General features: G+C 42.2%; 60 protein-coding genes and 1 pseudogene (1 of these 61 cut by a window edge). 38 read left to right on the plus strand and 23 right to left on the minus strand.

The window, feature by feature from the left end; genetic code table 11:
* The 7 genes from dppA to AC4IFT_RS15655 all read left to right on the plus strand — a co-directional run.
* Positions 1-423 carry the end of a dipeptide ABC transporter periplasmic-binding protein DppA gene (dppA, locus tag AC4IFT_RS15625; RefSeq protein WP_219245412.1) on the plus strand. It extends 1,185 nt beyond the left edge of the window, so the window shows 423 of its 1,608 coding nt (coding positions 1,186-1,608); its start codon lies beyond the left edge, outside the window; the stop codon is at positions 421-423.
* A gap of 167 nt (positions 424-590) precedes the next feature.
* Complete coding sequence (dppB, locus tag AC4IFT_RS15630; RefSeq protein ID WP_219245413.1) at positions 591-1,610, plus strand: dipeptide ABC transporter permease DppB; 1,020 nt, start codon at positions 591-593, stop codon at positions 1,608-1,610.
* Between the two features lie 10 nt (positions 1,611-1,620).
* Entirely contained in the window at positions 1,621-2,523 is a 903-nt protein-coding gene (gene dppC, locus AC4IFT_RS15635) for a dipeptide ABC transporter permease DppC (RefSeq protein ID WP_219245414.1), read from the plus strand.
* 12 nt (positions 2,524-2,535) lie between these two features.
* A complete protein-coding gene (gene dppD / locus AC4IFT_RS15640) occupies positions 2,536-3,516 on the plus strand; it encodes a dipeptide ABC transporter ATP-binding protein (RefSeq protein WP_490751805.1) in 981 nt (326 codons plus the stop codon).
* Positions 3,513-4,517 carry a dipeptide ABC transporter ATP-binding subunit DppF gene (dppF, locus tag AC4IFT_RS15645; protein WP_490751807.1) on the plus strand — a complete coding sequence of 335 codons (1,005 nt, stop codon included), beginning with the start codon at positions 3,513-3,515 and terminating at the stop codon, positions 4,515-4,517. Before dppD ends, dppF begins: the two co-directional genes overlap by 4 nt.
* A 195-nt stretch (positions 4,518-4,712) precedes the next feature.
* Complete coding sequence (locus AC4IFT_RS15650; protein ID WP_490751809.1) at positions 4,713-5,411, plus strand: HAMP domain-containing protein; 699 nt, start codon at positions 4,713-4,715, stop codon at positions 5,409-5,411.
* 169 nt (positions 5,412-5,580) lie between these two features.
* Positions 5,581-7,065: a M16 family metallopeptidase gene (locus tag AC4IFT_RS15655; RefSeq protein ID WP_490751810.1), complete on the plus strand. Its 1,485-nt coding sequence runs from the start codon at positions 5,581-5,583 to the stop codon at positions 7,063-7,065.
* Positions 7,066-7,117: 52 nt separating this feature from the next.
* Here AC4IFT_RS15655 and AC4IFT_RS15660 read toward each other — a convergent pair whose 3' ends face one another.
* The gene (locus tag AC4IFT_RS15660) at positions 7,118-8,119 is read right to left on the minus strand and encodes a serine hydrolase domain-containing protein (protein ID WP_490751812.1); all 1,002 of its coding nucleotides are present in this window, start codon (positions 8,117-8,119) and stop codon (positions 7,118-7,120) included.
* 40 nt (positions 8,120-8,159) lie between these two features.
* Positions 8,160-9,041: a LysR family transcriptional regulator gene (locus AC4IFT_RS15665; protein ID WP_490751813.1), complete on the minus strand. Its 882-nt coding sequence runs from the start codon at positions 9,039-9,041 to the stop codon at positions 8,160-8,162.
* Between the two features lie 85 nt (positions 9,042-9,126).
* Between AC4IFT_RS15665 and AC4IFT_RS15670 the strand changes: the two genes are divergently transcribed.
* Positions 9,127-10,188 carry an NAD(P)H-dependent flavin oxidoreductase gene (locus tag AC4IFT_RS15670; protein ID WP_490751814.1) on the plus strand — a complete coding sequence of 354 codons (1,062 nt, stop codon included), beginning with the start codon at positions 9,127-9,129 and terminating at the stop codon, positions 10,186-10,188.
* 43 nt (positions 10,189-10,231) lie between these two features.
* Here the strand turns inward: AC4IFT_RS15670 and yhjD are convergent, their stop codons facing one another.
* Both yhjD and AC4IFT_RS15680 read right to left on the minus strand, forming a co-directional pair.
* Positions 10,232-11,221, minus strand: a complete 990-nt coding sequence (yhjD, locus tag AC4IFT_RS15675) for an inner membrane protein YhjD (protein ID WP_490735297.1) — start codon at positions 11,219-11,221, stop codon at positions 10,232-10,234.
* 172 nt (positions 11,222-11,393) lie between these two features.
* A complete protein-coding gene (locus tag AC4IFT_RS15680; RefSeq protein ID WP_490751816.1) occupies positions 11,394-11,798 on the minus strand; it encodes a DUF1090 family protein in 405 nt (134 codons plus the stop codon).
* A 234-nt stretch (positions 11,799-12,032) separates the two neighbouring features.
* On the opposite strand from AC4IFT_RS15680, the gene AC4IFT_RS15685 reads away from it, so the two are divergent.
* Together AC4IFT_RS15685 and gorA are read left to right on the plus strand one after the other, a co-directional pair.
* Complete coding sequence (locus tag AC4IFT_RS15685; protein ID WP_206084834.1) at positions 12,033-12,875, plus strand: 23S rRNA (adenine(2030)-N(6))-methyltransferase RlmJ; 843 nt, start codon at positions 12,033-12,035, stop codon at positions 12,873-12,875.
* A 138-nt stretch (positions 12,876-13,013) separates the two neighbouring features.
* Positions 13,014-14,366, plus strand: a complete 1,353-nt coding sequence (gene gorA, locus AC4IFT_RS15690; protein ID WP_490751818.1) for a glutathione-disulfide reductase — start codon at positions 13,014-13,016, stop codon at positions 14,364-14,366.
* 55 nt (positions 14,367-14,421) lie between these two features.
* Here gorA and AC4IFT_RS15695 read toward each other — a convergent pair whose 3' ends face one another.
* The 4 genes from AC4IFT_RS15695 to mobA all read right to left on the minus strand — a co-directional run bounded on the left by AC4IFT_RS15695 (position 14,422) and on the right by mobA (position 16,943).
* On the minus strand, positions 14,422-15,021 hold the full coding sequence (locus AC4IFT_RS15695; RefSeq protein ID WP_490735290.1) for a glutathione S-transferase family protein: 600 nt from the start codon (positions 15,019-15,021) through the stop codon (positions 14,422-14,424).
* Positions 15,022-15,070: 49 nt separating this feature from the next.
* Positions 15,071-15,769: a helix-turn-helix transcriptional regulator gene (locus tag AC4IFT_RS15700; RefSeq protein WP_490751820.1), complete on the minus strand. Its 699-nt coding sequence runs from the start codon at positions 15,767-15,769 to the stop codon at positions 15,071-15,073.
* Positions 15,770-15,834: 65 nt separating this feature from the next.
* Positions 15,835-16,353, minus strand: a complete 519-nt coding sequence (gene mobB, locus AC4IFT_RS15705) for a molybdopterin-guanine dinucleotide biosynthesis protein MobB (protein ID WP_490735286.1) — start codon at positions 16,351-16,353, stop codon at positions 15,835-15,837.
* A gap of 2 nt (positions 16,354-16,355) precedes the next feature.
* Positions 16,356-16,943: a molybdenum cofactor guanylyltransferase MobA gene (gene mobA / locus AC4IFT_RS15710; protein WP_490751822.1), complete on the minus strand. Its 588-nt coding sequence runs from the start codon at positions 16,941-16,943 to the stop codon at positions 16,356-16,358.
* 215 nt (positions 16,944-17,158) lie between these two features.
* On the opposite strand from mobA, the gene AC4IFT_RS15715 reads away from it, so the two are divergent.
* From AC4IFT_RS15715 to spfP, 5 genes are all read left to right on the plus strand, one after another.
* Positions 17,159-17,428, plus strand: a complete 270-nt coding sequence (locus AC4IFT_RS15715) for a YihD family protein (protein WP_353244004.1) — start codon at positions 17,159-17,161, stop codon at positions 17,426-17,428.
* Positions 17,429-17,431: 3 nt separating this feature from the next.
* Positions 17,432-18,427 carry a serine/threonine protein kinase gene (locus AC4IFT_RS15720; RefSeq protein WP_490751824.1) on the plus strand — a complete coding sequence of 332 codons (996 nt, stop codon included), beginning with the start codon at positions 17,432-17,434 and terminating at the stop codon, positions 18,425-18,427.
* Between the two features lie 33 nt (positions 18,428-18,460).
* The gene (gene dsbA, locus AC4IFT_RS15725; RefSeq protein WP_206084827.1) at positions 18,461-19,081 is read left to right on the plus strand and encodes a thiol:disulfide interchange protein DsbA; all 621 of its coding nucleotides are present in this window, start codon (positions 18,461-18,463) and stop codon (positions 19,079-19,081) included.
* A 418-nt stretch (positions 19,082-19,499) separates the two neighbouring features.
* Complete coding sequence (gene polA / locus AC4IFT_RS15730) at positions 19,500-22,292, plus strand: DNA polymerase I (protein WP_490735278.1); 2,793 nt, start codon at positions 19,500-19,502, stop codon at positions 22,290-22,292.
* A gap of 333 nt (positions 22,293-22,625) precedes the next feature.
* On the plus strand, positions 22,626-22,673 hold the full coding sequence (gene spfP / locus AC4IFT_RS15735) for a small protein SpfP (RefSeq protein ID WP_438361642.1): 48 nt from the start codon (positions 22,626-22,628) through the stop codon (positions 22,671-22,673).
* 112 nt (positions 22,674-22,785) lie between these two features.
* Here the strand turns inward: spfP and yihA are convergent, their stop codons facing one another.
* Positions 22,786-23,397: a ribosome biogenesis GTP-binding protein YihA/YsxC gene (yihA, locus tag AC4IFT_RS15740; RefSeq protein WP_219245435.1), complete on the minus strand. Its 612-nt coding sequence runs from the start codon at positions 23,395-23,397 to the stop codon at positions 22,786-22,788.
* Positions 23,398-23,709: 312 nt separating this feature from the next.
* Between yihA and ppiA the strand changes: the two genes are divergently transcribed.
* Positions 23,710-24,282, plus strand: coding sequence for a peptidylprolyl isomerase A (gene ppiA / locus AC4IFT_RS15745; protein WP_490735275.1), 573 nt, complete (start codon positions 23,710-23,712; stop codon positions 24,280-24,282).
* 40 nt (positions 24,283-24,322) lie between these two features.
* Here ppiA and AC4IFT_RS15750 read toward each other — a convergent pair whose 3' ends face one another.
* Entirely contained in the window at positions 24,323-24,640 is a 318-nt protein-coding gene (locus tag AC4IFT_RS15750) for a type II toxin-antitoxin system RelE family toxin (protein ID WP_490735273.1), read from the minus strand.
* A gap of 2 nt (positions 24,641-24,642) precedes the next feature.
* A complete protein-coding gene (locus AC4IFT_RS15755; RefSeq protein WP_490735271.1) occupies positions 24,643-24,894 on the minus strand; it encodes a type II toxin-antitoxin system Phd/YefM family antitoxin in 252 nt (83 codons plus the stop codon).
* Between the two features lie 379 nt (positions 24,895-25,273).
* Between AC4IFT_RS15755 and AC4IFT_RS15760 the strand changes: the two genes are divergently transcribed.
* A complete protein-coding gene (locus tag AC4IFT_RS15760) occupies positions 25,274-25,849 on the plus strand; it encodes an aminodeoxychorismate synthase component II (RefSeq protein ID WP_004265957.1) in 576 nt (191 codons plus the stop codon).
* A gap of 129 nt (positions 25,850-25,978) precedes the next feature.
* Positions 25,979-27,193: an aspartate aminotransferase family protein gene (locus tag AC4IFT_RS15765; RefSeq protein ID WP_490751826.1), complete on the plus strand. Its 1,215-nt coding sequence runs from the start codon at positions 25,979-25,981 to the stop codon at positions 27,191-27,193.
* A gap of 60 nt (positions 27,194-27,253) precedes the next feature.
* On the opposite strand, the gene AC4IFT_RS15770 is transcribed toward AC4IFT_RS15765, so the two are convergent.
* The 3 genes from AC4IFT_RS15770 to crp all read right to left on the minus strand — a co-directional run bounded on the left by AC4IFT_RS15770 (position 27,254) and on the right by crp (position 30,594).
* Positions 27,254-28,615, minus strand: coding sequence for a hypothetical protein (locus tag AC4IFT_RS15770; protein ID WP_490751828.1), 1,362 nt, complete (start codon positions 28,613-28,615; stop codon positions 27,254-27,256).
* Positions 28,616-28,799: 184 nt separating this feature from the next.
* Entirely contained in the window at positions 28,800-29,774 is a 975-nt protein-coding gene (locus tag AC4IFT_RS15775; RefSeq protein WP_490751830.1) for a hypothetical protein, read from the minus strand.
* A 187-nt stretch (positions 29,775-29,961) separates the two neighbouring features.
* Positions 29,962-30,594 (minus strand): cAMP-activated global transcriptional regulator CRP, encoded by a 633-nt coding sequence (gene crp, locus AC4IFT_RS15780; protein ID WP_004262556.1) that lies wholly within the window; start codon positions 30,592-30,594, stop codon positions 29,962-29,964.
* 354 nt (positions 30,595-30,948) lie between these two features.
* Here crp and AC4IFT_RS15785 point away from each other — a divergent pair, with 354 nt between their 5' ends.
* Positions 30,949-31,350 carry an OsmC family protein gene (locus tag AC4IFT_RS15785; RefSeq protein WP_206084820.1) on the plus strand — a complete coding sequence of 134 codons (402 nt, stop codon included), beginning with the start codon at positions 30,949-30,951 and terminating at the stop codon, positions 31,348-31,350.
* Positions 31,351-31,440: 90 nt separating this feature from the next.
* Here the strand turns inward: AC4IFT_RS15785 and AC4IFT_RS15790 are convergent, their stop codons facing one another.
* From AC4IFT_RS15790 to AC4IFT_RS15800, 3 genes are read right to left on the minus strand one after another with little or no spacing between them, the layout of a single operon-like run.
* Complete coding sequence (locus AC4IFT_RS15790; protein ID WP_219245441.1) at positions 31,441-32,307, minus strand: phosphoribulokinase; 867 nt, start codon at positions 32,305-32,307, stop codon at positions 31,441-31,443.
* A 58-nt stretch (positions 32,308-32,365) separates the two neighbouring features.
* Positions 32,366-32,575 carry a YheU family protein gene (locus AC4IFT_RS15795; RefSeq protein ID WP_490735262.1) on the minus strand — a complete coding sequence of 70 codons (210 nt, stop codon included), beginning with the start codon at positions 32,573-32,575 and terminating at the stop codon, positions 32,366-32,368.
* Positions 32,572-33,555 carry a hydrolase gene (locus AC4IFT_RS15800; RefSeq protein WP_490735260.1) on the minus strand — a complete coding sequence of 328 codons (984 nt, stop codon included), beginning with the start codon at positions 33,553-33,555 and terminating at the stop codon, positions 32,572-32,574. Before AC4IFT_RS15800 ends, AC4IFT_RS15795 begins: the two co-directional genes overlap by 4 nt.
* A 101-nt stretch (positions 33,556-33,656) precedes the next feature.
* On the opposite strand from AC4IFT_RS15800, the gene AC4IFT_RS15805 reads away from it, so the two are divergent.
* The 3 genes from AC4IFT_RS15805 (at position 33,657) to AC4IFT_RS15815 (ending at position 35,340) form a co-directional block, all read left to right on the plus strand.
* The gene (locus tag AC4IFT_RS15805; RefSeq protein ID WP_490751831.1) at positions 33,657-34,262 is read left to right on the plus strand and encodes a LysE family translocator; all 606 of its coding nucleotides are present in this window, start codon (positions 33,657-33,659) and stop codon (positions 34,260-34,262) included.
* A 74-nt stretch (positions 34,263-34,336) separates the two neighbouring features.
* Positions 34,337-34,561, plus strand: coding sequence for a hypothetical protein (locus tag AC4IFT_RS15810; protein WP_490751833.1), 225 nt, complete (start codon positions 34,337-34,339; stop codon positions 34,559-34,561).
* A gap of 191 nt (positions 34,562-34,752) precedes the next feature.
* Complete coding sequence (locus AC4IFT_RS15815; RefSeq protein WP_490751835.1) at positions 34,753-35,340, plus strand: type II toxin-antitoxin system PemK/MazF family toxin; 588 nt, start codon at positions 34,753-34,755, stop codon at positions 35,338-35,340.
* A gap of 137 nt (positions 35,341-35,477) precedes the next feature.
* Here the strand turns inward: AC4IFT_RS15815 and murP are convergent, their stop codons facing one another.
* Positions 35,478-36,947 (minus strand): PTS N-acetylmuramic acid transporter subunit IIBC, encoded by a 1,470-nt coding sequence (gene murP / locus AC4IFT_RS15820; RefSeq protein ID WP_490735254.1) that lies wholly within the window; start codon positions 36,945-36,947, stop codon positions 35,478-35,480.
* A 27-nt stretch (positions 36,948-36,974) separates the two neighbouring features.
* A complete protein-coding gene (gene murQ, locus AC4IFT_RS15825; protein WP_490735252.1) occupies positions 36,975-37,886 on the minus strand; it encodes an N-acetylmuramic acid 6-phosphate etherase in 912 nt (303 codons plus the stop codon).
* Between the two features lie 254 nt (positions 37,887-38,140).
* Here murQ and AC4IFT_RS15830 point away from each other — a divergent pair, with 254 nt between their 5' ends.
* A complete protein-coding gene (locus tag AC4IFT_RS15830) occupies positions 38,141-39,001 on the plus strand; it encodes a MurR/RpiR family transcriptional regulator (RefSeq protein ID WP_490751837.1) in 861 nt (286 codons plus the stop codon).
* Between the two features lie 104 nt (positions 39,002-39,105).
* Entirely contained in the window at positions 39,106-41,373 is a 2,268-nt protein-coding gene (gene adiA / locus AC4IFT_RS15835; RefSeq protein WP_353244021.1) for an arginine decarboxylase, read from the plus strand.
* A gap of 39 nt (positions 41,374-41,412) precedes the next feature.
* On the opposite strand, the gene AC4IFT_RS15840 is transcribed toward adiA, so the two are convergent.
* The 3 genes from AC4IFT_RS15840 to AC4IFT_RS15850 all read right to left on the minus strand — a co-directional run bounded on the left by AC4IFT_RS15840 (position 41,413) and on the right by AC4IFT_RS15850 (position 44,262).
* On the minus strand, positions 41,413-41,742 hold the full coding sequence (locus AC4IFT_RS15840; RefSeq protein ID WP_490735247.1) for a HigA family addiction module antitoxin: 330 nt from the start codon (positions 41,740-41,742) through the stop codon (positions 41,413-41,415).
* Positions 41,743-41,840: 98 nt separating this feature from the next.
* Entirely contained in the window at positions 41,841-42,149 is a 309-nt protein-coding gene (locus tag AC4IFT_RS15845) for a type II toxin-antitoxin system RelE/ParE family toxin (RefSeq protein WP_353244023.1), read from the minus strand.
* Between the two features lie 178 nt (positions 42,150-42,327).
* Positions 42,328-44,262, minus strand: a complete 1,935-nt coding sequence (locus AC4IFT_RS15850) for an ABC transporter ATP-binding protein (RefSeq protein WP_490751839.1) — start codon at positions 44,260-44,262, stop codon at positions 42,328-42,330.
* 151 nt (positions 44,263-44,413) lie between these two features.
* Between AC4IFT_RS15850 and kefG the strand changes: the two genes are divergently transcribed.
* The 5 genes from kefG (at position 44,414) to AC4IFT_RS15875 (ending at position 49,273) form a co-directional block, all read left to right on the plus strand.
* Entirely contained in the window at positions 44,414-44,968 is a 555-nt protein-coding gene (gene kefG / locus AC4IFT_RS15855; RefSeq protein ID WP_219245452.1) for a glutathione-regulated potassium-efflux system ancillary protein KefG, read from the plus strand.
* Positions 44,968-46,776 carry a glutathione-regulated potassium-efflux system protein KefB gene (kefB, locus tag AC4IFT_RS15860; RefSeq protein WP_490751840.1) on the plus strand — a complete coding sequence of 603 codons (1,809 nt, stop codon included), beginning with the start codon at positions 44,968-44,970 and terminating at the stop codon, positions 46,774-46,776. Before kefG ends, kefB begins: the two co-directional genes overlap by 1 nt.
* Positions 46,777-46,785: 9 nt before the next feature.
* Positions 46,786-46,989 (plus strand): YheV family putative zinc ribbon protein, encoded by a 204-nt coding sequence (locus AC4IFT_RS15865; RefSeq protein ID WP_206084808.1) that lies wholly within the window; start codon positions 46,786-46,788, stop codon positions 46,987-46,989.
* An 87-nt stretch (positions 46,990-47,076) separates the two neighbouring features.
* Positions 47,077-47,682, plus strand: coding sequence for a peptidylprolyl isomerase (slyD, locus tag AC4IFT_RS15870; RefSeq protein ID WP_206084807.1), 606 nt, complete (start codon positions 47,077-47,079; stop codon positions 47,680-47,682).
* A gap of 253 nt (positions 47,683-47,935) precedes the next feature.
* Positions 47,936-49,273 (plus strand): arylsulfotransferase family protein, encoded by a 1,338-nt coding sequence (locus tag AC4IFT_RS15875; protein WP_490751842.1) that lies wholly within the window; start codon positions 47,936-47,938, stop codon positions 49,271-49,273.
* Between the two features lie 4 nt (positions 49,274-49,277).
* Here the strand turns inward: AC4IFT_RS15875 and AC4IFT_RS15880 are convergent, their stop codons facing one another.
* Positions 49,278-49,499, minus strand: a complete 222-nt coding sequence (locus AC4IFT_RS15880) for a SlyX family protein (RefSeq protein WP_206084806.1) — start codon at positions 49,497-49,499, stop codon at positions 49,278-49,280.
* A gap of 257 nt (positions 49,500-49,756) precedes the next feature.
* On the opposite strand from AC4IFT_RS15880, the gene fkpA reads away from it, so the two are divergent.
* The 9 genes and pseudogenes from fkpA to AC4IFT_RS15925 form a co-directional block, all read left to right on the plus strand.
* Positions 49,757-50,500 carry an FKBP-type peptidyl-prolyl cis-trans isomerase gene (gene fkpA / locus AC4IFT_RS15885; protein ID WP_490751844.1) on the plus strand — a complete coding sequence of 248 codons (744 nt, stop codon included), beginning with the start codon at positions 49,757-49,759 and terminating at the stop codon, positions 50,498-50,500.
* Between the two features lie 1,073 nt (positions 50,501-51,573).
* On the plus strand, positions 51,574-52,278 hold the full coding sequence (locus AC4IFT_RS15890) for a helix-turn-helix transcriptional regulator (RefSeq protein WP_206084803.1): 705 nt from the start codon (positions 51,574-51,576) through the stop codon (positions 52,276-52,278).
* Positions 52,275-52,679 carry a sulfurtransferase complex subunit TusD gene (gene tusD, locus AC4IFT_RS15895; RefSeq protein ID WP_490735240.1) on the plus strand — a complete coding sequence of 135 codons (405 nt, stop codon included), beginning with the start codon at positions 52,275-52,277 and terminating at the stop codon, positions 52,677-52,679. The genes AC4IFT_RS15890 and tusD overlap by 4 nt, the downstream gene beginning before the upstream one ends.
* 16 nt (positions 52,680-52,695) lie before the next feature.
* Positions 52,696-53,055: a sulfurtransferase complex subunit TusC gene (tusC, locus tag AC4IFT_RS15900; protein ID WP_490735238.1), complete on the plus strand. Its 360-nt coding sequence runs from the start codon at positions 52,696-52,698 to the stop codon at positions 53,053-53,055.
* 57 nt (positions 53,056-53,112) lie between these two features.
* Entirely contained in the window at positions 53,113-53,400 is a 288-nt protein-coding gene (gene tusB / locus AC4IFT_RS15905) for a sulfurtransferase complex subunit TusB (protein WP_490751846.1), read from the plus strand.
* Between the two features lie 136 nt (positions 53,401-53,536).
* The gene (gene rpsL, locus AC4IFT_RS15910; protein WP_004265905.1) at positions 53,537-53,911 is read left to right on the plus strand and encodes a 30S ribosomal protein S12; all 375 of its coding nucleotides are present in this window, start codon (positions 53,537-53,539) and stop codon (positions 53,909-53,911) included.
* A gap of 97 nt (positions 53,912-54,008) precedes the next feature.
* Positions 54,009-54,479, plus strand: coding sequence for a 30S ribosomal protein S7 (gene rpsG / locus AC4IFT_RS15915; RefSeq protein ID WP_219245461.1), 471 nt, complete (start codon positions 54,009-54,011; stop codon positions 54,477-54,479).
* Between the two features lie 85 nt (positions 54,480-54,564).
* Positions 54,565-56,691, plus strand: a complete 2,127-nt coding sequence (gene fusA, locus AC4IFT_RS15920; protein ID WP_490735233.1) for an elongation factor G — start codon at positions 54,565-54,567, stop codon at positions 56,689-56,691.
* A gap of 78 nt (positions 56,692-56,769) precedes the next feature.
* Positions 56,770-56,847, plus strand: a pseudogene (locus AC4IFT_RS15925) (GTP-binding protein); the annotation flags it as partial.

The raw sequence follows: 56,847 nt of genomic DNA on the forward strand, positions 1-56,847 counted from the left end.
CAAGCAGACTGGTCAAAAATTGGTGTGAAATCAAAAGTTGTTAGCTATGAGTGGGGTGAATACCTCAAGCGTGCTAAAGACGGTGAGCCACAAACGGTCATGATGGGTTGGACGGGTGATAATGGGGACCCAGACAACTTCTTTGCCACATTATTTAGCTGCGCTGCGAAAAAACAAGGCTCTAACTACTCCAAATGGTGTAACGAAAGCTTTGAAAACCTGATCCAGCCTGCTCGTATGACGGCAGATCATAACAAACGTGTTGAACTGTACAAACAAGCACAAGTCGTCATGCATGATCAAGCGCCAGCGCTGATCATTGCTCACTCAACCGTGTTTGAACCAGTGCGTAAAGAAGTGAAAGGCTATGTGGTTGATCCACTAGGTAAACACCACTTCGAAAACGTCGACATCGAGAAGTAATCGCATCTAATCTGTCTATGCCCTTCGTTGCTGGTTTGGAACGAAGGGCGTTTTCTTCTTTAAAGAAGCAGAGAAGTTCAGTTGTTTGTGAGCACCCGGAAAAGAAATTTTCTGAGTAGCCAAACGGACTAAGAGCCGTCAACGGCATTATTAAAGAGATTCAGGATATGCTGCAATTTATCCTCCGACGATTGGGGCTTGTGATCCCCACGTTTATCGGTATTACATTACTCACATTTGCTTTTGTTCACATGATCCCAGGCGATCCTGTCATGATCATGGCGGGCGAAAGAGGGTTATCCCCTGAGAGACACGCCTATTTAATGGCTGAATTAGGGCTCGATCAGCCACTTTGGAAACAATATCTACATTATATCAATGGCATATTTCATGGCGATTTAGGGATTTCCCTGAAAAGTCGTATTGGTGTTTGGGAAGAATTTGTCCCACGCTTTTTAGCGACCGTTGAATTAGCCACCTGCGCCATGATTTTTGCGATTTCGGTGGGGATCCCTGTCGGGGTTTTAGCCGCAGTTAAGCGTGGGTCGATTTTTGATCACACCGCCATTGGCCTTTCCTTAACGGGTTACTCAATGCCAATCTTCTGGTGGGGGATCATGCTCATCATGTTAGTGTCGGTACAGCTTGACCTAACGCCTGTTGCAGGGCGGGTGAGTGACACGGTATTCCTTGATGATTCTCAGCCACTCACGGGTTTTATGCTTATTGATACCCTAATTTGGGGTGAGAGCGGCGATTTTATCGATGCGTTAGAACACCTTATCTTGCCATCCATTGTACTGGGGACGATCCCATTAGCGGTGATTGTGCGAATGACGCGTTCGTCAATGCTGGAAGTATTAGGTGAAGACTACATTCGTACTGCGAGAGCAAAAGGTTTAGGTCGTGCGCGCGTTATCTTGATTCACGCACTGCGTAACGCCTTGTTACCGGTTGTCACGGTCATTGGCTTACAGGTTGGGGTTATGTTAGCGGGTGCAATTTTGACCGAAACTATATTCTCATGGCCAGGTCTGGGACGTTGGTTAATCGAAGGGCTGCAACGCCGTGATTACCCTGTGGTTCAAGGTGGTGTGTTGCTTGTCGCCACATTGATTATCTTCGTTAACTTAGTGGTCGACGTGCTGTACGGCATTGTAAACCCAAGAATTCGTCATAAGAAATAAGGAGCGCTAAATGTCTCAATCTACTGAGCCAACCGTTGTCAGCGCCCCGCAGCCGATGACGCCGTTACAAGAATTTTGGCACTATTTTAAACGCAACAAAGGGGCCGTTGCTGGGATGTTTTATATCGTCCTGATGGTGCTAATCGCAATTTTTGCAGGAGTTCTTGCTCCTCACGCCCCAGATGAACAATTCCGCGACTTTTTACTTGCGCCACCAGTTTGGCAAGAGGGCGGAACGTGGCAATTTATTTTAGGCACCGATGACGTTGGGCGTGATTTATTATCCCGCTTGATGTATGGCGCACGTTTATCCCTGTTAGTAGGCTGTCTTGTGGTCGTGCTTTCGCTGATCATGGGGGTAACAATTGGTGTAATTGCAGGTTATTTCGGTGGTGTCGTTGATGCGCTGATCATGCGTGTTGTCGATATCATGTTGGCGTTGCCAAGCCTGCTATTAGCCTTAGTGCTGGTGGCCATTTTTGGCCCATCCATTGTGAATGCATCTATTGCACTGACATTCGTGGCATTGCCTCACTATATCCGTTTGACGCGAGCGGCGGTGTTGGTTGAAGTGAACCGCGATTACGTGACGGCTTCGCGTGTTGCGGGTGCAGGGGCTATTCGCCAGATGTTTGTCAATATTTTACCTAACTGCTTAGCGCCTCTGATTGTTCAGGCATCGTTAGGGTTTTCGAATGCTATTTTAGATATGGCTGCTTTGGGTTTCCTCGGCATGGGGGCTCAGCCTCCAACGCCAGAGTGGGGAACAATGCTGTCTGATGTGTTGCAGTTTGCACAGAGCGCATGGTGGGTTGTGACGTTCCCGGGATTAGCAATTTTATTAACTGTATTAGCGTTTAACCTGATGGGCGATGGTTTACGTGATGCATTTGATCCAAAACTCAAGCAGTGATGAGGTAATCTAATGGCACTGTTAAATGTAGAACAACTTTCGGTACATTTCGGCGACGAAAAAGCACCGTTTCGCGCTGTTGACCGTATCAGCTATAGCGTTGAAAAAGGCCAAGTCGTCGGTATCGTCGGTGAATCAGGTTCAGGAAAATCGGTGAGTTCCTTAGCCATTATGGGGTTAATTGACTATCCCGGAAAAGTGATGGCGGACTCATTAAAGTTCGATGGTCGCGATTTATTGTCTATCCCTGAAAAAGAGCGTCGGCAAATTGTTGGTGCCGATGTTGCGATGATTTTCCAAGACCCGATGACCAGTTTGAACCCGTGCTTTACGGTGGGTTATCAAATTATGGAAGCGCTTAAGGTCCACCAAGGTGGCAACAAAGGCACCCGTAAGCAGCGTGCGATTGACCTACTTGATATGGTGGGCATTCCTGATCCCGAGTCGCGTTTGGATGTATACCCGCACCAGCTATCAGGTGGGATGAGCCAACGGGTAATGATTGCGATGGCGATTGCATGCCGCCCTAAATTGTTGATTGCGGATGAGCCGACAACTGCGCTGGATGTGACTATTCAGGCTCAAATTATTGAATTATTGTTGGAATTACAGCAACAAGAAAATATGGCTCTCGTACTTATCACTCATGACCTCGCGTTAGTTGCGGAAGCGGCTCACCACATTATCGTGATGTATGCAGGGCAAGTGGTTGAATCAGCAAAAGCGAGTGATATTTTTAAACACCCTCGTCACCCTTATACGCAAGCGCTATTACGTGCGCTCCCTGAATTTGCGATGAATAAATCACGTTTAGCTTCACTCCCCGGCGTGGTTCCCGGCAAATATGACAGGCCAACAGGTTGCTTGCTCAATCCCCGTTGCCCGTACGCTACAGAGAAATGCCGCCAAGAAGAGCCAATGTTACAGACCGTTGGTGATCGCCAAGTTAAATGCCATATGCCGCTGGATGATATGGGGAGGCCAACACTATGAGTGACAAACATGCAGCGCCACTGCTAAAAGCCGTGGACTTGAAAAAGTACTATTCCGTTAAAAAAGGTGTGTTTGGTGCAGAAAAAACACTAAAAGCACTGGATGGTGTTTCATTTGAACTTGAAAGGGGCAAAACATTAGCCGTTGTGGGTGAGTCGGGTTGTGGTAAATCCACATTAGGTCGTTTGCTAACGATGATTGAGCAACCTTCAGATGGCGAGTTGTATTACCAAGATCAAAACTTGTTAGTTAAAAATAAAGTGGCTGAAAAGCTACGCCGCCAAAAAATTCAAATTGTTTTCCAAAACCCGTATGGGTCTTTGAATCCACGTAAAAAAGTGGGGCAAATTTTGGAAGAGCCATTAGTGATTAATACATCGCTTTCGAAAGAAGAGCGGAAAGAAAAAGTATTATCGATGATGGCTAAAGTCGGTTTGAAAACAGAGCATTATAGCCGTTATCCACATATGTTTTCCGGTGGCCAGCGCCAACGTATTGCAATCGCACGTGGCTTGATGCTTGACCCTGATATTGTGGTGGCTGATGAACCTGTCTCTGCACTGGATGTTTCTGTGCGTGCGCAAGTATTAAACCTAATGATGGACTTGCAACAGGATTTAGGTTTGTCTTATGTGTTTATTTCCCATGACTTATCGGTGGTAGAGCACATTGCGGATGAGGTCATGGTGATGTATTTGGGGCGTTGTGTTGAAAAAGGGACGAAAGAGCAGATTTTTAACAATCCTCTGCATCCTTATACACAAGCATTGCTTTCAGCAACGCCGAGGCTGAATCCAGATTCACGCCGTGAACGGATTAAATTAACGGGGGAATTACCAAGCCCGTTGAACCCGCCACCAGGCTGTGCTTTTGCTGCACGCTGCCGCCGTGCATTTGGCCAATGTACGCAATTTCAGCCTACGCTGAAAGAGTATGACCAACAGCTTGTCGCATGTTTTGCGGTCGATGAAGACGAAAAACAAACAGTTGTTGTAAGTTAACCTTTTGAATGGCAGAAAGTCTCTCTTTCTGCCATTTTATTTGTGGAGTTAGTGTTTAATTCTCTTCAGACTATCGCTTATCCTAAATATCCAATCTTTCTTTTTAAATTGCTCTTTTGCAGATAAAATCAAGTATACTGACAGATGTTTTTCGTTCTTATTAAAAAGCGGCTTGATTAGGAAGGTTGTGGCCAAATGAACACACGAGTCCAACGCTCACTAACATTAAAAAGTATGGTTGCATTTTTTGCGATTACATTACTCTCACTTGCGCTTTTTTTAGCTATTCAATTCAGTTACTTACTAGAGCAGCGTAAGCAAGACTACTTAGATCAGCTCAGTAATGCTGTTATACAAATTCAAAAACCATTAACAGATTCTCTGCTAAGCTCAGATCTTAACGAAGCGAAAAGGTTGCTTGTGAGCTTAAAAACCTCCGGCATTATGGGTAAAGCGATTGTCACGGTTGATAACGCAACTGTTATGAATTTAAGTTTTGCGACGCCGAAGCCGATACCTGAATGGGCAGAGTATATTGTGGGTATTCCTGTGGAAATGACCGTGCCATTATATGCCTATGGTAATGTTGCGCTACAGGCTAAGCCTCAAGGCTATTTAACGTTACAGGTCGATTCAAACCGTGTTTATCGGTTTGCATTAAATACCCTTGCTCTTATGACGACCACCTATTTGTTGTTGGTGCTCATTATTGCAATTGGGATGACATGGTGTGTCAGCAGGATGATTGTGAGGCCATTGCGTAAAATAGCCATTGAATTACAGACGAACGAATCCGTTAATCAGGTGGCAGTATCTCACTACCATCACGATGATGAGCTCGGTTTATTGGCAAAAGGTTATAATCGTCAAAGAAAACAACAAAATTCAGACTAAGCCATGAACATGCTCTCAGCTTTATGGTCTAATATCGTTAGAGTGGTGACAATGACAGATTGGATAAAGCCATACGGTATCGTTTAACCCAGTAAGTTCACGTTTTTCGTTAATTTATTCGTCGTAATTTGCGGTTAAATATAAAGATATAAAACACATAGGGGTTTACATGCAGGGCTTGAAAGTTCGGTATATTATCAGTGTTGTATTACTGTCAGTGGCGCAATTCGCGCAAGCTGAACCGTTGCAACCCGATCCAGCATGGCAGCAAGGAAAGCTAGAAAATGGCTTTAGCTGGCAATTATTACAAACACCACAGCGTCCGAATGACCGTATTCAGCTCAGGTTAGCCATCAAAACAGGTTCATTATCCGAAAAAGCGAGCGAAAAAGGCTATAGCTATTTAATCCCTAAAATGGCGTTGTTTCACCAAACAGAAGCATTTCCAGCCGCTACTTTACAAGAATTTTGGCGTCAGGCAACTGACCCTGATATGCCTATTCCCCCTGCCGTGGTCTCTTATGACTACACGATTTACAGCTTAAGTTTACCAAACAACCGCCCTGATTTAATTAAACAGGCGCTGAGTTGGCTGTCGACGTCAGTGGCAGGTGCAACATACACTGAAACTGCGTTGCACAATGGGCTAGAAGCACAAAATGTGCCTGTTGCAACGCTGCCATTAAATGCAAATGATCCAGTTTGGCGTGCGCGTTTGAAAGGATCTGCCATGATGGGCTATGACCCAGGCCAGAAGCCAAATGGAAATGTTGATCTTGCCGGTGTGAATGATTTTTACCAAAAATGGTATACCCCAGATGTGATGACGCTATATGTAGCAGGGCACGTGGATTCACGGATGCTGTCCGATACAATCTCACAAACGTTCTCAGGGCTGCAAGGCAGACGTTCAGAACCTGTTTCTGTCGCGGTGTTGTCTACCGTTAAACCGCAGTCTATTGATATTTTGCAAGACCAACCTACGCAAGATACGCTGTCCTTAATTTGGGATATCGATTGGTTACCAATTAATGATTCAAACGTTTTATTACGTTACTGGGCAAGTGATTTAGCGCGTGAAGCGGTTTACCGTACATTGCAAAAATCATTTAACCAAAAATTCAATCAAGATGAGGTCGTTCCGGGCTTAGATTGCCGAGTGCAATACCAAAAGGCCACGTGTACGCTGACAGTAACGGCAGCACCAGAAAAGATGGCAGCAGTTACAGACCTTGTGGCTAGCGAGCTTGCTGCGATTAATCAAAATGGAATCGCCCCTGAATTGTTTGATGAGATGATCAAAGAAAAACAGGTGCAGTTGTCCCAGTTATTTGCCGCGTATGCACGCACCAGTACTGACGTGTTGATTAGCCAACGTTTGATTTCCCAGCAAAATGGCGTTGTGGATATCGCACCAGAGCAATATCAACGCTTAAGACAGGCTTTCTTAGCAGCACAAAGCCTTGACCAAGTGAATATGGAAGCGCGACGTTTGTTGTCCCAAGAGGCCGCTTTTGTTCTCGCACAGCCTAAAGATAAGCAAACCATGGATGCAGAGCAAATTCGCCAGAAATTCAATAAAGTCCTTTGGCCGCAAATCCCTGCAACGCCAGAGTCAACTGAGGTTGCACCTGCAACACCAGCAGCTCAATAATCGACAAAAAGATAGCCTGTGTAAATGCATAGGCTATCTTGTTTCCCGCCAATTATTGTTCAGTGAATAGCGTTTCGATCACGCTAGTCAATGTGGCTCTTGAGTCTTTATCATCCACAAAGCCAGCAGCGCTGGTTTTAGTTGCTGGTGAATAGTAGGCGACAGATCCCCAAAAACCTAAATGTGAATAAAGGGTGATACCGTTAACTTCACTTACCATAATACCCAAGCGATAGCTCTCGGCACCTTCATGGGAGCCTACGCTTAGCATGGTTTCAAGTGTTTTAGGTGATGCAAAAATTTTTTCTTCAAATAAGGCCTCTAAAAATTGAGCCATTTGTTTTGAGGACATAATCAACCCGCCACCACCATAAACATCCATAGAGGCGTGAATATGTGTCCCTTCGAACTTACCGAGGTATTGTTTTGCCCGTGGCGCTGCACTTTGCGGTGGTTGTTCTAAATATTCCCAGTAAGCACTTTCTAGGCCGATTTTATCAAATTTGAGCAACTCCCTAACAGCTTGCCCAAGGGATTGACCCGTTATTCGCTCAATAATATCGCCGAGTAAAATGTACCCAGTATCTGAATAAATAAAGGACTCAGAAGGGGGGATGAAAGGGAATTGTTTGCGCACATACATCTCAACCTGCTCAAGGCGGCTCCATTGGTAATCTGGGCGCTTAATCACCTCTTTGAGGTAATCCGCATCCGCGTGGTCAAGTAACCCACTACTGTGGTTGAGCAAATGGCGAACGGTAATTTGCTGGGTATCATATTTTGTGCTCAGCAATACGTTATATTGTGGGTCAATCAGATTGGAGATTGCCTCATCAATATTAATTTTGCCCATTTCAGCTAAACGCAAAATTGCCGCAGCGGTAAAGGTTTTGCTGTTACTGGCAATGCGTAATGGCGTATCGACAGTAAGCGGGGCGTTATCCAGTGATGCACCTCTGGCGCAAAACGTACCAACACTATTTTTCAGTTGATTATGGTAATAGAGAACCACCCCGCAGGATAAGCTTTCCAGTTGTTGGGCTACGTTTGTCATCAAAAGTCCTCATCAGACGGTCAATTGGGAATTTCCCATCTTACCCATTATGCAAAGATGTGATGCACGCTTTAAATGCGCTAAATGCGGGGACATGGTAATTTTCACGATAAATCAACAGTGTGTCACACGTCGTGATTGGAATACGGCCTAATTGTAATGATGAAATTGGCATTGATTCGATGAGCTGTTTCGGTAACAGCGCGACACAACTTCCTGCCGTGACACAAGCAATCATGGCATGGTATGAATTCATTTCTTGAATATTCCAATCCAAGTTTGCGGGGATCCCCAGCCACTGCTCGGCAATGTTGCGATAGCTGCATCCTTGGGTAAATGCGGCGAGTGAACGTGTCTTAATGTCCGCATTATTGCTCGCACTTTGGTCATGTTCAGGAAGCAGTAATTGCAGTTCTTCCTGCCAAATAACCTCTGTTTTGATACCCATTTGCGAAAACTGGCTAGGCTCATAGAGCGAAGCTGGTAGGGCAACAAAAGCGCAATCCAGTTTCCCTGTATGCACTTGGTCAAGGAGTGATAGAGAAGACCCTGTACGTAATAATAATCGCGTTGTTGGGTTTTGTTGATGGAATTGCGCTAGCGGTAAAGGCAACCGACAAGCGGCTGTGCTTTCCATGCTCCCAATACGCAATTGCCCCCCATCTTGGCCGCCACTGATCACATGGCGAGCCTCTTCTTCTAAAGCCAGCAACCGCTGCGCATAATCGAGAAATTGCCTACCTGCTTCAGAAAGTTCCAAGCGCTTATTTTGGCGAATAAAAAGAGACTCACCCAAATCCGCTTCTAACTGTTGGATGCGAGTGGTGATATTTGATGGGACGCGCCCTAAGCGGGTTGCCGCACGGGTAATACTGAGTTCGGCGGCAACAGTGCAAAATATTTTTAGCGATTCAGAGTTCATTTTCTTTTTATGTGAATGTTGTGCTATGTTTATTCTTTAAATAAGAATATAAAGTGTACCCTGACATTGAGATAAAGGAAAGATAATGAATAACTCAAATGCATTTCTACAGCGATTAGGTTTACGCTATCCAATCATTCAAGCACCGATGGCGGTTGTCTCAACTCCCGCATTGGCTGCTGCGGTTTCAGAGGCGGGTGGTTTAGGTTCACTGGCGCTAGGGGCAAGTTCTGTTGAGCAAGCTCGCCAACTTATTGCACAAACCCAAGCATTAACGGATAACGCTTTCAATGTGAATGTATTTTGCCATCTAACGCCAAAGCGCAGTCAGACGAATGAGCAAGCGTGGGTGGATTATCTATCGCCACAATTCTCCCAATTTAATGCTCAGCCACCTGAACAATTGGGGGAAATCTACCTCTCCTTCCTTGATAACCCCGAGATGTTGGCGCTATTCCTTGAGATGAAGCCCCCCGTAGTAAGTTTTCACTTTAATGTGCCATCGGTTGAGGTAATTAATCAGCTAAAAGCGCAGGGGATTTACACCATGGCGGCGGCAACCAATCTGCAAGAAGCTCTGGCGATTGAAAAGGCAGGGATTGATGCGATAGTTGCACAGGGGATTGAAGCGGGCGGGCACCGTGGGATGTTTGATGTACAGGCAGATGATGATGAACTGACGACGCAAGCGTTGGTGAAATTATTGGTACAACATACCCATCTACCTATTATCGCCACGGGCGGTATTATGAATGGCCAAGATGTCAAAGCCGCATTAGACAATGGCGCAGCAGCCGCACAGCTTGGCACCGCATTTTTGTTATGCCCTGAATCTGCAACCAATGCGGGGTATCGTGCCAATTTAAAACAGCAAACCGCAGATAACACGACATTGACGGCGGCAATTTCAGGGCGTCCCGCTCGGGGAATTGTTAACTCGTTTATTAAAACAGGGGCACAGTATGACCTGAGCAAATTGCCAGATTATCCAATCGCCTATGATGTGGGTAAGCAGCTTAATGCCGCCGCAACAAAAGCAGGGAGTGACGAATATGCGGCTCATTGGGCAGGGCAAAATGTCGCGAAGATACGTGAAATGCCAGCCGCTGAACTTGTCGAGACACTGGCTAAAGAATTAGAAGAATAATTTGGTTCAGGGAAATCAGGGGGAAATCCCCCTGAATAAATGGTTAAAGTGTGGCTTCTTGCTGTGAACCTTTAGGTTCGTCTGTCGCAATCCACGCCGCGCAAAATAAGGTTAAGCGAGCAAAGAAGTAGAAGAATGCCATCAGACCCAGTACTGATCCAAATGCAGCGCCGGACGGTGATGACGCCAAATTAGGTAAAATCCATGTCATTACCGATTTAATAATTTCAAAGCCAATTGCGGCTAATAGTGTACCTTTGAATAAGGAACGGCGGCGGTGTTGCATGCGCGGTAGGATCCAAAATATCCATAAAAACAACAGGAAGTTCGCTGTGATGGAAATGCCTAAACCAATTAGCGTCCACGCTGGTTTTAGCCACTCAATGCCATCTAAACCCAGTGTGCTGACGATGGTCGCTTGGGCTGAACCTGCAACGGATGTCAGCGTAATGGTGACAATCAACGCAATTAAGAGGCCAATTAAAGCAAAAAAATCGCGAATGTAGCGGAAAACGATATTTTCTTGCTCATCTTCATTTCGCTCCCAAACAGGCCTAGATTGCGCCAAAATGGCTAATCGCAAGTTATTAACCCAGTTCACCCCTGAGTACACGGCTAACGCCAAACCGGTTAAACCGACGGTTGTCCGCTGGCGAATTGCGGTATCAATGGTTCTTTCCAATGTATTGGCGAGGGTAGGGTCAGTAATATTGGCAGAGATCCCTCGCACTAGTTTCTCAAGGAGCTCGGGATTACTGGCTAACACAAAACCCGCAGCCGCAAAGGAGAACATCAATACTGGAATTAACGAGAGAAAAGAGAAGTAAGTAATAGCGGCACCAAACTGGTTGCCCATGCGGTCAGTAAAGCGCTGTGCGGTACGAATTAAGTGCGCAATAAAAGGGATAGCGGTAATAAAATTCACCACACGCATTGAGAAAGTGAGGGCTTTTTTACTGCCATCGAGGCTTTTTGTCAGTGTCGCTTTCAGTTTGTTGGTTTCTTTTTGTTCGTCTTCCTGCATATCTGACATTGATGTCCCTCTTATTTTTACTGCTAAATTGGTGCAGTATTTCGAGCAATTTGCTGTTTATTAACGATAACCTGCCATTACTATAGCGTAAATTTGGGGATAACTTTACTCCAACGCCTATTTTTCAATGAAAACAGGCATTGAAGTGCGGTTAATAATGAAATGAGAAAGGCTAAAGAGCGTCTTTGTAGGTTTGTAATTCTGCTTGTGCTTGTTTCAGTTCTTCTTGCGCTTCGGCTAATTTACGCTCACGTTTTTCGATTTTACTGCGGTCGTTGCCTTTGATTTTTTCTTCTTGTAATTCCGCTTCGCGTTCTTGGACTTTTTCAGTTTTCTCAGCAACATCTTTTTGGCTATCACGGTATAAAGACTCCGGTGTGCAATAACGATTTACGTTATTTAACGCCTGTTCTAAACCATTAACACGATATTGGTTGCCATGTTGTTTGGCGTATTTAATTTGTTCTTCGATATTTTGTTTTTTTATTTCGCAGCCATTTTGGCTTTTAGCCGCCATTGCTGAAGTGCTAGTAAAAAAAACAGTAGAAATTGCGGTGATGATGAGTAACTTTTTCATTTTTTTTCCCTTAAATGTGTCAAAATTTGTGTTTAGGATAGCGTTTTATCGCATTTAGGTCATGCGGATTTTACTGATTTTATGACTGTGACAATTATGAGCAAATTTCGCTATAATGGCGCACAAGAATCAATACGGCCTATTTTTTATTCAAAAAGGCGCTCTTTTACGCATTTATTTAATAGTAACCACAATGGTGGTTAGTGTTGAATTTCCTCAGGAAATAAACGTTACATGTTAAGTTATCGTCATAGCTTTCACGCAGGCAACCATGCTGATGTGTTAAAACACACAGTACAGAGCTTGATCATCGAATCTCTGAAAGAGAAAGAAAAACCGTTTTTATATTTAGATACGCACTCAGGAGCGGGTCGTTATCAATTAACGGGTGAACATGCAGAAAAAACTGGTGAATACCTCGACGGAATTGCACGTATTTGGGAGCAGCCGGATTTACCTGAAGAATTACTGCCGTATATGAATATCGTGCGTCGCCTTAATGACGGCGGGCGTTTACGTTATTATCCGGGTTCGCCGTTATTAGCCAAATTTTTATTACGCGAACACGATAAACTGGTATTAACCGAATTACACACCAGCGACTATCCTTTATTACGTGGTGAGTTTTTGAAAGATAGGCGTGCGCAAGTTTCACGGGAAGATGGCTATCAACAGTTGAAATCCAAATTACCTCCGCACAGCCGTCGTGGTTTTGCTTTGATGGATCCGCCCTATGAGATGAAATCAGATTATGAAGCGGTCGTGAAAGCGGTTGCGGAAGGGTATAAACGCTTCGCAACGGGTACTTATGCGATTTGGTACCCAGTGGTATTGCGCCAGCAAATTAAGCGCATGGTCAACCAATTAGAAGCGACAGGCATTCGTAAAATTCTACAAATTGAGTTAGCGGTGCGTCCTGACAGTGACCAACGTGGTATGACGGCATCAGGAATGATTGTGATCAATCCGCCTTGGAAACTCGAGCAGCAAATGAAAAATGTGCTGCCATGGTTGCACAAAACACTGGTTCCAGAAGGAACAGGGCATACCTTAGTTGAGTGGATTGTGCCTGAGTAATTCACCTAATTAATAGGTCATACCAATTGAAATAACTGGTATGGCCTATCGTAAATCGCTATTTATCTCATGACAATGGATAGCGATCTGCGAGAAAATGAACAAATAAGTCATTCAATAAATGGGAATAACCAAATTATGAGCAAACATTACGACTATATTGCAATTGGTGGCGGAAGCGGTGGTATTGCATCGATGAACCGTGCGGCGATGTATGGACAAAAATGTGCCTTAATTGAGGCGAAAGCATTAGGCGGAACATGCGTTAACGTCGGCTGTGTACCGAAAAAAGTGATGTGGCATGCGGCGCAGATTTCAGAAGCCATTCGCAACTATGGCCCTGATTATGGTTTCGACACAACCATCAACCGTTTTGATTGGAAAACCTTAATTGAGAGTCGTACTGCTTATATTGATCGTATTCACCAATCCTATGACCGCGTATTAGGGAATAATAAAGTGGATGTGATCAGCGGTTTTGCTCGTTTTGTCGATGCGCATACTGTTGAAGTGAATGGCGAAACTTATACTGCAGATCATATTTTGATTGCAACAGGTGGCCGCCCTGTGATCCCTGCGATTCCAGGGGCAGAGCATGGCATGACATCTGATGGCTTCTTCGAGTTGGCGGATTTACCAAAACGCGTGGCGGTGGTTGGCGCAGGTTATATTGCGGTTGAGCTGGCGGGTGTGTTAAACGGTTTAGGGGCTGAGGCACATTTATTTGTTCGCAAGCATGCACCACTGCGTTCATTCGACCCACTGATTGTCGAAACGCTGGTGGAAGTGATGAACACCGAAGGGCCAAAACTGCACACTGAGTCGGTGCCAAAAGAAGTGGTGAAAAATGCGGATGGTTCATTAACGTTGAAATTAGAAAATGGCCATGAACAAACTGTTGATGCCTTAATTTGGGCTATTGGTCGTGAGCCAATGACAGATAACCTGAATCTTGAAGCAACGGGTGTTGCATTAAACGAGAAAGGCTACATCAAGGTTGATAAATACCAAAACACCAACGTTGCAGGTGTTTACGCAGTGGGTGATAACACAGGTGCTGTGGAATTAACGCCAGTTGCAGTCGCTGCTGGTCGTCGTTTATCTGAGCGCTTATTTAATAACAAGCCAGATGAGCACTTAGATTACAGCAACATCCCAACCGTTGTATTCTCTCATCCACCCATTGGCACTGTCGGTTTAACCGAGCCAGAAGCGGTTGAAAAATACGGCGCGGATAACGTGAAAAGTTATAAATCATCGTTTACAGCGATGTATACCGCGGTCACCTCTCATCGCCAGCCTTGCCGCATGAAGCTTGTTTGTGTCGGTGAAGATGAAAAAATTGTCGGGATTCATGGTATTGGTTTCGGTATGGATGAAATTCTTCAAGGTTTTGCGGTCGCATTAAAAATGGGCGCAACCAAGAAAGACTTCGATAATACCGTGGCAATCCACCCAACGGCAGCGGAAGAGTTTGTGACGATGCGTTAAGCATGGTTAACGAAAGTTAAAAGCTAAGCTCTGATGAGCTTAGCTTTTTTTGACATTATTTTTCCAGCAGCTCTGCAATTGCAGGAATAGTCGACAAACTTTTCATGTAAGTTTTCATTGCTGGAGTGGCTTCCATAATTTGGTATCTGACTAAAAACATCACAAATGCACCGACATACACATCCACAGCCGTAAATTGCTCACCACAAATAAACGGTTTAGCGCTGTTTAAACCGACTTCTAAGCAAGCCATTGTGCGTTCAACAGAACCAAAACCAGATGATTTTTGCTGTTCTTCGTTTAATTGAATGTCTAAATTACTGATGGTAAAGGCAGATTCAATTGGGCCCGCCGTAAAAAAGAACCAGCGATAATAATCACCACGCTTTGGGTCATTCAATGCAGGTGCTAAGCCTTTTTCAATAAACTTGTCTGCTAAATAAGTACAAATCGCCGCAGTTTCTGTCACAACGGTATCACCATCAACTAGCGCAGGTACTTTTGCCATTGGGTTAATTGCGAGGTATTCAGCAGTATGCATGTCTGCACCATAACCTAACTCAATGCGTTTGTAAGGCACATCTAAGATTTTTAATAATAAATCGACAGTATTGCCGCGTGACATTGAATTAGTAAACAGGACGAGTTCGCTCATGGTTATTCCCTTATATGAAGTTGAGTGCTTACTATAAGAGAGGGCAGTGTCAGAAATTGTCAGGAGACACACATAGCACTTCTTTTTGCCAGCGTGTTAATAAATATTCCTTTGGATACGGTAGTTTATCAGAAAGTGCAAAGTACGATTGAATCCGATCCAAGCGAAAATGACGGTAGCTTTCTCGTAATTCACACCACGCCGCTAAGACTTGGGAGTCCTTCATATAGCCAATCGCAATCGGCCAAATGATTCGTTCGGTTGGTTGGTTTTGCGCATCAAGGTAAGTCATTTTGGCTTTACACTCTTCTCGCAAACTTGAACGTAAGTCTTTGGCAATGGTGTCATTAATTTCATAGAAATGGGTTGTAGGCGCAAACAAGGTATTTTGATTGAGAATTTTTTGGGAATGCCCTGCCACCACCGAGTTAATCTTACTGATAGCCCGTATTGCAGAGTTTTTTAATTCGCTATCCGCATTACTTTTTACCCAACGTAACCCTAAAATTAAGGCTTCCAATTCATTTTCGTCAAAGGCAAGCGGCGGTAATAACAACCCTGTTTTTAATTGGTAACCGATGCCCGCTTCCCCAACAATTTCAGCCCCTTGGTCGCGCAAAGACTCAATATCCCGATAGATGGAACGGACACTCACCTCAAGTTGTGAAGCCAGCGTTTCTGCCTTAATCGGATAACGGTTTTCTTTGAGAATTTGTAATAAGGTTAGTAAGCGTTGGGTACGAGTCATAAATTTTTGCTTATTTTTTAATTTAGCAGCGCCTATTTGAGTCGCAAATAGGCGCTGTGTAGGGGTTATTTACTTTTTTGCCACCAAGAGACAATGTAATCTGCCACTTGTTCTGGGTTATTGATATCGAGCTGCGGGACTTGCGTATCAATAATTTCATTGCTGGCGACAGCGACCACATAGTTATCGATCAGGCCATTCAGTGGCTTTCCAACCTCGGAGCGAAATAAAGCAATTTTATCGATCGTCTCATGTTTAAACCCTTCAACGAGGATCAGATCTAAAGACGCGGGATCAAAACGGCTCGCTAAATAATATAGGTCCATCTCTTTGACTTCGGGTGTTTCTGTCATTAGCGCCCAGCGTTTTTCACTGGCGACTAGTGTTTGGTCAGCGCCTGCTTTGCGTAATTCAAAGCTGTCCTTGCCTGGTTTATCCACTTCCATATCATGGTGAGTGTGTTTGATTAAACCGACTCTTACGTTACGTTGTCTAAGTAACGGTATGACTTTTTTTAATAAGGTGGTTTTACCGGTACCACTGTAGGCGGTAATTCCGAGTAGGGGTAGAGTATTTTGCTTCATGGCTATTTTTGTTGTAACTCCCAGTTACGGCTATCTTCTGGTGTATTCAAATTAGCGAATGACCCAGTTTCTGACGAGAATATGATGCCTTTTGCATTGATTTCCTGCATAAAGAGCATCAGTTTGCGATCACCTCTGGCGAGATAATCATCAAGTTGTGACCGAAGGCTGCGGTGTAATAGGGCGAAAGTTGGGTGCTCGCGTTCTGCATCTTGCGCATAACAGGCTAAATGCTGCCCCTTTTCCATGAACATTTTTTCCGCTAAATTCAAGGGGAACGAAGGCACATCACAAGGCACGAATAACAGCCAATCGGTTTTTGCATGGTGAAGTGCGGCCTGCATCCCCGCTAATGGGCCTGAAAAATCCGTATTTAAATCCGTAATTACCGCCAATTGGCTTTGACAATATTCATCTTGATTGCGGTTGGCATTAATCATCACTTGGTTAACTTGGGGGGATAAGCGCGCAAGGATATATTGGTATAAAGGTTTACCTAACAAAGGAACTAAGCCTTTATCTTGCCCACCCATACGTGTTCCCCGGCCACCTGCCAGTATGACCCCTGTAATTGACTGTCGAAATGACATATTCAATATCCTTGAATATCTTCAAGAAAATGTTTCAACTTACCTGTAAACACTTTCGCGTATAGTAATTGCTAAAATTTATTCTATTTTGCTATAAAATCAATGAATATTCGTACGTATTGGCGCTAAACTTTACGTAGATTGACAACAGTTCGCTTTTTCTCTTGTATGATTATTGATAACTTGTATCGAATATTCGTGATAAAGGAATAAACATGAAATGCCATCGCTTAAATGAAGTCATTGAGCTTCTGCACCCTGTTTGGAAAGATAACTCAGATTTAAACCTTGTTGAATTATTGCAGAAACTTGCTGATGAAGCGGGCTTTAAAGGCAGCTTATCTGAATTAACGGATGATGTATTGATTTATCATCTGAAAATGCGTGGCACAGACAGTAACGATGCAATCCCCGGCCTGAAAAAAGATTATGAAGATGATTTTAAAACAGCGATTTTGCGTGCTCGTGGGATCATAAAAGACTAAATCATGGATGAAATAGAACACTCGAATTTCCATTTTAGTGGAATTTCACCGGATTTGATTTTAGACGCGCTCATGGAAGCGGGGATTTACCTAGAATCAGGGCTGACAGAACTCAATAGTTACGAAAACCGTGTTTTCCAGTTCCAAGACGAAAATCGCCAACGTTATGTGGTGAAGTTTTATCGGCCTGAGCGTTGGAATCGCTCGCAAATTCAAGAAGAACATGATTTTACATTAGAGTTACATGATGAAGGGTTGCCCGTTGCTGCCCCTCTTGAGTTTGCTGGGCAAACGGTATTGGAGTTTGGTGGCTTTATGTTTGCTGTTTTTCCGAGTATCGGTGGGCGGCAATATGAAACAGATAACTTATTTCAGCTTGAAAGTGTCGGGCATTTATTAGGGCGCATTCACCAAATTGGGCAACGCAAAAACTTTGCATTTCGTCCAACAATGGGTGTGGATGAATATCTTGATAAGCCGCGCGATATTATTGTATCAAGCTCGTTGTTGAAAGAACGCGACAAAGAGCCATTTATTGAATCGTTAGATAAGCTGATTGCGCAGGTCAAACTGCAATGGCCAACAACGTTATCCACCTTGCGACTGCAGGGGGATTGCCATCCGGGCAATATCTTGTGGCGTGATGAGGCGTGGATGGTGGATTTCGATGATGCGCGAAATGGCCCTGCGATTCAGGATTTATGGATGCTGCTTAATGGTTCACGCCAAGAGCAAGTCATTCAATTAGATACGCTATTAGAAACTTATAATGAGTTTTCTGATTTTGATGTAAAACAGCTAAAGCTGATTGAACCGCTTAGGGCGATGCGCATGGTTCACTATCTCGGGTGGATTATTCGTCGTTGGCAAGACCCCGCGTTTCCTCGGGCGTTTTCGTGGCTACAAGCTGATGATTTTTGGCAAAAGCAATCCATTGAGTTTGCGCAGCAAATTGAACGGTTGCAGGATGTTCCTTTGCAATTAACCCCGCAGTTTTAACATTTAAGTCTTTGTTTTTGGAGAATGTAGTCTATGAAAAAAATTATGTTGGCTTTGCTTGGTATTGCCATGTCTTTTGGTGCCGCAGCGGCAAATTACACGGAAGGTAAAGAGTATACCGATGTTAAACCTGTGCAAAACCTGCCACAAGTTTTAGAGTTTTTCTCTTTTTACTGCCCGCACTGTTACCAGTTTGAAAGTGTGTATAAAGTGCCACAAACGGTAGAAGCAAATTTACCGGAAGGCGTAAAAATGGAACGTTATCACGTTGATTTCTTAGGGCCTTTAGGTGCAGATTTAACTCAAGCATGGGCAGTTGCTATCGTACTGAAAGCGGAAGATAAAGTGACGCCAATTCTGTTTGAAGGCATCCAAAAAACGCAAACTATCAATAGCAAAGCCGATATCCGTAATGCTTTCATCAAAGCGGGTATCTCTGGTGATGAGTATGATGCAGCGCTAAATAGCTTCGTGGTTAAATCTGTCGTAGCAAAACAGCAAAATGCGGCTCAAGATTTAAAACTACGCGGCGTGCCAGCATTATTTGTTGACGGCAAATACCAAGTCCGTAACAACGGTATTTCTGCTGATAAAGCAGAAGACTATGGCAAAGAGTTTTCCAATGTGGTGAATTTCTTAGTGAATAAAAAGTAAGTCTTCTTGATGGTGGCAAATCTTGCCACCATCAAGTTATTTCTCTTTGTGACTGAATCAATATCCACAATTCGACTACTCCCTTCATCTTGTGTTAAATCAAAATATTTCTTAGCTAACTCATTGATTTTAAATTCTTGTTTTTATATGCAAACAACCTCTTTCTTATTGAATTCAATCAATAACATAAATATATACACATGGTTATCCACAGGATATTCCCTTGCGTAGCGTGATTAATCATGATGTGAATAATCACTCCCTTGGCTTGTATTGGTGATCATTTGTTTGAAATTAGTCTCGATTTCAACAGAATTTCGGTGAAGGCTTGACGTAATGTAAAACTTGGGATGTATCCGAAGCCACATTATGGCATCCTATGGCTCTTCATTCCCGATTAACAAGATGATGACAGACTATGGCTCAGATTGCAGAAAACCCCCTTATTTTGGTTGATGGTTCTTCCTACCTATACCGTGCTTATCATGCATTCCCTCCACTGACAAACAGTGCAGGCGAGCCTACAGGTGCCATGTATGGCGTGCTCAACATGCTGCGTAGCCTAGTGTTACAATATAAGCCTAGCCATGTCGCGGTTGTCTTCGATGCGAAGGGAAAAACGTTTCGTGATGAATTATTCGAAAGTTATAAATCTCACCGTCCACCGATGCCGGATGATTTACGGGCACAAATAGCACCATTGCATGAAATGGTTGAGGCGATGGGGTTACCATTGCTAGTCGTTTCAGGGGTAGAGGCTGATGATGTTATCGGGACTTTAGCTCGTGAGGCTAGCCGTAAAGGTATGCCTGTTCTGATCAGCACAGGTGATAAAGATATGGCGCAATTGGTTGAGCCAAATATCACACTAATCAATACCATGAACAATACCATCTTAGGCCCTGATGAGGTCAAAGATAAGTACGGAGTTCCTCCTGAACTGATTATTGATTTCCTCGCATTGATGGGTGACTCGTCAGATAACATTCCGGGTGTCCCCGGTGTTGGTGAAAAAACGGCATTAGCGCTGTTACAAGGTATTGGTAGCTTAGAAGCCATTTACAACGACCTTGATGCTATCGCCCCATTAGGTTTTAGAGGCTCAAAAACCCTAGCCCCTAAAATGGCGGAAAACCGTGAGCTTGCCTTTTTATCTTACCAACTTGCGACGATCAAAACCGATGTTGAGTTAGATAAAAAATGTGAGGAATTAAAAGTCACTGAGATTGATGCAGATAAGCTTCATCAGTTATTTAGCCGCTATGAATTTAAACGTTGGTTAGCGGATGTTGAAAACGGCTCTTGGATGGATGGCAAAGGTTCCAGCACTAAAGCTGCTCCGACGCCTGCAACGGCAACAGTGAAAGCCGCAGTGCCTGCAACGCCAACACTCAGTGCTGAAAACTACCAAACTATTTTAGAAAAAGCCGATTTAGACCGCTGGGTTGAAAAACTGAGCACAGCCTCTTTATTTGCTTTTGATACCGAAACTGACAGTTTAGATACGCAAGAAGCGCGTTTGGTTGGTATGTCCTTTGCTATTGAAGCAGGGCATGCCGCCTATTTACCTTTAGGTCATGATTACCTTGATGCGCCTGTTCAGTTACCTCTGGATGAAGTTCTTCAGGTAATGAAACCGATCCTTGAGAATGAAAAAATCCTCAAAATTGGTCAAAACCTAAAATATGACGCCGAAGTTTTAGAGAACTATGATATTGAACTCAAAGGCATTGGTTATGACACCATGCTGGAGTCTTATGTGCTAAATAGCGTGGCAGGCATGGGGCGCCATGATATGGATAGCCTTGCAGACCGCCACCTTAACCATAAAACGGTCAGTTTCGAAGAGATTGCGGGTAAAGGTAAAAAACAGCTGACATTTAACCAAATCGCGTTAGAAGAAGCGGCAAATTATGCAGCGGAAGACGCTGATGTCACCTTGCTGTTGCATCAAGCGCTTTATCCGCAGGTAGAAGCTGAGCCAAAACTGAAGCACATTTTTGAAAATATCGAAATGCCACTGGTGCCGGTGTTAGTCCGTATGGAGCGCAAAGGGGTATTAATTAATGCAGCGACATTGGCAGCACAATCCAAAGTGATCACGGCGCGGTTAGCTGAATTAGAAAAAGAAGCGTTTGAGCTGGCAGGTGAAGAGTTCAACCTTGCATCACCAAAGCAGTTGCAGACAATCTTATTTGAAAAATTGCAATTACCCGTGATTAAGAAAACACCAAGTGGTGCGGCCTCAACGAATGAAGAAGTGCTGGAAGAGTTGGCACTTAACCATGCACTGCCTAAATTGCTTTTAGAGCACAGAAGCTTAGCCAAATTGAAATCGACCTACACGGATAAGCTACCACTGATGATTAGCCCGCGTACTGGCCGTGTTCATACTTCGTATCATCAAGCAGTGACCGCAACGGGGCGTCTGTCTTCGCGGGATCCAAACTTACAAAATATCCCAGTGAGAACAGAAGAAGGGCGCCGAATTCGCCAAGCGTTTGTGGCGCGTGACGGTTATAAAGTTATGGCGGCGGACTATTCGCAAATCGAATTACGCATTATGGCGCATTTATCACAGGATAAAGGCTTACTCACTGCGTTCGCAGAAGGGAAAGATATCCACAAGGCAACGGCGGCCGAGGTATTTGGTGTTCCTCTTGATGAAGTCACGAGCGATCAACGCCGTAGTGCAAAAGCCATTAACTTTGGCTTGATTTACGGCATGAGTGCGTTTGGTTTAGCGCGCCAGTTAGGCATCCCTCGTGGTGAAGCGCAGCGTTATATGGATTTATATTTCGAACGTTACCCAGGTGTTTTACGTTACATGGAAAATACACGTGTGCAGGCATCTGAACAGGGTTATGTTGAGACGCTAGAAGGGCGTAGATTGTATTTAGCGGATATTAAATCCAGCAATGGTATGCGCCGTAAGGCGGCAGAGCGTGAAGCGATCAATGCCCCAATGCAAGGTACTGCTGCGGATATCATCAAAAAAGCGATGATCGCTGTTGATAACTGGCTGCAAACGGAAAAGCCAGAAGCAGATATGTTAATGCAAGTACACGATGAATTGGTTTTTGAGGTCAAAGAGTCTGAGCTAGAGCGCGTTCAAGCACAGGTTCAAGCCTTGATGGAGCAAAGCTTAAAGCTGGATGTACCACTTAAAGTGGAAGTCGGTATTGGTGATAACTGGGATGAAGCCCACTAACCATTGATTGCATGATTTAATGAAGCGCCTAATGAAATTTTATTAGGCGCTTTTTTTATGAATACGTTTCGGGTAATTATGCGTCTGGTATTATTGACTGTAAATTGAACATAACTCCTCGATAATTCACTGAATTTAACTTGAAAAATAAAAAAATAAACGACATTTTTATGCGACTTAGCTCTCATAAATATGTAATAAAAATACGATTTTTTATGTTTATTTTAATATATAGGTAGCTGAATCGATATAAGCTTTGAAAAAAAACTACAAAAAGACTTTTTTTCGAACGAAAAATAAAGTACATTAATAGGCGTAGGGTACAGAGGTAAGATGTTCTATCTTTCAGACCTTTTACTTCACGTAATCGGATTTAGCTGAATATTAGCTGCTCCAGTCAAAGTTTTTGACTGGAGCATTTTTTTATCTAAAATTCAGTGAATTAGACTTAAGGCGGGCAAGTGAGTCATCGGCGACCCACTTATTCGGCAGGTTAAGCGGGTGTGTTATACCAACTATCTAGCTTAATTCGCAGTTTATCAACGCCGATTTTTTTCAGCGCAGAGAAATACTCAACTTCAATATCTCCCTCTAATGGTGCCAGTGCTTCACGCACTTCTGCCAGCTGTTTCTTTCTTGCTCCTGAAGCCAGCTTATCGGCTTTTGTTAGCAACACTAAAACGGGTACACTCATCGCAACAGACCATTCAATCATCTGCATATCGAGATCTTTTAATGGGTGACGGATGTCCATTAAAACGACGAGGCCTTTAATGCACTCTCTTTTTTGCAAGTATTCGCCAAGTGCTTGTTGCCATTTGCGTTTCATTTCTTCAGGAACTTCGGCATAACCATAACCTGGAAGGTCAACAAGGCGCACACCTTCTTCAACTTCAAATAGGTTGATTAGCTGCGTTCTTCCCGGTGTTTTACTGGTGCGTGCTAAGCTTTTTTGCTGTGTTAATGCATTTAATGCACTGGATTTTCCCGCATTTGAGCGGCCAGCAAAAGCCACTTCAATACCCGTATCTTTGGGAAGATGACGGATATCAGGTGCACTGATGACAAATTTTGCCATCTGGTAGTTATGATTTTTAATTGCCATTGGTCTTTCTCCCTGAGTTAGCCTCATAAGGCTGGGGGATTATAGCTTTGCTTAGCCTCTCCCGACAACTCGAAATATCATTCGCGCTCGTGTAATCCAATTAAGAATGGATTAGGGAGAGTAGAAAAAGTCGTCAGTGAAGATATAACCACAATTAGCGAAGCTTTTTATTAAAGTTGGTCTACAATTTAACGCATTTGGTGATTTTCATGCTTTTGGCGTAAATATAGGTAAATCTTTAGCAATCTGGGCAGCTTCACTCTAGAATTGCCTAATTGCAGTAGTAATGCGTCATAACGAAAGGGATCTTACATGTTAAAACGAATTTTTGTGCCACTTTTGGCCGTTTGCGCAATGAGCGCCTCATCTTTTGCATTATCCGCGGGTGAAACCTATATCAAGTTAGTCACGTCAGCGGGTAATATCGAATTAGAATTGAACAGTAAGAAAGCGCCAGTGACGGCAGAAAACTTTGTTCAATACGTTAATGAAGGTTATTACAACGGAACAACATTTCACCGTGTGATCCCCGGTTTCATGATCCAAGGTGGCGGTTTCGATAAAGATTTACAGCAAAAACAAACGCGTGCGCCAATCAAAAATGAAGCGGATAATGGTTTGCGTAACTTACGTGGCACCATTTCCATGGCTCGTACAGCAAATAAAGACAGCGCAACCAGCCAGTTCTTTATTAACGTTGCTGATAACGCCTTCTTAGATCATGGCCAGCGTGACTTTGGTTACGCCGTGTTTGGTAAAGTGGTGAAAGGGATGGATGTTGCAGATAAAATCTCTAAAGTGAAAACGGAGAATGTCGGCCCATACCAAAATGTCCCTGTAGAGCCTATCACTATCATTTCTGCTGAAGTGATTAAAAAGCCTTAATGCGGTTTGGTGGGTAAGCGGATACGTTTACCCACTTTTGCTAGTCAATAAGTCGTTTTTTAAGTTCGTTATAGATTTCATCACGCCTATCTACCGCAATAACGGTTACGGTGACATTAATATTACCGGAATCATCACTTTTCACTGTATAAGCAAGACGATACGCATCATTCTTGAGCTTAATTTTATAGCAATTATGCTGTAGTGAAAGCCGATTCTTTGGCAATGTTAGTGATTCATAAGACTCCATTCTCTTTTTTAAAATCTTTTTAAATTTTTCTTTTATTGTTGAATTGAGTGAATCCCATTCCTTCTTCGCAGTAATTTTGAATTTTAATTGTACTTTGAAACGAGCCATGATTAGATTTCATCCAAGCTAACGCCTAACTCTGGCTCATCCATTCGGAGAGTTACTTTTTCAAGTAATAATTTATCACTGAGTTGTTCTACCATCAGCTCGAATAATGCAGGAGGAACACAGTAGAATGCGGGTTTGTTGTGGCTAAGTATAGCGATAGGCTCCCCTTCCGATTCTTTCATCGCCGCTGCAGGATTTTTTTTGAATTCGCTTATTGAAGCGGTTCTCTTTGCATGAATAGCTTCTGTATACATATTAAACCTTATAATTAGCTCTATTTTTAGTGTTAATTTTAGCTCTAATTTAATTTTTGTCTATTAAATCAACGAAAAGTTTGTCTGAATTTTGTCGTTTTAGTAAATACTTTTACTTCCTTGTATTTAAAGTAATTCTTAATCTCATCATGAAATTGTTATGAGAGTGTAAATATAATTCCATGATTTTTATATGGAAATTTTTATGGGTAAAAAGCATTCCTTGACGTAAATAGGCTATTTTCCTGCTAAGGCTGTGCTATCATAGCCGCCCTTTGTCATTTTTCGTGGTGTTTTAATCATCGTTCTGATTGCTAATATCCGAAAAGTATGCATGGGATATAACATATAATGATAAAAATCAGTCGGATAGGCTACTATGCTTCTACTTATTGATAATTACGATTCATTTACTTACAACCTTTACCAGTACTTTTGTGAGTTAGGGGCTGAGGTTGTTGTAAAACGTAATGACGAAATTACCATCGAAGAAATTGAACAGCTTTCGCCTACGCATCTGGTGATTTCACCTGGGCCATGTACACCAGATGAAGCAGGGATCTCCCTTGAGGCGATAAAATATTTTGCGGGCAAACTGCCCATTTTAGGGATTTGCCTTGGTCATCAAGCCATAGGCCAAGCTTTCGGCGCATCTGTCGTTAAAGCCCGTGAAGTGATGCACGGCAAAACATCCGCAATTCATCATAACCATCAAGGCGTGTTCAAAGGTTTGAACCGGCCACTGACGGTGACTCGCTATCACTCTCTGGTTATTGCCGCAGAGACACTTCCTGTTTCTTTTGATGTATCAGCTTGGTCACTAAATAACGGTGATGTTGATGAAATCATGGGGATACGGCACAAAACCTTGCCAATCGAAGGCGTTCAGTTTCACCCTGAAAGCATTCTGAGTGAACAAGGTCATGAGTTATTGAATAATTTCCTAAAGTATTAGTTTGGTAATATTGTTCATAATAAATTAATTATGCATATTTCACCCTTACCTATTGCTCTTTTGTGATTTTTTATTCATATTTGATGCTTATATTTTCACTTAAGCATCAAGTTAGAGCAGGTGAGGGGTATGACAGAACAACAATCAGTAAATCGGCAGACTTTTGACCAAGTCATGTTGCCTATATTTTCGCCAGCAGAATTTATTCCAGTCAAGGGCGAAGGAAGCCGTGTTTGGGATCAGCAAGGCAAAGAATACATTGATTTTGCAGGCGGAATTGCGGTTTTAGCCTTGGGTCATTGCCACCCAAGTTTGGTCGCGGCCGTTCGTGAACAGAGTGAGAAGCTTTGGCACGTCAGTAATATCTTTACCAATGAACAAGCGCTTAAACTCGCGCAAAAAATGACCCAAGCAACATTTGCCGATCGCGCGTTTTTTGTGAACTCAGGTTCCGAAGCCAATGAAGCGGCTTTTAAACTAGCACGTCGTTATGCCATCACAAAATACAGCCCTTATAAAACCAAAATTATTGCCTTCAAGCAGGGGTTTCACGGGCGCACATTATTTACCGTTTCGGTCGGTGGACAAGCTAAATATGCAGATGGCTTCGGGCCAAAGCCTGCGGACATTATCCATGTGCCTTTTAACGACCTTGATGCGGTTAAAGCAGTGATAGATGAGAATACCTGTGCGGTTGTTTTAGAGCCTGTACAAGGTGAGGGCGGTGTCACTGCGGCTACGTCAGAATTTCTGCAAGGTGTTCGTAAACTGTGTGATGAAAATAACGCCTTATTAATTTTCGATGAAGTGCAAAGTGGAATGGGGCGTACAGGTAAACTATTTTCATATATGCACTATGATGTGACACCCGATATTTTAACTACGGCAAAAGCATTGGGCGGTGGTTTTCCAATTAGTGCAATGATCACCACAGAAGAAATCGCGAAAACCATGGAAGTCGGTTCTCATGGGACGACTTATGGTGGTAACCCATTAGCTTGCGCGGTAGGTAATGCGGCATTTGATATTATTAATACTGAAGAAGTGTTAAAAGGTGTCGAAAAACGTCGCGAGCTATTCGTTGCTCATTTAAATAAGCTGAACGATAAATATGGCATTTTCTCCGAGATCAGAGGAATGGGGTTATTAATCGGCGCGGAGTTAGATGGCAAACTATTAAACCGTTCGAAAGATGTTTTGCAAGCCAGTGCTGTAGAAGGCTTAATGATGTTAAATGCAGGCACTAATGTACTGCGTTTTACGCCTTCACTGATTATTTCTGAAGAAGAAATCAACAGCGGTATGGCGAAATTAGAGACGGCGATCGGGAAGTTGCTGAAATAAGTGAAAGATAAGTTGCAGAATGATTTCTGCAACTTATTAAAAAATTGTTTTTTATAACGGCTATTGAGCTGGTAATGGCATTTTTTTCATCTTAGCTTGGTCCTCTAACCGTGCTTGTAATTGCTCTTCTGAGCTATTACTGGGTATTCCAGCAGCTAGGCATTGAACTTTATGTTCATGTGAATATTTATTTACTTTTTTATTCTTGGCTAAAGGGTATTTATTTTTTAGTTTCTCTTTTTTTTGAGCTGTTTTTTTCTCATTAACCTTAGTGTCTGGTGTAAGGTTATTAGCCTCATTATCGGAACTGTAACCAGAAGATAATGAAGTGAGACTAATAGAGGTCATCATTTTCTCTTTATTAGCAAGTATTTCCCTTAGTGCTTTAATTTCATGATCTTTTATATCATTTTTAAGCTTTAATTCATGGAACATACTTGTTGAATTAATTTTGTTTTTAACTAACTCATCTATTAGATTATATAATGAATTATTTTCAAATATTAAATTATCAATATTTTCATTGTTTTTTGTGTTTTCTACTTCCGATTTTTTTTCAAATACATCATCAAAATCAAAGTTGTGAGATTCATCATGGTATATAGGCGTATTGTCTTCATCGTAAGTAACTAAAAATTCGCTCATTATTGGTTTTTTTATAGCTAAAATGTTTTTTTCTAGAGCACTTTTATCCAATGTAATATTGTGAATTTTATTTTTTATGTCTTTTAGTTCACCAGTTAGTAAATTTTTTACTGTCGTTTGCATGTTAATTAAACTTTCCAATTTTTCATTCTTTTCTTCCATGTTAATCTCTTTTGATACTTCTTCTTCTAATGAAGAAAGGTATTTACTTTCTTTTTTTAAGTGTGAAATTCCTCTTATTTTTGACTCATATCTTATGGATGATTTCAGATCATCAATTTCGTTTTTTAGCTCTTCTTGTTTATTTGTTAATTTTTCATTTCTGTCTAATAAATCTTGGTAATGTTTAAGGTAGCCTATTGTTTCATTTTGCTTTTCGATGATTTCATCTGTAGCGGGATTTTCACTAAAAAAACTATTCTTATCTAACAAGTTATTAATGGATTTTTCTATTTTATTTGTTAAATCTTTGATGAATTGTGGGATCTTAAAAGATTTTTCTATTAGCTTATTTTCGAGGGTGGATATTGTTTTTTTGTTTGAGTTTAATGTATGGAATAAATTTAATTCTTTTTCCTGTGATTCATTTTCTGTTAGGTTTATGTGAAACTTTGATTCCACATCTTTTTTGTTAAAACGAAAAGATGAGAATGGGTTATTTACTTTTATATTTTTAATTTTTTGTATAATAGTGGGTGTTTCTCTTGTAGCTCCAGTTGATGAAATTTCTTTGTATAGTGAGCTAGTTGTGGTATTGTTCTGGGGATTAGTTTTCATAGTCATATCCTATATTAATACTAAAAAGTAATTTATTAATTAAATATTCATGCTTAATATTGAAATTATTAACCTATTCAATATGTTGGTTTTATCTTATGACATTGTTATGTTGATAAGATGTAATTAATCATTGACTTAATGATGGTTTTAAATGAAAAAAGAAAACACTTTATTGAATGATTTATTTTTTTAATTCGTTCAATAAATTATCATTAATGTGAATTTGTTTTTGTATTTCAAAGATATTATCTTTAAGTGAATTCATTTCCATAATTAGTCTTTTTTCTTTTTTAATGCTATTGCTTATTTTTATTAAGTCAGAGTTTTTAATTGAAGTGACATTCCTATTTAAGTGAGGTTTTCGTTCTTTATGGTCTAATGGCGTAGATTTGTTAGATAGTTTGTAATGTTGCTTGATATATTGTGTTCTTAATGCTGATGTTTTTGTTTGTAATATATTCCCCTTAAAATCAAAAGTGCTTTTAGGTAGAGGGGTTGATTTAGAATGCTCTTGAATATTGTCAGCAACTCTATAGTGTACATATGTAATTTTTTTTTGAGAAAAAGGCGTTGTTTTTTGTTTAACTTGCTCTAATGGGGAATTAACATTAATAATTTCTTTTGTGTTTCTTTGAATTATTAAGGGGATTTTAGTACCGTTTTTATTTTCTAGTTGCCTAGGTGGATGATAGTTTTTTATGATTTCATCCTTTATTTCTGGAGTGTTGATATTAACCCCTGGAATTTTAACGTACCGATATAAAAAATTGGCATATCCATGCATTTCTTCATCAGCGCGATTGAAATTTTCAAAAATTGTCTGATTTTCTTTTATTAGCGAATTGGCATCTTGCTCATTATAAAAAGTAGATGCATAAAACTTATATAATCGACCTTTCAGTTGATCAACTTTATACTTAAATTCGTCAGAGTGTAATAATTTAGTATCCTTTATACTTTCTGAATCACTTTCATAAGCTGAGTCAATGCTTTCTAGGCTACAAGCATGTGATGGTTTAGATTGCCGCTGAGTGGATAATGGTTCTTTTCTCGATGAAGCAGTAACAGTAAAGATTTTCTTTATAAAATCATCGGAATTACTAATGTTTTTAAAAATATCGGAATGACCTGACAAATTGCTAAGTGTAATTTTCATAAATATAACCCTACTTAATATTATAATTATTATTTTATAGAGAGCTAAATAGAGAAAATATAAAGAAACGATACTCATTAAAAAATGATATATAAAATAATCGTATTTTGGGAAAATAGCGTTATATCGATGATACAACGCTATTTGAAAGTGTGCGCCCCACCAAGGGAGTGAGGCGAAAGGTTAATTATCGTGTACCGTAAACAACAATGGTTTTACCATGCGCAGAGATTAAGTTTTGATCTTCCAGCATTTTCAAAATACGGCCGACAGTTTCACGGGAACAACCAACGATTTGGCCAATTTCCTGACGGGTGATTTTGATTTGCATCCCGTCTGGATGCGTCATGGCATCAGGTTGTTTGGCTAGATTCAGTAACGTTTGTGCAATACGGCCAGTTACGTCTAAGAAGGCGAGGTTGCCCACTTTTTCTGACGTGGTTTGCAGGCGGCTTGCCATTTGCGCAGAGAGGCGCATTAAGATATCAGGGTTAACCTGAATCAATTGACGGAATTTTTTGTAAGAAATTTCAGCAACTTCGCAGGCGATTTTTGCTCTAACCCACGCAGTACGTTCTTGCCCTTCTTCAAATAATCCAAGCTCACCAATGAAATCCCCCTGATTCAGGTAGGAGAGGATCATTTCTTTGCCTTCTTCATCTTTGATTAAAACAGCCACTGAACCTTTAACGATGTAGTAAAGGGTTTCTGCTTTCTCACCCTGATGGATCAGTGTGCTCTTGGATGGATACTTATGAATATGGCAGTGTGACAAAAACCATTCAAGAGTAGGGTCTGTTTGTGGCTTGCCGAGAACCATTAGCGTTATCCTCTGTATGTTATTGCAGCCATCCGGAAAGCGTACCAGAAAGGCTGGCTTTAAAGTCACTAGCTTAGCATATTAATTTGTCTTATATACCCTAAATAACAGGAAGAGCAACATTGCATCAACCGCTTTTCATGGTTAGGGTAAACAAACTGATATCAACACTATAATATAATCAAATACAACGTTGAGTTTTGATCTTAATCCTATCAACTAAGTATTGTTTGTAGCATATCCAATACAGAAAGTCTTCCCTGTATCGCTTCAGCAGAATAAAGCTGATATAACATTCATTATATCTATGGAACAATGTAGCCTTTAAATCGATTTCATTTCAAGGGGAATAAAATGGAAGCAAGAGTTAAATGGGTAGAAGGACTCTCTTTTTTAGGTGAGTCAGCGTCAGGCCACCAAGTGATGATGGACGGTAACGCAGGCGATAAAGCACCAAGCCCAATGGAGATGGTATTAATGGCTGCGGGTGGCTGTAGCGCAATTGACGTGGTATCCATCTTACAAAAAGGCCGTAATGATATTACCGACTGTGAAGTGAAATTAACCTCTCAGCGCCGTGAAGAGGCGCCACGTTATTTCGTTAAAATCCATCTGCATTTTATTGTAACAGGGAATGAATTAACGGATAAAGCCGTTGAACGTGCCGTTCAACTTTCGGCTGAAAAATATTGTTCGGTCGCGTTGATGTTGGAAAAAACTGTCGAAGTGACCCATAGCTTTGAAATAAAAAATTAAAAATAAATTTAATTATTATTAATATATTTGAATTTAAAGATGCTTATCTTAATTATTGGTAAGCATCTTGTTTAATAATTAAAAAACAATTTAGCTATGTTTCTGGCTAATGAGTTTTTCGACTATTGGCGTCATAATTAATTCCATCGCGAGACCTAATTTCCCGCCAGGCACGACAATAGTATTCATCGCAGAGATAAAAGAGCCTGATATCATTGATAGCAGGTAGGGAAAATCGATCTGCTCAAGCCCACGAAAACGAATAACAATAAAACTTTCATCCTGTGAAGGAATGGCTTTCGCTGAAAACGGGTTTGAGGTATCCACAGTCGGTACGCGTTGGAAGTTAATGTGGGTACGAGAAAATTGCGGCGTGATGTAGTTAATGTAATCCCCCATCGAACGTACCACTGAATCCATTACCGCTTCTCGGGAGTGCCCGCGCTCAGTGGTGTCACGGATAAGCTTTTGTATCCACTCTAAGTTCACGATAGGCACAACACCGACAAGTAAATCAACATGTTGCGCAACATTGTGCTCAGGTGTCACTATCCCACCGTGTAAGCCTTCATAAAACAGCACATCCGTTTTTTCTGGCAACGATTCCCAAGGGGTGAATGTACCCGGTTGTAAACCATAAGGCACGGCTTCGTCGTAGGTGTGTAGGTATTTTCGTGATTTTCCACAGCCCGTTTTGGCGTAATCCACCAGTGTTTGCTCAAGTAGCGCAAAGTCATTGGCTTCTGGGCCAAAATAACTAATATGGCGGCCTTGTTCTCTGGCTTTACGGATTGCCATATCCATTTCAGGACGCGTATAGCGATGAAAGCTGTCACCTTCTAGCGTAGCAGATTGGATATTTAATTGATGGAATATTTTACGGAATGCTTGGCTAGTTGAGGTCGTGCCAGCACCGCTTGAACCAGTGATGGCAATAATCGGGTGTTTTTTGGACATAGCGGACTCCCTGTGTTGCGCTTATGGCCACTATTTCAGAAACAGCGAACGAAGCGGGTTAGCGGGCTTTAGGCATGAAATTAACGGATTCATGCAATTCTGACCAGACTAGCACAATTTCGCCAGAAACTAACTGCCGTTTCACATCGTTCACTTTATCTTGCAGACTTTTTTCTTGGGCGCCGTAGTCGGTGCCCTCGCGTAACACATAGCTTTCAATCAGATTATCCAGTGTTTCAGGCGCAAGCTCTCGCCAAGGAATAATCATTCTTTTTCCTTATTTAAATAAGGAGTTAGCCATTGTGGAATCCGGGTTTCTAGCCACATTTGAGGCTTTCTTAATGTCCCACTCACAAAGCCCACGTGGCCACCGTGTTCAGTCATTTGATATTCCACGTTTTTAGGTAAATGGGATAAATCAGGAACGACTTCAGGTGCCATAAAAGGATCATCTTTGGCATGAATGATTAACGTTGGTTTCGTAATATAGGCAAGCTTAGGGAGGGCGCTACATTTCTGATAATAATCCGTTGCATCATCAAAGCCATGAATACGAGCGGTGATAACATCATCAAATTCACGAATACGTTTCAGTTGTTTTAGCTGTAACAAATTTAATGGCAAGGAACCGGGGTAGCGAACCAGTTTACGAGTCGCATTACGCTTTAAGCCATTGAGTAGATAGCGTTGATAAAATTGGGAAATCCCTTTTTCCATACGCAATGAACAGGCTTCCAACATTAATGGGGCGGAGACCACAACGCCTGCATCTACATCGGCATTTTGACCGCTTTCAGCGAGATAACACGCTAACATATTGCCACCAAGGGAATAACCGACAGCGGCTGTTGGTGCATCACCAAAAGTTTGTTTTAGCCAGCGTAAGAAATAACGAGCATCATTGGTTTCACCTGAGTGATAGATACGCTGTTGGCGATTGGGCTCGCCGCTGCAACCCCGAAAATGCATAATCACACCTAACCAGCCTTGGTTTTGTGCACTTTCTAGCATACCGTGAGCATAGGGGCTTTTGAAATTGCCTTCTAAGCCATGAAAAATGACCAAACGCGGCTTATGTGCAGCGAGCTCAGGTTTTTCGCTCCAAGCAAGATCGATAAAATCGCCATCAGGCAATTCAAGTCTCTGCCAAAGAGGTTTAATTTTCGGTGTCCTGCGAAAAATTCTTGGCAATAACGTTTGGAGGTGTGGATTCTTAGCCCAACTTATCGGACGAAAGTTTTCTGACATAGCCTTATTTTATTTAATGGGGACTCTTGTGAGTCACATAACATACTGTTATTTTTTTGTGATGCAAGTAAACAAATTTGAGTTTGAGGATTAAAGTATAAATGACACTGGGGCTGATTTTTTCACTTTTTACATTTCTATTCATTGCAGCAGTCACACCCGGCCCTAACAATATGTTGCTGACTTCAAGTGCAGCAAACTATGGTTTTCGCCGTACTATCACATTATGCCTAGGGATCATGCTAGGTATGCAGTCCATACTTTACCTCTCTGCATTTGGGATTGCTGCGCTTTTACTGCTATATCCTGCTATTCATATCGTTTTAAAGATTGCAGGGAGTATTTACCTTTTATGGCTTGCGTGGAAAACCGCAACAGCAAATTATGCACCACTTAAGGAAAATAGCGAAGTGGCAAAAAGCGTGACTTGGTATCAGGGCGGTTTATTGCAGTTTTTAAACCCAAAAGCATGGATGATGGGTTTAGGGGCTGTTGGCGGGTTTAGCCTGCCCGGCGAGTTATTTACTCAATCTATAATTGTGATGAGTGTTGCTTTTGTGATTGTGAATTTGGTGGCAGGCCTTATTTGGATGGGGTTTGGTTCGCTAATTAGCTTGTTTCTTCGTAGCCGCCGTGCATGGTTTATCTTCAACTGGACGATGGGATTGCTGACGGCACTGTGCGTACCATTGATTTGGTTCGAATAATAGATTTATTAACTAAAACAATCTTGTTTTTCAGTTGATTGTTAGGTGGTTATGTAATTGAACAGGGAAGTTATATGGTAACTGTTTCTATTCAGTATTATAAATTTGATAAATTGAATCCAAGTAACGAATATCTTCTTGGTAGTGAGTATACTAAGAATATTGATGAAATTCTTGTTCCTTTAAATGAAAAACATTCTCCTTTTTTATTACGAAAGCATTTACTGGTCAAGTTTGTAAGAGATGGAAAGTTGAATTTGTTCTCGGAATATCAAAAAATGTTTGGGGGATCTGGCTGACCGAAAAGAATGTTCAGCAAGACATTTATTTGTCACAAACAATGCAAAAAAGAAAGATTCGCCATGCGGGTGGAATAGTCAAAAAAGGCACAATTGTTATTGTTGAATATGGTCATATTTATCTTACGCTGAATTTTCATGCAGGACTATCTGATAGCTCACTATACCCTTGCTAACATCAATCCGGTGAGATGCATAAACGACGCCCAGCTATAGTTGTTCGAGCAGACAAGCGAGGTGTAACTGTTATCCCAATCACTTCGCAAACACCATCTAGTGACTTGCATAATAAGGCTATTTTTCAACTTGAATTAGACTCAGTACGCTATATTAGCGAGTTTGAAAGTGATAAAACGAGCTATGCGCTTTGCGAAATGCTACAAACCGTTTCACCTAGCAGAATTTTACCACCTAATGCTAAGGATTTGAAAAGTAAGGCTCTACAATTTCGAAGGGACGAATCTTATAAGCGTAAATTAAGCAAGAATGATTTTGATGCACTTGAAGCAGGGCTACTTACTGCTATCGGCTTTGGTTCACTAAGAGAAAAGAAAATATCTTTAATGGCGGAATTGAATACGGTTAATACAGAAATTAAAGAGCAAAAAAATCAAAATGGTACTCTTCAGAAGGAACTCATTGAATTAAAAGCCAAGCTAGAGGATATGCAGAAAAGAGATGACATATTTAAGCAACTTTATCTACCTTTTGCTAAGGAAAAGTCCATGGCAGGTATTGAGTCTGAAATAGCGGAATATATGCAACTTGACAAAACGTAGGCTTTATGTTGGAATTTAATTAGGTAGGGATAAAGAGACGGCGCTCTCCTTATGACGCTGAAAGATGCTGGCCGACGAACACAAAATAGTAAGCAAAAAAAGCAGCCCTCAGGCTGCTTTTTTTGCTTAGAGCGAGATTAACTTAAATCGACGCCTTTACTGCCAAACAGGTAAGTAAAGAGGAAACCACAGATATACGAAACTAGTATGCCACCTGCGTATACCGCCATCCCCGCGAGAACGCCTTGCCCTGAGGTCATTAAGGGGATCGCAATTAACCCTGATGGGCCAAACACCGTATTTAAACCGACAGGCAGTCCCATCCATGCTACCGCGCCGATAAAGAACCCCCCTGCGGCGCCACCTAAACATGCAGTGACAAAGGGTTTTACACGGGGAAGTGTGACACCGTAAATCAGTGGCTCACCAATACCTAAGAAACCAGGGAACAGAGCACCACCAATTTGCCCACGAGTTACTGAGCCTTTTTTCGCTTTCACATATAAAGCAAGCGCTGCGCCGACTTGGCCTGCACCCGCCATTGCAAGTATCGGGAACAGAGAGTTAAACCCTTGAGCATCCACTAAGGCAACGTAAACAGGGATGAACCCTTGGTGAACACCAAACATTACTGCGATCAAGAACAGCCCTGCTAAAACTGCGGTTCCAATTGGGTTGCCATTTAAGTGCATAAATAACCAAGACATTCCGTCGAACAGCCAAACACCAATCGGCATGATAAAGATAAAGGTTGCTGCACCAACAATTAGGAGGGTAATGGTTGAGGTTAGAATAATATCAAGGCTGGATGGAATAATTTTACGAACTTGTTTTTCTACCCACGCACCAAAAATACAGGCGATTAAAATCCCAATAATGTTGCCACGAGGGTCGATGTGCCAACCAAAGAAGTTCGACATCCCGGAATAGAAGCCTTTTGTTGCCTCTGGGTCGTAACCTAAAATAAATAAGGCCGCAATAATTGCACCGTTAACCCCGCTTCCTCCAAAGGCTTTTTGGGCGTTGTAGCCAATTAATAGCCCCATAAAGGTAAATAAGCCTTTACCGAATATGGCGAGGTAGGCAATGGCGCTTTTTAGCCAGCCCAACTGCTGGGAATCAGGTGGAAACAAGTTTTCATTGGCGACTAACAGGCCAAGTAATGATGCGATCCCCATCAATAGACCTGCCCCAATAAACCCTGGAATTAATGGGGTAAAGATAGTGGCAAATTTTGAGAGAAAACGGTGCACTGCGCTGGTTTGTTTCTTTTTCAGCTGCTGCTTATTGGCAGAGGCAATTTCGTTGAGGTCTTGGGTTTGATGAGGCTGTTCATCGTGCTCATCTTCTTCATCCTCTAATATTTTGTTCATTAAGTCCGCAGCGGTTTGGGCTTTGCCCGGGCCAAGAACAATTTGTAGCTGTTCGTCACTTTCAATAACGCCAAGCACGCCTGCGATTTGCTTGAGTGCGGCTTTATCGACGAGTTGTTCATTGTTGAGTGTCAGTCGTAAGCGAGTCATGCAGTTGCCCGCTAATTTTATATTGCGACGACCCCCAACCTGTTGCAGGATCTGCTGCATCATTTCTATTGTTATTTTAGCCATACTATTTTTCTCATTAAAATCCGCGGATTAGGCGGAGGATGCCATATTGAGTGCTGTACGAATAAAACCGTTATTGTTTGAGAGCAGTTGACGAGCATCATCGGCATTCAGGCCCGATAACACCATCAAAATGGCCGTCTTACAGTGTCTGTCACATTGTTGAAGTGCATTTTCAGCGGTGGTTCGGTCGCAGTCAGTTGCCTCCATAACAATTTTAGTTTGCCTTTCAATTAATTTGGCATTCGTGGCTTCAACATCCACCATCAAGTTGCCAAATACCTTACCGATGCGGATCATCGCACCTGTGGTGATCATATTCAGAACTAATTTTTGAGCCGTGCCTGCTTTCATTCGAGAAGAACCCGTGACCACTTCTGCGCCAACGACAGGGGTGATTGCGATATCTGCCGCATTGGCGATGGGGCTATTTGGATTGCAGCTAATGGCTGCGGTGGTAGCGCCAACAGAGTTTGCATAGGCTAAAGCGCCTAGTACATATGGGGTACGCCCACTTGCTGCGATGCCAACCAGCACATCATTTTCATTAAATTGAATATTTTTTAGGTCTTGTTCGCCTAACTCAGGCTTATCTTCCGCATTTTCGACGGCGCGAAAAATAGCTTGGTGACCACCTGCAATAAGGCCGATGACTTGTTCATGAGGCGTCCCATAAGTTGGTGGGCACTCACTGGCATCAAGTATGCCTAGACGCCCTGATGTACCTGCGCCTGAGTAAACCAATCGACCGCCTTTTAGAAATGCGTCTGCGACTTTATCAACCAGCTGCGCAATTTCAGGGAGCACTTTTTCGACCGCTAAAGGGACTTGTTTGTCTTCGTTGTTAATCACTTGCAGCATTTGCAAGGTGGATAATTGGTCGATATGTGTGCTTGCGGCATTACGGCTTTCCGTTACCATTTTGCTTAAATCGATAGTCATAAAAATTGCTCCTAAATCAGATATTGTGCTAATACTAAGGAATTATTTATTCCTTTGGTGTGATTGAGATCACGTCGATATCTATTCTAATTTGCGAATATAAAGGAATATTTTGTAAAAAATATCAGGCTAAAAGATAGCTTTGCATTGAATTTATTTAGTTATTTCTCACGTATCGATTAAGCGTAAAAGGAATAATTTATTATTCTTTTTTTTTGACAGCTTGAAATGAGTACCTGTTTGGGGAGATCACCATGACATTACTGGACGTGATTACATATTCATTACCGCGATTAGCGGAAAATCAACGTAAAATTGCGCAATTTATCCTCGAAAATCCAGAACATATCCTGAGTTTGTCTTCATCGGAGCTGGCTGAAAGGCTAAATGTTAGCCAGTCTGCTATTGTGAAGTTCAGCCAAAAAGTGGGGGTTAAGGGGTATCCAGCCCTAAAATTGGCACTGAGTGAAATTATTGGTCGTCAGAAACTGCATGAAGGGGCAACTCATACGGCATTACATAATCGCATTGCACCGAATGATAATTTAATGGTGGTGGCACAAAAACTGGCGATGGAGAAAAACCATTCGATTACTGAGACCACAAAGCACATTGATTTCAAACAGTTTGAACGAGTTGTGGAACTAATCGAGAAATCGCAGCGGGTGCAGATAGTCGGTATTGGCGGCTCAGGGTTAACGGCGAAGGACTTAAGCTACAAGCTGCAAAAAATTGGGATCACCACATTGGTGGAGTTTGACCATCATGTGCAAATTGCAGCAGCTTTAACGTTAAATTCCAATGATGTACAGATTGTGATCTCATTTACGGGCAAGCGGAAAGATATGCTAAGTGCAGCGAATATTGCGCGTAAGCAGGGCGCATCGGTTATTGCTATCACGCGTGACCGGCATTCACCGCTGGCGCAACTCTCTGATTACGTACTTGAAAGTATTGCGGAAGAAGATGAATGGCGTAGTTCTTCTATTTCATCCCGAACGGCACAAAACACCATAACCGACCTCATTTTTATGGCATTGCTACAAAAACGCGAGGCCAAGGCTAAGTCCTTAGTTATGAATGCAAGAATGGCAATTAATAATTTGGATGAATAGCCTTTTGTCTTATAGCTCATCGATAACTTTGCAATAAATACATATTTGCGTTAAGACTAAAGTCATAAGTATTTAAATTTAAAATATTCAAAGGGGAATTATTGATGAGAGCACTCATTGTTTATACTGAGTTAACTGACGAAGATTCCGTTATTAGCCACGCAGTTGCAAGGCTTGCGAGCGAATTGAACGATGAACATGTTGAAACCGTGATTATTCGTGATTTTGAAGATGGCATGGCATACATCCGTTCAAACACCAGTATTGATTGCTTGTTATACGGTCGTGACATGTCAGACAAGCAAGAACAAACCCAAGCTCATCAGTTAATTACCCAGCTTCACCGTCGACAAGAAGATGTACCTGTTTTCTTACTGAGTGATCGTGAAGAAGCACTGACCGCCTTTGACCGCAAAATGATGGAGCAAGTCGATGAGTTTGCTTGGATTTTAGAGGACTCAGCCGACTTTATTGCAGGGCGCGTCCTCGCGGCAATTATTCGTTATCGTGCGCAGTTGCTGCCGCCATTAATGAAAAGCTTAATTAAATACAGTGATATCCACGAATATTCGTGGGCTGCACCGGGGCACCAAGGCGGCGTTGGGTTTACCAAAACACCTGCGGGGCGAATTTACCACGATTTCTTTGGTGAGAATTTATTCCGCACAGATATCGGCATTGAGCGAGTTGCGGTGGGGTCGTTACTTGACCACACAGGGGCATTTGGCGAATGTGAAAAAAATGCGGCACGCATCTTCGGTGCTGACCAATCTTACTCTGTGGTTGTCGGGACATCGGGTTCTAACCGAACGATTATGCAAGCCTGTATGACCGATGAAGACGTTGTGGTCATCGACAGAAATTGCCATAAATCGATTGAACAAGGGTTGATCCTGACAGGTGCTAAGCCTGTGTATATGACACCAAGCCGCAATCGCTATGGGATTATTGGTCCCATTTATCCGAAAGAGATGACGCCTGAAGCCATTGCAGAAAAAATCGCTAAAAACCCACTAACATCGGATAAAATCGGTAAACGTCCGGCCTACAGTGTTGTCACGAACTGTACCTATGATGGCGTGTGCTACCATGCACGCAAAGTTCAAGATTTACTGGATAAATCATTGGATAGAATTCATTTTGATGAGGCATGGTATGGCTACGCGCGTTTTAATCCCATTTATCATGACCATTTTGCCATGCGAGATGAACCGAGAAATGGCGATGAACCTACCATCTTTGCCACGCACTCTACGCATAAATTGTTAAATGCGTTATCTCAAGCATCATTTATTCACATCAGAAACGGCCGCAATTCAATTGATTTCAATCGTTTTAATCAGGCTTACCATATGCACGCCACCACCTCGCCGCTATACGCGATATGCGCCTCAAATGATATCGCGGCAGATATGATGGATGGGAATAGTGGGCGTTCACTCACCGATGAAGTGATTCGTGAATCTATCGATTTCCGCCAATCACTGGGTTACTTGTATAAAGAATTTCTCAATGATGACGAATGGTTCTTTAAGCCATGGAATCAGGAGATGGTGAAAGACCCTGCAACAGGAAAACGTTATGCTTTTGAAGATGCCCCTGTTGAGTTGCTGATGAAAGAGCAGAGCTGCTGGGTAATGAACCCAGAGGATAAATGGCACGGTTTTAAAGATATCCCTGAAAATTGGGCGATGCTTGACCCGATTAAAGTCAGTATTTTGTCACCGGGAATGGGGGATAATGGCAAGTTGCTGGATACCGGTGTGCCCGCAGCGTTGGTCACAGCATGGCTAAACCATTATGGTATTGTGCCAACGCGGACAACTGATTTCCAGATTATGTTTTTGTTTTCTATGGGGATCACCAAAGGGAAATGGGGGACGTTGGTCAATGCGCTGCTTTCCTTTAAACGCCATTATGACAATAACACGGGGTTGAAGAAGGTGTTGCCAGAAGTGGTGGAAAGCGCTCCCGAAATATATGGGCATATGGGGTTACGAGACTTAGGCGATAAAATGTTCGCTTATCTGCAAAAAAATAACCCTGGTGGGCAATTGAACCAAGCCTATGAACAACTGCCTGAAGTGATGATGAGCCCACGAGATGCGTACCAAGAAATTGTCGCTAACCGTGTGGAAGCCGTTCCGCTCGATAAACTCGCAGGGCGTATTGCCGCCAATTCGATTATTCCGTATCCACCGGGTATCCCGATGTTGCTATCAGGGGAAAGCTTTGGGGATAAAAATAGCCCACATATTGGTTATCTACACAGCCTGCAAGCGTGGGATAGCGAGTTCCCCGGCTTCGAACATGAAACCGAAGGAACCGAAATTATCGATGGGCAGTATTATGTGATGTGTGTGACGAATTAATACTAAAAATCCCCTCATTTCATCATGAGGGGAGCTAAATCAAGCAATTTCTTTCGCTTTTTCATTTAGAAAATCTTTATAAAACATTATGTTATTTATTTCTGCCTGTAGTCGAGGATCACTTCTTACTTCCCAAACATCAACAGCTTGTTGAAGATTTAACCAATAGTCTTTGCTGGTATTAAAAGCTTTTGCGAGTTTGAAGGCCATATCGATAGATAGTTTTCGATTATTATTCACTAATGCGCTAATGGTATTTCTATGAACGCCGAGTAGCTCAGAAAGCTCGTTAATTTTCATACCTGTGGGTATGAGATATTCATAAAGTAACACGTCACCAACACTTGCGGGTTTTCGCATCGCTTGCATGGTTTTCTCCTTGTCATCTTTTTCGAACTAAATTAATTATTTTTAGGTATGGTAAGCTCGCAGGTGCTAGAACCTAGCTACCATTCACTCAATCGGTGTTAGACGTCTTTATGAGGATCTAGGTATAGATCTTTGATACCATTTTCCCATTTAAAAATTAAACGATATTGGTTATTGACTCTTATTGAGTAGTAGCTTTCCAACGGTGAGTTTAATTTTTTCAGCCTATTACCTGGTGGGCTTTTTACATCATTTAAAATAATGGCTGCATTCAACATATCCAATTTTCGAGCAAGTACAGCTTGAATGTTTGAAGGTATCGCCTTATGAACCGTACCGTATTGATAGAATAAACCTAAGTATTTTTCTCTAAACTGTAATTTGCAGTCATCCTCACTCTGTTGCATTTTCACTCCTTGAAAAATGGCAAAGATGTGGCATTGTAGCAACATGTTTTCAATTGCACAACTGCACTGTGCATTTGTGCAATTAAGGGCGATAGATAATCAAAATTAGGGTAAATAAAAAGCGCTTATCTGTTCAAGAAATAAGCGCTTTTTTGCATGTTAATTAGTGGAAGAAGAACTAGCCTGCCTCAAACTCGCTGGTCATCACTTCCAGCTTTTCTTGCAGTTCCATCCATTCCATTTCAACGTCTTCAAGGGCTGATTTTTGCTCCGTTTGTTTTTTCAAACACTCGGTCAGCTCCGCTTTTTTATCTTGCTCATAAATAGCGGCATCAGAAAGCTTAGCTTCTAACTCGCTCAGGGATGTTGAGTGTTTTTCCATCTGCTTTTCCAGCTCCGTGATTTTTTTACGGATTGGTTGAGTCAGTTGGCGGAACTCCGCTTCGCGACGTTTTTGATCTTTTCTATCTTGTGCAGTGACGGTTGTCGCCGCTGAGGGTTTGTCTTTCTCTTGCTGGTCACGCACTTGCTGTAATTCGAGCTTGTTTTGCTCTGCAAGCCATTGTTGGTAATCTTCTAAATCGCCATCAAATTGCTCTACCGCACCGCCGTGAACTAAGTACAGCTCATCAGTGGTGGTACGCAGTAAGTGCCTATCATGGGAAACGACAACCAATGCACCTTCGAATGCCATCAAAGCCTCGGTGAGGGCTTGGCGCATGTCCAAATCCAAGTGGTTAGTTGGCTCATCAAGTAACAACAGGTTCGGGCGTTGCCAGACAATTAGCGCTAACACCAAACGTGCTTTTTCCCCGCCAGAGAAACGACCGCTTGGGTCTGTCACTTGGTCACCTTTAAAGCCAAAACCGCCTAAATAGTCACGCAGTTGTTGCTCCGTTTGTTCAGGGGCAAGGCGTGCAAGGTGCTGCAATGGGGACTCTTCTGGGTGCAGGTATTCCAATTGGTGCTGGGCGAAATAACCTAACTTGATGCCTTTGGCGAGGGAAATCTCCCCCTGTAGCGGTGGCAAATCGCCTGCTAACATCTTAATTAACGTAGATTTACCTGCGCCATTGCGACCCAGTAACCCAATACGTGAACCCGGAACCAGATTCAACTTAATCGATTGTAAAATGACTTTTTCACCGTAACCCGCGCTCACTTTTTCCATCTTTAATAATGGGTTTGGCAGACTTTCAGGCTTACGGAATGAAAAATGGAATGGGTTATCCACGTGTGCAGGTGCCACCATTTCCATTTTTTCCAACATCTTAATACGGCTTTGTGCTTGTTTTGCTTTGGTGGCTTGCACTCTAAAGCGGTCAATATAGCTTTGTAAGTGTGCCGCTTTAGCCTGTTGGCTTTCATACAGCGATTGTTGCTGAGCCAGCTTCGTTGCACGCTGGCGTTCAAACGAAGAGTAGTTGCCCGTGTATTCGAACATCGTTTCCTGTTCAATATGCAACACTTTATCAATAATTGGGTCGAGGAAATCCCTATCATGGGAAATCAAAATTAACGTGCCTTGGTAGCTTTTCAGCCATTTTTCCAGCCATATCACCGCATCTAAATCAAGGTGGTTGGTGGGCTCATCAAGTAACAGTAAATCAGAGCGGCAAAGTAGTGCCTGCGCGAGGTTCAAACGCATACGCCATCCACCGGAAAACGATTTTACCGGGGAATCTAATTGCGCTTGGCTAAAACCTAAACCATGAAGCAAACTGGATGCACGCGAACGGATTGTCCATGCATCGATAGCATCTAATTGCCCATGGACGACAGCAATGGCGTGACCATCATTTTTTTCATTGGCTTGGGCCAGTTTTTGCTCAAGGGCACGAAACTCACGGTCACCGTCAATGACATATTCGAGTGCTGGCACATCTAATGCAGGGGTTTCTTGGTTGACCCATGCCATAGACCAGTTGCTTGGAAACGTTGCCGAGCCTGCTTCAGCCTGTAATTCGCCTTTTAACAGCGCAAGCAGAGTCGATTTACCGCAGCCGTTTTTACCCACTAAACCAACTTTTTGGCCGGGGTTAATCGTCGCCGTGGCATTGTCCAAAAGAACACGAACGCCTCGACGAATTTGGAGTGAAGAGAAAACAATCATAGCAACCGTCTATTAAAAATATGTTAAATTACCAACGTATATACGTTCGAATAATAATACGAATACTGCAATATTTAGGGCGTAAACTCTATTTAGCAGGCAGCATGGTAACGGAAAATGTTCCGTCTGACACGCCTTTGAGGAGGGAAAGATGTCAAATACACCAAAAGTGCTGGTGGTCTATGCCCACCCAGACCCTGATGAATCTATCGCCAACAAGGCATTGCTTGATGCGGTGCGCGATTTTGAGCATGTCACGGTGCATGATCTCTACGCCACATATCCCGATTATTTTATTGATGTGACCGCGGAGCAAAAGCTGCTGTGCTTGTATGATGTGATTGTTTTTCAGCATCCCCTCTATACTTATAGTTGCCCCGCATTATTGAAAGAGTGGTTTGACCGCGTATTAACGCGTCGTTTCGCCACGGATATGGGGTATCAAAAATTAAAAGGCAAATATTGGCGCTCAGTGATTACAACCGGTGAGCCTATCCATGCCTACCAACACGATGGGTACAACCGTTATCCGTTAACAGAAATACTTCGTCCATTTGAATTGACCGCATTGATGTGTGATATGCAATGGCTGGAGCCGACCATAATTTATGCGGCACGTCGGCAGCCTAAAGCCCATTTTCAACAGCTGATTGATGACTACCGTCAATGGATACAACAACCGCTAAGTGCGGGAGGGCTTTCCTAATGTCTGATATGGGGCTATTTGAATCCGTCATTATTTTTCTTTGTGCGGGTGTCATCATGGTACCTATTGCTCAGAAAATTCGTTTGGGCGCGGTACTTGGGTATCTATTGGCAGGGATTATGATTGGGCCGTTTGTCCTTGGCTTTATCCATAATGTTGATGATATTTTGCACTTCTCTGAAATGGGCGTCGTGTTCCTTATGTTCTTAATTGGCTTAGAGTTAAAACCTTCTAAGTTATGGGAGCTACGGCGTTCGATTTTTGGCGTTGGCACCGTTCAAGTGGTGGTCACTGCGGCAATCATGGCATCACTGCTGTTTTTAGCCAAATTTTCGTGGCAAGCCGCTATTGTTGGGGGGCTAGGGATGGCGATGTCATCGACGGCGATGGCACTCCAACTGATGAATGAAAAGGGCATGTCCAATAAAGAAAGCGGTCAGCTCGGTTTTTCCGTTTTGTTATTCCAAGATATGGCTGTGATCCCGATTATGGCATTAATCCCCTTATTGGCAGGGGACACGGCAACCAGTGATTGGCAAAAAATAGGCTTAAAAGTTGTTGCTTTTGTCGGGTTGTGGGTGGTGGGGCGCTACTTATTGCGCCCGATGTTTAGGTTAGCGGCAAAATCGGGTGTGCATGAAATTTTTACCGCCGCCGCACTCTTAGTGGTATTAGGTTCTGCGTTGATTATGGAAAGCCTCGGTTTTTCGATGGCGTTAGGTACCTTTATGGCGGGGGTAATGTTGGCGGAAACAGAATTCCGTCATGAACTGGAAATCAACATTGAGCCATTTAAGGGCTTGCTATTGGGGCTATTTTTTATCTCCGTGGGTATGTCGCTCAACTTACAAGTGTTGTGGACCTATTTACCTCAGGTATTGATTGCGGTAGTGGTTTTAGTGGCAGTTAAAGCCTTGGTGCTGTACTTGCTTGGTTTTGCTGCTCGATTACGTAATGGTGCGCGAGCTCAATTTTCAGGGGTTTTAAGCCAAGGTGGTGAATTTGCTTTTGTCATTTATGCCACAGCTTTTGGGGCGAGTGTGATTGATGAGCGCCAAATGGATCTTTTGCTGGTGGTGGTCACACTTTCAATGATGACAACGCCACTTGTGATGCAGCTGATAGATGCCTATTTGAACTACCGTTATAATCAGCAGCCCGCATCCAGTGAAAAACCCTTTGTGGAAGACAACGATCCGCATGTCATTTTGGTTGGGTTTGGACGCATGGGGCAAGTGGTTGGGCGTTTATTAATGGCGAATAAAGTCAAAATCACGGTGCTTGAGCAAGATGTGACTGCGATTGGTACAATGCGCCGCTATGGCTATACCGTATATTACGGCGATGCGCGGGAGCTGCAATTACTGCGCTCAGCAGGGGCAGATAAAGCCAAAGCCATCGTGATAACCAGTGATGTGCCAGAGGAAGTGATGGAAATTGTGCAAATTTGCCAAGAAAATTTCCCTAACTTGCATATTATTGCTCGAGCAAAAGGCCGTCTGGAAGCACATGAATTGTTGCACAGTGGTGTGACTGATTTTAGCCGTGAAACATTTTCTAGCGCCCTTGAACTGGGTAGTAAGGCATTAATTAGTACTGGTATGCATCCACACAAAGCTTATCGGGCAAAACAGCATTTCCGTCGTTTAGATATGCGCATGTTACGGGATGTTTATCCCGAAAGTGAAAACAGCGATAGCGGGCAAATTTCACGTGTGAAAGAAGCGCGTCGTGAGCTCAATGAGCTATTTGAAAAAGAGATGCAAAGAGAACACCGGCAGCCACATAGCTGGAACAATGAACAATAAGGGTAAGAAATGGCTTCAACACGTAAGCGTTTTATTGCAGGCGCGACCTGCCCGAAATGCCAATCACAAGATACGCTGATGATGTGGCGTGAAGATAAAATTGATGTGGTAGAGTGCGTTAATTGTGGTGACCAACAGCGTCAAGCAGGGGAAGTTGCCACTGAACATGTGAGGCAAAAAGAACAGGTCATTGGTATTTTTACACCTGAATAAGAGAAATTTGTCAATTCTCAATACATCACCCTTGTTTTTCGGTACAATTGGCAAAAAATTTTCCCCTTACGGGTAGTAGGAGATGTCATGAAAGTAGCAAAAGACTTGGTGGTAAGCTTGGCTTATCAAGTAAGAACAGAAGACGGTGTTTTAGTTGATGAGTCCCCGGCAAGCGCGCCACTGGACTACTTGCACGGCCGTGGTTCTTTAATTTCTGGTCTGGAAAAAGCATTAGAAGGTCGTTCTGTTGGTGAAAACTTCGATGTTGAAGTGGCGTCTGACGATGCATACGGTCAATACGATGACAACTTAGTTCAGCGCGTTCCTAAAGACGTCTTTATGGGTGTTGATGAGCTGGAAGTTGGCATGCGTTTCTTAGCTGACACTGACATGGGCCCTGTTCCTGTTGAAATCACAGGGATTGAAGGCGATGAAGTTATCGTTGATGGTAACCACATGTTAGCAGGTCAAAATCTGAAATTTAATGTTGAAGTCATGGGCATCCGTGAAGCAACAGAAGAAGAAATCGCACATGGCCACGTTCATGGCGCAGATGGTCACGACCATGACCATGACCACGAAGGTGGTTGCTGTGGCGGTGGCGGTCATAGCCACGGTTCAGAAGGCGGTTGCTGTGGTGGTGGCGAAGGTCACGGCCATGGTCACAAACAAGGCGGTTGTGGTTGTCACTAATCCCTAAAACAAATTGATGAAATAAAAAATAAGTTCATTTTTGTTTCAAAAAAAGCCCATCATTTCATTATGTTGGGCTTTTTTATTGCGCCTATTTCCTGCGTTAAATCCCCACCTTTATCCAATCTGATAGTTAATGATATTTATTGTAAGCCAATAGATTATCTCCGTGATTTATACTTTTCGTTGTCTGCAAAGAGAACAGCTTTGAGCTGGTTATGGATCATAAAATTGATAACTTAGGAAATCGCTAATGGGTTGCCCAACAATTTATCCTACAAAAACGACTATTTATAAATCAAGTGAGGCATGGAATGGCTATACATTATTCTATGTTGCGAATAAAGGAACTTTACTTATTGATATGAATGGCAATGAAATTCATGTTTGGCCCGAAAATACGGGGGTTCCTTGTAAAATGTTGCCTGAAGGAAACTTGCTATGTTTTGACCAAACAAAAAATGATAATAAATATCGTGAGCATACTCGCTTGGTGCAGTGGGACTGGCATAATCACGAGGTTTGGTCATTTGATTGTGTTGAATCATTGACGGATGATGCAGGAGAACAGTATTGGTCTGCAAGAGCGCATCATGATTTTCAACGAGAAGGAAATCCTGTCGGGTATTACGCTCCAGAGCTGACACCCTACCTTCATGATGGAAAAACACTACTGCTTTGCCATCGTAATATTAAAAATACCCAAATATCAGACAAACCATTACTTGATGACGTATTCGTTGAGGTAGATTGGCAAGGAAATATTGTATGGACATGGGCTCTCAGTGACCACTTTTCAGAACTTGGCTTTTCTGAAACCGCAAAGAATGTCTTTTATCGTAACCCAAACCTGACATCTGATGATGTAGGTGATTATTTACATATCAATAGCTTATCTCGACTTGGCCCCAACAAACATTATGATAATGGCAATAATGATTTTCATCCTGAGAATATGATTTGGAGCTCTAGGGAAGCGAATATCATTGGGATTACTAGTCGCGCAACAGGAAAAATTGTTTGGCGAATGGGGCCTGATTATACTCAGGAAAAATTCAAGCATTTAGGGGCAATTATCGGCCAACATCATGCACACCTAATTCCTCAAGGGTTACCAGGAGCAGGAAATATTCTACTTTTTGATAATGGCTGGCAAGCAGGTTATGGGCAAGCTACACCAACATCACCTTATGGATTAAAAAATGCGAGCCGTGACTATTCTCGAGTTCTGGAGATAGATCCTATTAGTTTGGATATTGTTTGGCAGCATTCTGCAAATGAACAGGGATTTAAAATGCCAACCAATCGTTTTCGATTTTATAGTCCACACGTCAGTAGCGCACAACGGTTACTCAATGGTAATACATTGATTACCGAAGGCACAGATGGACGAATTATTGAAGTTACTAAGGAAAATAGAATTGTTTGGGAATATATTTCCCCTTATACCGACGACCAATACGCATGGGATAATATGATTTACCGGGCTTATCGAGTTCCCTATGAATGGGTACCGCAATTAGATAAGCCCGAAGAGGTCGCATTGCCTGATATTGATATCTCCCAATTTCATATCAGGGCAAATGGCTGAGAGACTAATAATGTGGCGGCGGTGTTTCTTCTTCTGGTCGCGCCAAATGGGAATCTTGCGACGATTTCAACCTTTCCGTCACGATGCGTAAATGTTCCTGCATCCGCGTCAACTGCATTTGCTGGTCAGTAATCACTTGATTTAGCTGTTCGATAGCTAATTCTTGGAAAGCCACTTTGCTTTCTAAAAGTTCTAAACGTTGTTCAAATGAATGAGATGAGTCCATTTTCGACTCTCCTTAGGCGTTTTCATCATAATCAAACCATCATAATAACCGAACATTACAAATCAACAGATAAGTTTTAGTTAAACATATAGGCGATGAAACCTCTTTTTGTTAATGTTGTCTGAAGAAATGATTATACTGTTTCTATACAAATAAATAATGAGCACCCAAAGCATTAGGGTCATTATCATAAAATGAATGGTAAACATTGGGTTTACTGTTCAAATAGGTTGGCATTAAAATCATCGGAGATTAGGATGAAATCACTGTTTAAGGCAAGTCTTCTGGCAACAACGTTGGCACTTACTTTCACTGCTCCGCAAGTTATGGCAGCGGAAGCCAAAGCACAAAGTAGCGCATTTAAAAATGCAGAAGAGCGTAATGCTTATGCACTGGGCGCTTCTTTAGGTCGCTACATGCAAAATTCTTTAGAAGAACAAAAAACCATTGGCATTAATTTGGATAACGCACAATTATTGGCGGGTGTTCAAGATGCATTCAATGGTAAAAGCAAAATGACCGATGCAGAAGTTGAAGAAACACTGCGTCAATTCGAAGGGCAAGTGAAAGCAGCCGCCGACAAAAAAATGAAAGATGAATCCGCCAATAATGAGAAAAAAGGCGCTGAATTCCGTGAAAAATACGCTAAAGAAAAAGGCGTAGTGAAAACCAAATCTGGCTTACTGTACAAAATTGAAAAAGACGGTACAGGCGCTAAACCTAAAGCAGATGAAACCGTTGTCGTGCATTACAAAGGCTCTCTGATTGATGGTACTGAATTCGATAGCTCTTACTCACGTAACGAGCCGCTGACTATCCCATTAAACTCAGTCATTAAAGGCTGGACTGAAGGTTTAGTAAACCTGAAAAAAGGCGGCAAAATTCAGTTAGTAATTCCAGCTGATTTAGCCTATGGCGAAAATGGCGTTCCGGGTATCCCAGCTAACTCAACTTTAGTTTTTGATGTTGAATTATTAGATATCAAACCAGCGGCTAAATAAAATAGATTTTAGTTGTCATCAAGCCCGAGGCATTTGTCTTGGGCTTTTTTATACAAATAAGAAAATTAAGCTATACATGGTTATCGATTAAACCACACTAAAAATTAAGATGCTTTTGTTTTTGCCATGAAAGCTCCTTATTTAAAAATAAAGAAAATGCAGTGGATAATACGGTTAAAAATATAAATGTTTTAGGTGAATTTCTAATGATATGGAAAGGTGTAAAGTGTGAAATATCAACATTTGATAAGTAGAAAATAAAAAGGTTAATCACATCAACGATTAATGTTAATGAAATGGCTAACACAAAAATACGTTTAAATATGGATTTAATATGTAATGAATAATTTAGCACAGAGGTAAGTAGCAGTGACCGCATTAGCATAATCAGTAAGGTAAATACGATTGAATAGATAGTCTGCTCATCAACCTCTATTGTGACAACACCAGTGATGAGCAGTAATAAGTCGTATATTTCACTAAATGAAACTATTAGGAAGTAAATAATTAGCATGTAGATTTTCCGTTTAATCAAAATAAACCTCATTAATTAATTTGGCATGTAGATAGAATTACATCATTATTAAGTTTGAATAATTGAATATAATATCTTGATACTATTCTGGCCAAATAAAATGGTAAGAAATTATAATTTTATTGTTTTAATTATGATTTCGGTTTAAATGTATTATTAATGAAAACTCATTGCAGTGAATGAACTGTATATATTTAACAGCAGTAAGTTGGTTTTTTTTCGTTATAAATTATGCGAAATCAAGGCTTATGATCCAGTTTTAGATAAGTCACTGCCTGGCGTTGCAACAGAGTCTAACCGTGGTGAATTTTCGGCAAAAAAATCCCCAAATTGTTTAAAACTTGTGATAAAACAGACTGTCTTGCATTCATTCGCTTGACGGCGACGTCTTGGAGTTTTAACTTCAGAAGACTCTATTTTATTATTTATCATCACAATTGTTGATTATACGCGGTGCAATAAAGGCAAATTAGTCGAATAATGAATGCCTTATTAGTCAACTGGATGAAATGTTTACATTAGAAGGATGATGTTGAAAATGTCAGATTCTTTACAGTCACACGACCTCAGCGATATTAATATACTGGATAACCAGCCTTTTGCTGAAACCGACCACGAAATCTTAAAATCATATGAAGCGGCGGTTGATGGCTTAGCAATGCTAATTGGTGGGCACTGTGAGATTGTTCTTCACTCATTGGAAGACCTGAATTGTTCTGCGGTGAGGATTGCAAACGGTCAGCACACAGGGCGTAAAATTGGCTCCCCAATTACTGACCTTGCGCTGCGTATGCTGCACGATATGGCAGATGAAGAATCTAGCGTCTCTAAAGCCTACTTTACTAAAGCGAAAAGCGGCGACTTAATGAAATCAGTGACGATTGCGATCCGCAACCGTAAGCAGCGTGTCATTGGTTTACTGTGCATCAATATGAATTTAGATGTACCTTTCTCCGAAATTATTCAATCATTTGTTCCAGAAACAAAACAAGAAGTGACTTCAGATGTGAACTTTGCTTCGTCTGTTGATGACTTAGTGGCTCAAACATTAGAATACACCATTGAAGAAGTGGGCGCTGATCGTAACGTATCGAATAATGCGAAGAATAAACAAGTCGTTCTGAACCTCTACGAAAAAGGTATTTTTGATATCAAAGATGCGATTAACCAAGTAGCAGACCGCTTAAATATCTCAAAACACACCGTTTATTTATACATTCGTCAGTTTAAGAGTGGTGAATGAGTCACGCTAATCCATTAACGTACTGCATCTTGGTGACGGGCCCTGCGTATGGGACACAACAAGCTGCAAGTGCGTATCAATTTGCCCAAGCCCTTCTTGCAGAAGGGCACACGTTAAAAACCGTGTTTTTTTATCGTGAAGGCGTTCTGAACGCAAACTTACTCACATCCCCCGCAACGGACGAATTCAATTTGCTCGCGGCTTGGCAGCAATTGGCAAAAGAGGCGGGTTGTGAAATGCACATTTGTGTTTCTGCGGCGCTACGACGTGGTGTGGTTGATCAAGAACAGGCTCAAAACTTATCATTACCCGTTAATAATTTAGCTGATGGATTTATTATGAGTGGGTTAGGTAGCTTAGCTGAAGCGATGATGACAACAGATAGAACCCTTCAATTTTAGGAAAGTAAGGTATCGCGTGAAAAAAATCGCCTTCGTTTTTACAACAATGCCACATGGAAATGCAAGCGGGCGTGAAGGGTTGGATGCCTTACTGGCAACGTCTGCGTTAACGGATGAAATTGAGGTGTTTTTTATTGCTGATGGTGTCTTCCAACTGTTAGCAAACCAACAACCTAAAGCTATTCTTGCACGGGACTATATTGCAACATTTAAAATATTGCCGTTATATGACATTGAAAATATTTATCTTTGTCAGGAATCACTTCGAGAGCGCGGATTATCAGAAATAAACGAGTTTGTACTTACTCCTAAAACTCTCAGCGCACGTGAAATTCAGCTAAAATTAGCCGATTGTGATGTGGTATTGAAATTTTAACCAATTGTTCATATTTTAAGCTTGGGTTGCGTTTTGATCTATAGTAGGATCGTTTCTATGCTTTATACATTAGCAACATCTCCGTTTAACTGTGATTTTCCGGCCATACTTCGCCTAATTACAGATAAAGACGCGGTTTTATTGATGCAAGATGGCGTGGCTACTGCAATATCGCAGTCACCTTACCTTGATGCATTGCAAAAAACGGGGGCACAATTATATGCCTTGGATGTCGATATTAATGCTCGAGGGTTGCAAAATACCCTATCACCCGCCGTTTCTGTGATCACATATCAAGGTTTTGTGAAGCTAACAGAAGTCCAAAAGCAACATTTAGCCCTGTAAAGGCACTAAAAGTTGTATATTTCTTGACACCTGACTCAGTCGGCAATAAAATTTCGCGTCCTCGTGTATCGTCATGTTGGCGAACGAGGTCAAAATCCGTGTTTACGAAGCAAAAAAACCAGGAGCTTTTTTAATAATGGCAACTATTAATCAGCTGGTACGCAAATCTCGTAGCTCGAAAGTTGTTAAAAGCAACGTTCCAGCACTGGAAGCTTGCCCGCAAAAACGTGGCGTATGTACTCGTGTATATACTACCACTCCTAAAAAACCAAACTCAGCATTACGTAAAGTATGCCGTGTTCGTTTAACGAATGGTTTCGAAGTATCTTCCTACATCGGTGGTGAAGGCCACAACTTGCAGGAACACTCCGTAATCCTTATCCGTGGCGGTCGTGTTAAAGACTTGCCAGGTGTGCGTTATCACACCGTTCGCGGCGCACTGGACTGTTCTGGTGTTAAAGACCGTAAGCAAGCTCGTTCTAAATACGGCGCGAAAAAACCTAAGGCTTAATGGATTACCGTTAAGTAAGGCCAAACATTTTAATCTTAATGTCAAAATACTCTCGTAGAGTTTTGGACAAACCTGAATTAACAACGGAGTCATATCCATGCCACGTCGTCGCGTAATAGGTCAACGTAAAATTCTTCCAGATCCTAAGTTCGGATCAGAATTACTGGCCAAGTTTGTAAATATCCTGATGGTAGACGGGAAAAAATCTACTGCTGAAGCAATCGTATATACTGCGCTTGAAACTCTGGCTCAGCGTTCTGGTAAAACTGAACTTGATGCATTCGAATTAGCACTGGATAACGTGCGTCCGACTGTGGAAGTTAAATCCCGCCGTGTTGGTGGTTCAACTTACCAAGTTCCAGTTGAAGTTCGCCCGGTTCGTCGTAATGCCCTGGCAATGCGTTGGATCGTTGATGCTGCTCGTAAACGCGGTGATAAATCTATGGCACTTCGCCTAGCAAATGAATTATCAGACGCTGCTGAGAACAAAGGTTCATCCGTTAAGAAACGTGAAGACGTTCACCGTATGGCAGAAGCTAACAAGGCGTTCGCACACTACCGTTGGTAATTTCTTACCAATCTTAGTGATGTATCTCAGGGTAGCTTTTGCTGCCCTTTATATGAAGAATTGAACGCCCACGAGAGAGGAAAAAATGGCCCGTCAAACGCCCATCGCGCGCTACCGTAATATCGGTATCAGCGCACACATCGACGCAGGTAAAACCACTACTTCTGAACGTATTCTGTTCTATACTGGTGTAAACCATAAAATCGGTGAAACCCACGAAGGTTCAGCAACAATGGACTGGATGGAGCAGGAGCAAGAGCGTGGTATTACTATCACGTCTGCTGCGACTACTGCATTCTGGTCTGGTATGGCAAAACAATATGAGCCACACCGTATCAACATCATCGACACCCCGGGACACGTTGACTTCACAATCGAAGTAGAACGTTCTATGCGTGTTCTTGATGGCGCAGTAATGGTTTACTGTGCAGTTGGTGGTGTTCAGCCACAGTCTGAAACTGTATGGCGTCAGGCTAACAAATATAAAGTTCCACGTATCGCGTTCGTTAACAAAATGGACCGTATGGGTGCGAACTTCTTACGTGTTGTTGAGCAATTAAAAACACGTTTAGCGGCTAACGCAGTTCCACTGCAATTACCAGTCGGCGCAGAAGAGTCGTTCACTGGTGTTGTTGACTTGCTGAAAATGAAAGCAATCAAGTGGAGCGATGAAGACCAGGGCGTTACCTTCGAATACGAAGATATCCCTGCGAACATGCAAGAAGCAGCTGAAGAGTGGCACAACAACCTGATCGAAACCGCAGCAGAAGCATCAGAAGAACTGATGGAAAAATATCTGGGCGGTGAAGAACTGACTGAAGCAGAAGTTAAAGCTGCATTACGTCAACGTGTTCTTGCAAGCGAAATTATCCTGGTTACCTGTGGTTCTGCATTTAAGAACAAAGGTGTTCAGGCGATGCTGGATGCAGTTGTTGATTACTTACCTGCGCCAACAGATGTACCTGCAATCAATGGTATTCTGGACGATGGTAAAGACACGCCTGCTGAGCGTCACGCAAGTGATGATGAGCCATTCTCATCATTAGCATTTAAAATTGCAACCGACCCATTCGTTGGTAACTTAACGTTCTTCCGTGTTTACTCTGGTGTTGTTAACTCAGGTGACACAGTTCTGAACGCAGTGAAATCGAAAAAAGAACGTTTTGGCCGTATCGTTCAGATGCACGCTAACAAACGTGAAGAGATCAAAGAAGTTCGCGCTGGTGACATCGCGGCGGCTATCGGTCTGAAAGACGTAACTACAGGTGATACTTTATGTGCAGTTGATGCACCAATCATCCTGGAGCGTATGGAATTCCCAGAGCCAGTAATCTCTGTTGCAATCGAACCAAAAACGAAAGCTGACCAAGAAAAAATGGGTATCGCATTAGGCCGTCTGGCTCAAGAAGACCCATCATTCCGCGTATCAAGTGATGAAGAGACTAATCAGACTATCATCGCTGGTATGGGTGAATTGCACTTGGACGTTCTGGTTGACCGTATGCGTCGTGAATTTAAAGTTGAAGCGAACGTTGGTAAACCTCAAGTTGCTTACCGTGAAGCAATCACTGCTAAAGTGACTGACATCGAAGGTAAACACGCGAAACAGTCTGGTGGTCGCGGTCAGTATGGTCATGTCCTTATCGATATGTTCCCACTGAACAAAAACGATAAAGACGGCCTGCCAATGGACTACGAATTTGTCAACGAAATCAAAGGTGGTGTAATTCCAACTGAATACATCCCTGCGGTTGACAAAGGTATCCAAGAGCAGCTGAAATCTGGCCCATTAGCTGGCTACCCTGTTGTTAACATGGGTGTTCGTCTGCATTTCGGTTCTTACCATGATGTTGACTCCTCTGAACTGGCGTTTAAACTTGCGGCTTCAATCGCGTTTAAAGATGGCTTCAAAAAAGCTAAACCTGTTCTGCTTGAGCCAATCATGAAAGTCGAAGTGGAAACACCAGAAGACTACATGGGTGATGTTATTGGTGACCTGAACCGTCGTCGTGGTATGATTGAAGGTATGGATGACCTGCCTACTGGTAAAGTCGTTCGTGCACAAGTACCATTGTCAGAAATGTTCGGTTATGCTACTGACCTGCGTTCTCAGACACAAGGTCGTGCTTCATACTCTATGGAGTTCCTGAAGTACAATGAAGCACCAAACAACGTTGCACAGGCTGTTATCGAAGCTCGTAACGCTAAATAATCGATTTTACATCGGTTAACTACTTTAATTTAAGTTCCTTCTTTATCGTGAAGAGGGAACTCCATAAGGAATAGAGTCGTGTCTAAAGAAAAATTTGAACGTTCAAAACCGCACGTTAACGTTGGTACTATCGGCCACGTTGACCACGGTAAAACT

The organism is Providencia sp. UF-183 (genome assembly GCF_058246155.1).

Bases quoted from the DNA above. Each gene is read 5' to 3' on its own strand.
- adiA (WP_353244021.1), top strand. From the start codon at position 39,106: ATGAGAGCACTCATTGTTTATACTGAGTTAACTGACGAAGATTCCGTT.
- tusD (WP_490735240.1), top strand. From the start codon at position 52,275: ATGAGTCACGCTAATCCATTAACGTACTGCATCTTGGTGACGGGCCCT.
- yihA (WP_219245435.1), bottom strand. From the start codon at position 23,397: ATGGCAATTAAAAATCATAACTACCAGATGGCAAAATTTGTCATCAGT.
- AC4IFT_RS15775 (WP_490751830.1), bottom strand. From the start codon at position 29,774: ATGAAAATTACACTTAGCAATTTGTCAGGTCATTCCGATATTTTTAAA.
- AC4IFT_RS15680 (WP_490751816.1), bottom strand. From the start codon at position 11,798: ATGAAAAAGTTACTCATCATCACCGCAATTTCTACTGTTTTTTTTACT.
- rpsG (WP_219245461.1), top strand. From the start codon at position 54,009: ATGCCACGTCGTCGCGTAATAGGTCAACGTAAAATTCTTCCAGATCCT.
- fkpA (WP_490751844.1), top strand. From the start codon at position 49,757: ATGAAATCACTGTTTAAGGCAAGTCTTCTGGCAACAACGTTGGCACTT.
- AC4IFT_RS15715 (WP_353244004.1), top strand. From the start codon at position 17,159: ATGAAATGCCATCGCTTAAATGAAGTCATTGAGCTTCTGCACCCTGTT.
- AC4IFT_RS15840 (WP_490735247.1), bottom strand. From the start codon at position 41,742: ATGCAAGCGATGCGAAAACCCGCAAGTGTTGGTGACGTGTTACTTTAT.
- mobB (WP_490735286.1), bottom strand. From the start codon at position 16,353: ATGAAGCAAAATACTCTACCCCTACTCGGAATTACCGCCTACAGTGGT.
- AC4IFT_RS15750 (WP_490735273.1), bottom strand. From the start codon at position 24,640: ATGGCTCGTTTCAAAGTACAATTAAAATTCAAAATTACTGCGAAGAAG.
- gorA (WP_490751818.1), top strand. From the start codon at position 13,014: ATGAGCAAACATTACGACTATATTGCAATTGGTGGCGGAAGCGGTGGT.
- polA (WP_490735278.1), top strand. From the start codon at position 19,500: ATGGCTCAGATTGCAGAAAACCCCCTTATTTTGGTTGATGGTTCTTCC.
- AC4IFT_RS15685 (WP_206084834.1), top strand. From the start codon at position 12,033: ATGTTAAGTTATCGTCATAGCTTTCACGCAGGCAACCATGCTGATGTG.
- AC4IFT_RS15660 (WP_490751812.1), bottom strand. From the start codon at position 8,119: ATGACAAACGTAGCCCAACAACTGGAAAGCTTATCCTGCGGGGTGGTT.
- AC4IFT_RS15810 (WP_490751833.1), top strand. From the start codon at position 34,337: ATGGTAACTGTTTCTATTCAGTATTATAAATTTGATAAATTGAATCCA.
- AC4IFT_RS15665 (WP_490751813.1), bottom strand. From the start codon at position 9,041: ATGAACTCTGAATCGCTAAAAATATTTTGCACTGTTGCCGCCGAACTC.
- AC4IFT_RS15790 (WP_219245441.1), bottom strand. From the start codon at position 32,307: ATGTCCAAAAAACACCCGATTATTGCCATCACTGGTTCAAGCGGTGCT.
- AC4IFT_RS15830 (WP_490751837.1), top strand. From the start codon at position 38,141: ATGACATTACTGGACGTGATTACATATTCATTACCGCGATTAGCGGAA.
- AC4IFT_RS15760 (WP_004265957.1), top strand. From the start codon at position 25,274: ATGCTTCTACTTATTGATAATTACGATTCATTTACTTACAACCTTTAC.
- murQ (WP_490735252.1), bottom strand. From the start codon at position 37,886: ATGACTATCGATTTAAGCAAAATGGTAACGGAAAGCCGTAATGCCGCA.
- crp (WP_004262556.1), bottom strand. From the start codon at position 30,594: ATGGTTCTCGGCAAGCCACAAACAGACCCTACTCTTGAATGGTTTTTG.
- AC4IFT_RS15815 (WP_490751835.1), top strand. From the start codon at position 34,753: ATGCATAAACGACGCCCAGCTATAGTTGTTCGAGCAGACAAGCGAGGT.
- dppD (WP_490751805.1), top strand. From the start codon at position 2,536: ATGGCACTGTTAAATGTAGAACAACTTTCGGTACATTTCGGCGACGAA.
- dppF (WP_490751807.1), top strand. From the start codon at position 3,513: ATGAGTGACAAACATGCAGCGCCACTGCTAAAAGCCGTGGACTTGAAA.
- AC4IFT_RS15845 (WP_353244023.1), bottom strand. From the start codon at position 42,149: ATGCAACAGAGTGAGGATGACTGCAAATTACAGTTTAGAGAAAAATAC.
- murP (WP_490735254.1), bottom strand. From the start codon at position 36,947: ATGGCTAAAATAACAATAGAAATGATGCAGCAGATCCTGCAACAGGTT.
- dppB (WP_219245413.1), top strand. From the start codon at position 591: ATGCTGCAATTTATCCTCCGACGATTGGGGCTTGTGATCCCCACGTTT.
- AC4IFT_RS15695 (WP_490735290.1), bottom strand. From the start codon at position 15,021: ATGAGCGAACTCGTCCTGTTTACTAATTCAATGTCACGCGGCAATACT.
- AC4IFT_RS15880 (WP_206084806.1), bottom strand. From the start codon at position 49,499: ATGGACTCATCTCATTCATTTGAACAACGTTTAGAACTTTTAGAAAGC.
- dsbA (WP_206084827.1), top strand. From the start codon at position 18,461: ATGAAAAAAATTATGTTGGCTTTGCTTGGTATTGCCATGTCTTTTGGT.
- ppiA (WP_490735275.1), top strand. From the start codon at position 23,710: ATGTTAAAACGAATTTTTGTGCCACTTTTGGCCGTTTGCGCAATGAGC.
- dppC (WP_219245414.1), top strand. From the start codon at position 1,621: ATGTCTCAATCTACTGAGCCAACCGTTGTCAGCGCCCCGCAGCCGATG.
- tusB (WP_490751846.1), top strand. From the start codon at position 53,113: ATGCTTTATACATTAGCAACATCTCCGTTTAACTGTGATTTTCCGGCC.
- slyD (WP_206084807.1), top strand. From the start codon at position 47,077: ATGAAAGTAGCAAAAGACTTGGTGGTAAGCTTGGCTTATCAAGTAAGA.
- AC4IFT_RS15755 (WP_490735271.1), bottom strand. From the start codon at position 24,894: ATGTATACAGAAGCTATTCATGCAAAGAGAACCGCTTCAATAAGCGAA.
- AC4IFT_RS15670 (WP_490751814.1), top strand. From the start codon at position 9,127: ATGAATAACTCAAATGCATTTCTACAGCGATTAGGTTTACGCTATCCA.
- AC4IFT_RS15795 (WP_490735262.1), bottom strand. From the start codon at position 32,575: ATGATTATTCCTTGGCGAGAGCTTGCGCCTGAAACACTGGATAATCTG.
- mobA (WP_490751822.1), bottom strand. From the start codon at position 16,943: ATGTCATTTCGACAGTCAATTACAGGGGTCATACTGGCAGGTGGCCGG.
- kefB (WP_490751840.1), top strand. From the start codon at position 44,968: ATGTCTGATATGGGGCTATTTGAATCCGTCATTATTTTTCTTTGTGCG.
- AC4IFT_RS15770 (WP_490751828.1), bottom strand. From the start codon at position 28,615: ATGAAAACTAATCCCCAGAACAATACCACAACTAGCTCACTATACAAA.
- AC4IFT_RS15720 (WP_490751824.1), top strand. From the start codon at position 17,432: ATGGATGAAATAGAACACTCGAATTTCCATTTTAGTGGAATTTCACCG.
- AC4IFT_RS15650 (WP_490751809.1), top strand. From the start codon at position 4,713: ATGAACACACGAGTCCAACGCTCACTAACATTAAAAAGTATGGTTGCA.
- AC4IFT_RS15875 (WP_490751842.1), top strand. From the start codon at position 47,936: ATGGGTTGCCCAACAATTTATCCTACAAAAACGACTATTTATAAATCA.
- fusA (WP_490735233.1), top strand. From the start codon at position 54,565: ATGGCCCGTCAAACGCCCATCGCGCGCTACCGTAATATCGGTATCAGC.
- AC4IFT_RS15865 (WP_206084808.1), top strand. From the start codon at position 46,786: ATGGCTTCAACACGTAAGCGTTTTATTGCAGGCGCGACCTGCCCGAAA.
- AC4IFT_RS15805 (WP_490751831.1), top strand. From the start codon at position 33,657: ATGACACTGGGGCTGATTTTTTCACTTTTTACATTTCTATTCATTGCA.
- AC4IFT_RS15785 (WP_206084820.1), top strand. From the start codon at position 30,949: ATGGAAGCAAGAGTTAAATGGGTAGAAGGACTCTCTTTTTTAGGTGAG.
- yhjD (WP_490735297.1), bottom strand. From the start codon at position 11,221: ATGTCAGATATGCAGGAAGACGAACAAAAAGAAACCAACAAACTGAAA.
- rpsL (WP_004265905.1), top strand. From the start codon at position 53,537: ATGGCAACTATTAATCAGCTGGTACGCAAATCTCGTAGCTCGAAAGTT.
- AC4IFT_RS15765 (WP_490751826.1), top strand. From the start codon at position 25,979: ATGACAGAACAACAATCAGTAAATCGGCAGACTTTTGACCAAGTCATG.
- AC4IFT_RS15890 (WP_206084803.1), top strand. From the start codon at position 51,574: ATGTCAGATTCTTTACAGTCACACGACCTCAGCGATATTAATATACTG.
- kefG (WP_219245452.1), top strand. From the start codon at position 44,414: ATGTCAAATACACCAAAAGTGCTGGTGGTCTATGCCCACCCAGACCCT.
- AC4IFT_RS15700 (WP_490751820.1), bottom strand. From the start codon at position 15,769: ATGACTCGTACCCAACGCTTACTAACCTTATTACAAATTCTCAAAGAA.
- AC4IFT_RS15850 (WP_490751839.1), bottom strand. From the start codon at position 44,262: ATGATTGTTTTCTCTTCACTCCAAATTCGTCGAGGCGTTCGTGTTCTT.
- AC4IFT_RS15655 (WP_490751810.1), top strand. From the start codon at position 5,581: ATGCAGGGCTTGAAAGTTCGGTATATTATCAGTGTTGTATTACTGTCA.
- AC4IFT_RS15800 (WP_490735260.1), bottom strand. From the start codon at position 33,555: ATGTCAGAAAACTTTCGTCCGATAAGTTGGGCTAAGAATCCACACCTC.